The 57,671-nt window shown below is 61.7% G+C and carries 53 protein-coding genes and 1 tRNA gene (1 of these 54 running past the window's edge); 42 read left to right on the top strand and 12 right to left on the bottom strand.

All coding sequences use genetic code 11. The features are described 5' to 3' along the window. Nucleotides 1–570: 570 nt before the first annotated feature. Both GY725_04840 and GY725_04845 read right to left on the bottom strand, forming a co-directional pair. Nucleotides 571–646 (bottom strand) — tRNA-Phe (locus GY725_04840). Nucleotides 647–812: 166 nt separating this feature from the next. Beyond that, entirely contained in the window at nt 813–1,313 is a 501-nt protein-coding gene (locus GY725_04845; GenBank protein MCP4003501.1) for a peptidylprolyl isomerase, read from the bottom strand. A 197-nt stretch (nt 1,314–1,510) separates the two neighbouring features. Between GY725_04845 and ggt the strand changes: the two genes are divergently transcribed. Both ggt and GY725_04855 read left to right on the top strand, forming a co-directional pair. Then, nucleotides 1,511–3,235: a gamma-glutamyltransferase gene (gene ggt, locus GY725_04850; protein MCP4003502.1), complete on the top strand. Its 1,725-nt coding sequence runs from the start codon at nt 1,511–1,513 to the stop codon at nt 3,233–3,235. 77 nt (nt 3,236–3,312) lie between these two features. Further along, nucleotides 3,313–4,002, top strand: a complete 690-nt coding sequence (locus GY725_04855) for a hypothetical protein (protein ID MCP4003503.1) — start codon at nt 3,313–3,315, stop codon at nt 4,000–4,002. A 4-nt stretch (nt 4,003–4,006) separates the two neighbouring features. On the opposite strand, the gene GY725_04860 is transcribed toward GY725_04855, so the two are convergent. Further along, a complete protein-coding gene (locus GY725_04860; GenBank protein MCP4003504.1) occupies nt 4,007–6,550 on the bottom strand; it encodes an insulinase family protein in 2,544 nt (847 codons plus the stop codon). 171 nt (nt 6,551–6,721) lie between these two features. On the opposite strand from GY725_04860, the gene hemW reads away from it, so the two are divergent. From hemW to GY725_04955, 19 genes are all read left to right on the top strand, one after another. Next, complete coding sequence (gene hemW, locus GY725_04865; protein MCP4003505.1) at nt 6,722–7,888, top strand: radical SAM family heme chaperone HemW; 1,167 nt, start codon at nt 6,722–6,724, stop codon at nt 7,886–7,888. A 98-nt stretch (nt 7,889–7,986) separates the two neighbouring features. Beyond that, the gene (locus tag GY725_04870) at nt 7,987–8,745 is read left to right on the top strand and encodes a motility protein A (protein ID MCP4003506.1); all 759 of its coding nucleotides are present in this window, start codon (nt 7,987–7,989) and stop codon (nt 8,743–8,745) included. Between the two features lie 38 nt (nt 8,746–8,783). Next, the gene (locus tag GY725_04875; protein ID MCP4003507.1) at nt 8,784–9,653 is read left to right on the top strand and encodes a flagellar motor protein MotB; all 870 of its coding nucleotides are present in this window, start codon (nt 8,784–8,786) and stop codon (nt 9,651–9,653) included. Nucleotides 9,654–9,823: 170 nt separating this feature from the next. Further along, nucleotides 9,824–10,510 carry a nucleotide exchange factor GrpE gene (grpE, locus tag GY725_04880; GenBank protein MCP4003508.1) on the top strand — a complete coding sequence of 229 codons (687 nt, stop codon included), beginning with the start codon at nt 9,824–9,826 and terminating at the stop codon, nt 10,508–10,510. 49 nt (nt 10,511–10,559) lie between these two features. Then, on the top strand, nt 10,560–12,410 hold the full coding sequence (gene dnaK, locus GY725_04885; protein ID MCP4003509.1) for a molecular chaperone DnaK: 1,851 nt from the start codon (nt 10,560–10,562) through the stop codon (nt 12,408–12,410). 108 nt (nt 12,411–12,518) lie between these two features. Continuing rightward, nucleotides 12,519–13,625, top strand: coding sequence for a molecular chaperone DnaJ (gene dnaJ, locus GY725_04890; protein MCP4003510.1), 1,107 nt, complete (start codon nt 12,519–12,521; stop codon nt 13,623–13,625). After that, a complete protein-coding gene (locus tag GY725_04895) occupies nt 13,622–15,583 on the top strand; it encodes an ABC transporter substrate-binding protein (protein MCP4003511.1) in 1,962 nt (653 codons plus the stop codon). Before dnaJ ends, GY725_04895 begins: the two co-directional genes overlap by 4 nt. 189 nt (nt 15,584–15,772) lie before the next feature. Then, nucleotides 15,773–18,088 carry an endopeptidase La gene (gene lon / locus GY725_04900; GenBank protein MCP4003512.1) on the top strand — a complete coding sequence of 772 codons (2,316 nt, stop codon included), beginning with the start codon at nt 15,773–15,775 and terminating at the stop codon, nt 18,086–18,088. Between the two features lie 53 nt (nt 18,089–18,141). Beyond that, entirely contained in the window at nt 18,142–19,164 is a 1,023-nt protein-coding gene (gene thiL / locus GY725_04905; protein ID MCP4003513.1) for a thiamine-phosphate kinase, read from the top strand. Between the two features lie 44 nt (nt 19,165–19,208). Further along, complete coding sequence (locus GY725_04910) at nt 19,209–20,459, top strand: methyl-accepting chemotaxis protein (GenBank protein ID MCP4003514.1); 1,251 nt, start codon at nt 19,209–19,211, stop codon at nt 20,457–20,459. After that, a complete protein-coding gene (locus GY725_04915; protein MCP4003515.1) occupies nt 20,459–20,962 on the top strand; it encodes a chemotaxis protein CheW in 504 nt (167 codons plus the stop codon). Before GY725_04910 ends, GY725_04915 begins: the two co-directional genes overlap by 1 nt. Further along, complete coding sequence (locus GY725_04920) at nt 20,944–21,321, top strand: response regulator (protein ID MCP4003516.1); 378 nt, start codon at nt 20,944–20,946, stop codon at nt 21,319–21,321. The genes GY725_04915 and GY725_04920 overlap by 19 nt, the downstream gene beginning before the upstream one ends. A 7-nt stretch (nt 21,322–21,328) precedes the next feature. Then, on the top strand, nt 21,329–21,844 hold the full coding sequence (locus GY725_04925; protein MCP4003517.1) for a hypothetical protein: 516 nt from the start codon (nt 21,329–21,331) through the stop codon (nt 21,842–21,844). Next, nucleotides 21,811–22,944, top strand: coding sequence for a hypothetical protein (locus GY725_04930; protein ID MCP4003518.1), 1,134 nt, complete (start codon nt 21,811–21,813; stop codon nt 22,942–22,944). Before GY725_04925 ends, GY725_04930 begins: the two co-directional genes overlap by 34 nt. After that, nucleotides 22,941–23,480, top strand: coding sequence for a hypothetical protein (locus GY725_04935; protein ID MCP4003519.1), 540 nt, complete (start codon nt 22,941–22,943; stop codon nt 23,478–23,480). Before GY725_04930 ends, GY725_04935 begins: the two co-directional genes overlap by 4 nt. Before the next feature lie 71 nt (nt 23,481–23,551). Then, a complete protein-coding gene (gene larB / locus GY725_04940; GenBank protein MCP4003520.1) occupies nt 23,552–24,301 on the top strand; it encodes a nickel pincer cofactor biosynthesis protein LarB in 750 nt (249 codons plus the stop codon). Nucleotides 24,302–24,362: 61 nt separating this feature from the next. Then, complete coding sequence (larC, locus tag GY725_04945) at nt 24,363–25,493, top strand: nickel pincer cofactor biosynthesis protein LarC (protein ID MCP4003521.1); 1,131 nt, start codon at nt 24,363–24,365, stop codon at nt 25,491–25,493. Then, nucleotides 25,490–26,251 (top strand): alpha/beta fold hydrolase, encoded by a 762-nt coding sequence (locus GY725_04950; GenBank protein MCP4003522.1) that lies wholly within the window; start codon nt 25,490–25,492, stop codon nt 26,249–26,251. The genes larC and GY725_04950 overlap by 4 nt, the downstream gene beginning before the upstream one ends. Before the next feature lie 66 nt (nt 26,252–26,317). After that, the gene (locus tag GY725_04955) at nt 26,318–26,533 is read left to right on the top strand and encodes a hypothetical protein (protein ID MCP4003523.1); all 216 of its coding nucleotides are present in this window, start codon (nt 26,318–26,320) and stop codon (nt 26,531–26,533) included. 26 nt (nt 26,534–26,559) lie between these two features. Here the strand turns inward: GY725_04955 and GY725_04960 are convergent, their stop codons facing one another. From GY725_04960 to GY725_04975, 4 genes are all read right to left on the bottom strand, one after another. Beyond that, nucleotides 26,560–27,867 (bottom strand): response regulator, encoded by a 1,308-nt coding sequence (locus GY725_04960; GenBank protein ID MCP4003524.1) that lies wholly within the window; start codon nt 27,865–27,867, stop codon nt 26,560–26,562. Nucleotides 27,868–28,074: 207 nt separating this feature from the next. Further along, nucleotides 28,075–29,685, bottom strand: a complete 1,611-nt coding sequence (gene groL, locus GY725_04965; GenBank protein MCP4003525.1) for a chaperonin GroEL — start codon at nt 29,683–29,685, stop codon at nt 28,075–28,077. 24 nt (nt 29,686–29,709) lie between these two features. Continuing rightward, entirely contained in the window at nt 29,710–30,012 is a 303-nt protein-coding gene (locus tag GY725_04970) for a co-chaperone GroES (GenBank protein ID MCP4003526.1), read from the bottom strand. A 195-nt stretch (nt 30,013–30,207) separates the two neighbouring features. Beyond that, nucleotides 30,208–32,157 (bottom strand): hypothetical protein, encoded by a 1,950-nt coding sequence (locus GY725_04975; GenBank protein ID MCP4003527.1) that lies wholly within the window; start codon nt 32,155–32,157, stop codon nt 30,208–30,210. A gap of 309 nt (nt 32,158–32,466) precedes the next feature. On the opposite strand from GY725_04975, the gene lexA reads away from it, so the two are divergent. From lexA to GY725_05000, 5 genes are all read left to right on the top strand, one after another. Continuing rightward, nucleotides 32,467–33,069 (top strand): transcriptional repressor LexA, encoded by a 603-nt coding sequence (gene lexA / locus GY725_04980; GenBank protein ID MCP4003528.1) that lies wholly within the window; start codon nt 32,467–32,469, stop codon nt 33,067–33,069. 81 nt (nt 33,070–33,150) lie between these two features. Continuing rightward, a complete protein-coding gene (locus GY725_04985) occupies nt 33,151–33,552 on the top strand; it encodes a 6-carboxytetrahydropterin synthase (protein ID MCP4003529.1) in 402 nt (133 codons plus the stop codon). Beyond that, on the top strand, nt 33,549–33,965 hold the full coding sequence (locus GY725_04990; protein MCP4003530.1) for a 6-carboxytetrahydropterin synthase: 417 nt from the start codon (nt 33,549–33,551) through the stop codon (nt 33,963–33,965). Before GY725_04985 ends, GY725_04990 begins: the two co-directional genes overlap by 4 nt. Beyond that, a complete protein-coding gene (gene folE, locus GY725_04995; GenBank protein ID MCP4003531.1) occupies nt 33,962–34,525 on the top strand; it encodes a GTP cyclohydrolase I FolE in 564 nt (187 codons plus the stop codon). Before GY725_04990 ends, folE begins: the two co-directional genes overlap by 4 nt. Nucleotides 34,526–35,133: 608 nt before the next feature. Further along, nucleotides 35,134–36,570 (top strand): sigma-70 family RNA polymerase sigma factor, encoded by a 1,437-nt coding sequence (locus tag GY725_05000; protein MCP4003532.1) that lies wholly within the window; start codon nt 35,134–35,136, stop codon nt 36,568–36,570. Between the two features lie 165 nt (nt 36,571–36,735). Here the strand turns inward: GY725_05000 and GY725_05005 are convergent, their stop codons facing one another. Beyond that, nucleotides 36,736–36,960: a hypothetical protein gene (locus tag GY725_05005; protein ID MCP4003533.1), complete on the bottom strand. Its 225-nt coding sequence runs from the start codon at nt 36,958–36,960 to the stop codon at nt 36,736–36,738. A 62-nt stretch (nt 36,961–37,022) separates the two neighbouring features. Here GY725_05005 and GY725_05010 point away from each other — a divergent pair, with 62 nt between their 5' ends. From GY725_05010 to GY725_05025, 4 genes are all read left to right on the top strand, one after another. After that, nucleotides 37,023–39,797, top strand: a complete 2,775-nt coding sequence (locus GY725_05010; protein MCP4003534.1) for a hypothetical protein — start codon at nt 37,023–37,025, stop codon at nt 39,795–39,797. Nucleotides 39,798–40,014: 217 nt separating this feature from the next. Beyond that, a complete protein-coding gene (locus tag GY725_05015; GenBank protein MCP4003535.1) occupies nt 40,015–40,602 on the top strand; it encodes a VPLPA-CTERM sorting domain-containing protein in 588 nt (195 codons plus the stop codon). A gap of 208 nt (nt 40,603–40,810) precedes the next feature. Beyond that, nucleotides 40,811–41,395: a hypothetical protein gene (locus GY725_05020; protein MCP4003536.1), complete on the top strand. Its 585-nt coding sequence runs from the start codon at nt 40,811–40,813 to the stop codon at nt 41,393–41,395. Between the two features lie 178 nt (nt 41,396–41,573). Further along, a complete protein-coding gene (locus GY725_05025; protein ID MCP4003537.1) occupies nt 41,574–42,623 on the top strand; it encodes a hypothetical protein in 1,050 nt (349 codons plus the stop codon). 12 nt (nt 42,624–42,635) lie between these two features. On the opposite strand, the gene GY725_05030 is transcribed toward GY725_05025, so the two are convergent. Next, nucleotides 42,636–43,148, bottom strand: coding sequence for a dual specificity protein phosphatase family protein (locus GY725_05030; protein ID MCP4003538.1), 513 nt, complete (start codon nt 43,146–43,148; stop codon nt 42,636–42,638). After that, the gene (locus tag GY725_05035) at nt 43,148–44,611 is read right to left on the bottom strand and encodes a hypothetical protein (GenBank protein MCP4003539.1); all 1,464 of its coding nucleotides are present in this window, start codon (nt 44,609–44,611) and stop codon (nt 43,148–43,150) included. The genes GY725_05030 and GY725_05035 overlap by 1 nt, the downstream gene beginning before the upstream one ends. 267 nt (nt 44,612–44,878) lie before the next feature. Between GY725_05035 and GY725_05040 the strand changes: the two genes are divergently transcribed. Genes GY725_05040 through GY725_05065 form a run of 6 tightly spaced genes read left to right on the top strand, consistent with a single transcriptional unit; the run spans nt 44,879 to nt 51,068 of the window. Continuing rightward, nucleotides 44,879–45,913, top strand: a complete 1,035-nt coding sequence (locus GY725_05040; protein ID MCP4003540.1) for a rod shape-determining protein — start codon at nt 44,879–44,881, stop codon at nt 45,911–45,913. Between the two features lie 26 nt (nt 45,914–45,939). Further along, on the top strand, nt 45,940–46,836 hold the full coding sequence (gene mreC / locus GY725_05045; GenBank protein ID MCP4003541.1) for a rod shape-determining protein MreC: 897 nt from the start codon (nt 45,940–45,942) through the stop codon (nt 46,834–46,836). Further along, nucleotides 46,833–47,369 carry a rod shape-determining protein MreD gene (gene mreD / locus GY725_05050; GenBank protein ID MCP4003542.1) on the top strand — a complete coding sequence of 179 codons (537 nt, stop codon included), beginning with the start codon at nt 46,833–46,835 and terminating at the stop codon, nt 47,367–47,369. The genes mreC and mreD overlap by 4 nt, the downstream gene beginning before the upstream one ends. Continuing rightward, complete coding sequence (gene mrdA / locus GY725_05055; GenBank protein ID MCP4003543.1) at nt 47,366–49,252, top strand: penicillin-binding protein 2; 1,887 nt, start codon at nt 47,366–47,368, stop codon at nt 49,250–49,252. Before mreD ends, mrdA begins: the two co-directional genes overlap by 4 nt. Continuing rightward, nucleotides 49,134–50,345 carry a rod shape-determining protein RodA gene (gene rodA, locus GY725_05060; GenBank protein ID MCP4003544.1) on the top strand — a complete coding sequence of 404 codons (1,212 nt, stop codon included), beginning with the start codon at nt 49,134–49,136 and terminating at the stop codon, nt 50,343–50,345. Before mrdA ends, rodA begins: the two co-directional genes overlap by 119 nt. Nucleotides 50,346–50,393: 48 nt before the next feature. Further along, nucleotides 50,394–51,068 (top strand): HAD family hydrolase, encoded by a 675-nt coding sequence (locus GY725_05065; protein ID MCP4003545.1) that lies wholly within the window; start codon nt 50,394–50,396, stop codon nt 51,066–51,068. 66 nt (nt 51,069–51,134) lie between these two features. Here GY725_05065 and trxA read toward each other — a convergent pair whose 3' ends face one another. Beyond that, nucleotides 51,135–51,461, bottom strand: a complete 327-nt coding sequence (gene trxA, locus GY725_05070) for a thioredoxin (GenBank protein ID MCP4003546.1) — start codon at nt 51,459–51,461, stop codon at nt 51,135–51,137. A 27-nt stretch (nt 51,462–51,488) separates the two neighbouring features. Continuing rightward, nucleotides 51,489–51,938 (bottom strand): hypothetical protein, encoded by a 450-nt coding sequence (locus GY725_05075; protein ID MCP4003547.1) that lies wholly within the window; start codon nt 51,936–51,938, stop codon nt 51,489–51,491. A gap of 175 nt (nt 51,939–52,113) precedes the next feature. Between GY725_05075 and GY725_05080 the strand changes: the two genes are divergently transcribed. The 6 genes in view from GY725_05080 to hemB are tightly spaced (each overlapping or abutting the next) and all read left to right on the top strand, a layout consistent with a single transcriptional unit that may run on beyond the window. Next, a complete protein-coding gene (locus GY725_05080) occupies nt 52,114–52,650 on the top strand; it encodes an Appr-1-p processing protein (protein MCP4003548.1) in 537 nt (178 codons plus the stop codon). Beyond that, the gene (gene ccsA / locus GY725_05085) at nt 52,647–53,426 is read left to right on the top strand and encodes a cytochrome c biogenesis protein CcsA (protein MCP4003549.1); all 780 of its coding nucleotides are present in this window, start codon (nt 52,647–52,649) and stop codon (nt 53,424–53,426) included. Before GY725_05080 ends, ccsA begins: the two co-directional genes overlap by 4 nt. Then, nucleotides 53,423–54,691, top strand: a complete 1,269-nt coding sequence (locus GY725_05090; protein ID MCP4003550.1) for a glutamyl-tRNA reductase — start codon at nt 53,423–53,425, stop codon at nt 54,689–54,691. Before ccsA ends, GY725_05090 begins: the two co-directional genes overlap by 4 nt. Continuing rightward, nucleotides 54,688–55,596, top strand: a complete 909-nt coding sequence (gene hemC / locus GY725_05095; GenBank protein MCP4003551.1) for a hydroxymethylbilane synthase — start codon at nt 54,688–54,690, stop codon at nt 55,594–55,596. The genes GY725_05090 and hemC overlap by 4 nt, the downstream gene beginning before the upstream one ends. Then, nucleotides 55,593–57,119: a uroporphyrinogen-III C-methyltransferase gene (gene cobA, locus GY725_05100; protein MCP4003552.1), complete on the top strand. Its 1,527-nt coding sequence runs from the start codon at nt 55,593–55,595 to the stop codon at nt 57,117–57,119. Before hemC ends, cobA begins: the two co-directional genes overlap by 4 nt. Then, a protein-coding gene (gene hemB, locus GY725_05105) for a porphobilinogen synthase (protein ID MCP4003553.1) crosses the window boundary here: on the top strand, nt 57,106–57,671 show its 5' portion. Its footprint extends 409 nt past the window's final position; the window shows 566 of its 975 coding nt (coding positions 1–566); its start codon is at nt 57,106–57,108; its stop codon lies beyond the right edge, outside the window. Before cobA ends, hemB begins: the two co-directional genes overlap by 14 nt.

Below are 57,671 nucleotides of genomic sequence, written 5' to 3' on the forward strand. Positions count from 1 at the left end.
CTTCGCTCCTCAACCCCAATCGCGGGGGTGGGGAGTCCTTTCACGTCCATCTTCTTCCTCTCTGTCATCGGTGTTCACCTTCCACCGCCCTACAGTAATTCCAAGGGGGCCTGGTGTCTCACTGACGTTGGCAGAGAGGGCTGGGTTGATTGAAATCACTGAGGAAGCCCGTAGTTGGGAGCCCGGTGAAGCTGTACGTGTTGTCTAGAAGCAAAAGCGAGGGTTTCTGTCCCTAACGAGATATGAAATCACCGAAAAAGGGGCAGACATGATTCGATGGCGTGTGTACCGATTCGCGGTGATCGGCGATGGCTCTCAGTTTGTCACTGTCGCAGGCAAAGATACGAAGCTCGTGGACTTTATGATCGATCGTTGCCGCGAAACGAAAGGCCTACCCTGAGGGGGCCAGAATGCTCACACCTACGCCCACCTCATCCCCGAGGAGTTGAAGGGCTACGGCGACGCACTCACGACGGCTCCGGACGGTCCGATACGGGCCTTCGAACCCAAGGCGCCGAATGCTGTGGCACACCCCCCACCGAAAAGGCGAGCAGTGCCGGCTGCTTCCCGTGGTGGCGCAGGGCGGAATCGAACCGCCGACACGCGGATTTTCAGTCCGCTGCTCTACCAACTGAGCTACCGCGCCACGCGTTCCGGCCGCCAGAGTGGAAGCCGGACGCGGGGGCGGAGTATGGCGTTTCCCGAAGGAGGCGACAACGGACGGGGAAGTCAGGGCTGCCATTGCCCGAAAAAGTGCGAGCTTGCGTTGAATTCCCCGCATGGGCCGGATCTGGTCCTGGCCGGTCCGTTGGTCAGTGGTTCGGGCCCTCGATCCGGATGGATTCCATCACGACGTTGGTGTGGGGGCGGTTCGTCTTGCGGTCGCGCTCTACCTGCGAGATGCGCACGGCCACTTCGATTCCCTCGATCACCTCGCCGAAGACCGTGAACTGGCCGTCGAAGAGTTCCTTCCAGTCCTCGTGGTCGGCGACCATGATGAAGAACTGACTACCGGCGGTGTCGACGCCTTCCTTGCGCGCCATGGAGAGGATTCCGCGCCGGTGGGGGGTGTCGTTGAACTCGGCGCGCAGGAAGTAACCTGGTCCACCGAAACCGTCGTTGCCCGGGTCGTCGTCCTTCGTGTTCGGGTCGCCGGCCTGCGCGAACATGCCGGGCAGTACGCGGTGGAATGTCACGCCGTCATAGAAGCCCTGGCGGGAGAGTTTCTTGAAGGCACTCACGTGGTTGGGTGCGATCTTCGGGAAGAAGCGCAGTTTGATCACCCCGAAATCGCGCACGTGGATGACGCCGATCTCCTCGGCAGGTCGGGTGGGTTCCGATGCCGGTGCCGCGGGGTCGCCGCACGCGTTGAGCGTCGACAGTAGAAGCAGCGCCCCAGCGAGTTGCGCGATTCCGGCGCGGATTCCGGTGCGTTGCGTCCAGGAGTTTCGAATCACGGCGATACCCTACCAGACCGTCTGTTTCACGGCGGCGTGATAGGGTCCGGCGTATGAATCGCACGTCGTTCTGGTCGGCTTTCGTGGCGAGCCTTTTGCTCGTCGTCGTTCCCCAACTGACCCTTGCCGCAGCCCACCAGCCCGTGCACGGGACGCACGGCATGATCGTGACTTCGGTCGAGCCCGCAGCAGCCGTGGGTCAAGAGATCCTCTTGCGCGGAGGCAATGCGATTGACGCCGCTGTCGCCAGTGGACTCGCCGCGGGCGTCGCGCATCAGTTCAGCTCCGGATTAGGTGGCGGTGGCTTTCTGGTCGTACACACCGCGGAAGGTAAGGATTTCGCCATCGACGCACGCGAGACCGCGCCGGCCAGCGCCAGCCCTGCGATGTATCTCGATGAAATAGGCGTGGCCGACCCGAAGGCGTCGCGTTACGGAGCTCGCGCCGTGGCCATTCCCGGTCTGGTCCAGGGACTGGAAGAGACGCATCGACGCTTCGGCAAGCTGCCGTGGCGCGATGTCGTGCAGCCTGCGATCCGCATGGCCCGCGAGGGATTCGCGATCGGACCTCATCACCGCCGGATCCTGAAGATCGTGGAAAAGCGACTGGCGGGGTATCCGGAGACCGCGCGTGTGCAGTTGATCGACGGGGAGGTCCCGGCGCTGGAGGCCGTTCTCAAACAGCCCGATCTCGCGAAAACACTGCAAGCAATCGCGGAACGCGGATCCGGGGCGATGACCGAAGGGCCGATTGCCGAGGCGATCGTCGCCGCGTCCGAAGGGGTGCTCACGCTGGAGGATCTTTCGGGGTATCAGGTGGTGTGGCGCGAGCCGATTCGCGGCCGCTATCGCGGTTACGAAATCGTATCGATGCCACCTCCGAGTTCCGGGGGTGTACTGCTCGTCGAGCAACTCAATGCGCTCGAGGACTTCGACCTGAAGTCGCTCGGTCACAACTCCAGCGACATGATCCACCTGGTTTCACAGGCGATGAAGCTGGCTTTCGCGGATCGAGCGGCGCATCTGGGGGATTCCGACTTCTATCCGGTTCCGGTGCAGTGGCTCACTTCTCGCGCGTACGGGAATATTCTCGCGAGTCGCCTGCGCACGCCACCTTTCTGGAAGCGCCTGCCGTGGAGATGGGGGAAGCCGCATCTGCTGAATGTAAGTGGGCCGACCACGCCGCCCGACGATTCCGGAACGACACATATTTCCGTCATGGATGCGCAGGGCAATGCGGTGTCGTTGACCCAGACGGTCAACACACTCTTCGGTTCCCTGATCACGGTTCCCGGAACCGGCATCGTGCTGAATAATGAGATGGATGACTTTTCGGCCTCGCCCAGTGGATCCAATTCCTGGGGCGCGGTCGGGCGGACGGCCGCGAATGCGATCGCGGTGGGCAAGCGTCCGCTCTCAAGCATGACGCCTACGATCGTACTGCGCGACGGTCAGGCGCGTATGGTCGTCGGCAGCCCGATGGGTACGATCATCATTTCCGCCGTGTTGCAGACGCTGATCAACGTGATCGACTTCGACATGAATGCCCAGGCTGCGGTTTCTGCGCCGCGTTTCCATCACCAGTGGCGACCCGATGGCATCATGCTCGAACCCGAACACCCGCGCGACGTGCGCGACCGCTTGAGCGAGATCGGCCATCAGTTGATCGATCGCCGTTTCTATCTGGGCGCTTCCCAGCTCATCTTGCGCGACGCCGAGACGGGCGAGTTCTGGGGTGGGGCCGACCCGCGCCGCGATAGCGCGGCCGCCGGCCTGTGATCGGACTTCACAGCGCGCAACTGACATGAAGTGTTCAGGTAAGGAACTGGACGCAGCAACCGATCAACCCATGAAGCATGAGCCACATCTGTGATTATGGGAGTGAGTTCCATCTCCTGCGCTATCTGGGGCGGCATCGCGCATATCTGAACGCGCGTGTCCTGGAAACGATCGGGGCCGACGCCATCGCCTGGATCGATTTTCATTTCGATCGCAGGGCCTCCGGAGCGGACGACGAGCTCAAGGGTCTCGAGTTCATCGAAGATCCCGACACACTCGCCGCCTGGGCGCAGGTCTGGCCAGGCGGCAGTCAGTCGCTGAGCTGGGACTCCGTCGCTCAGTTGCGCACCGGGGAAGCGAGCAGTTTCCTTCTACTGGACGCCTGTTCCAGCATCGGCGATCTGGCTTCGAGTTGTCAGGCGAGCAACGGGAAGCGCGAGCAGATTCAAGCGGCCCTGGAGCACACCCGGGAAAGGCTCGAGGTCCCGGCCGAGTGCGACTGGATGAACCGTTACTACGGTCTGGCATCCAGGCTGGCGGCACTCGCGTTCCTGCGAGAGCAGGGCATCGATGCGCATTTCATGCGTCTCTACTTCGTGGGCGATGAGCACCCGCGTCACCACTGTCCCCAGAGTTCAGAAGAGTGGAAAGAGGCGCTCGGGGAACAATCCCAGCAAATCGGCCTTCCACCCGGACATTCTCTGGTCGGCCGGATCCACGAACTCTTCCTGCCCATCTGCCCACTCGGCTGCGACGCGGGTTCTTAGTCCATCAGCGCACGATGGCGATGACCGGCTTGTCGAGCTGGATCAGTCGCTTCGCTACCCGCTTCAGGTCGTCGAGTGTGACGGCGTCGATGTGCTTCGCGTAGTCGAGATGTCGATCTGCTCCCAGGGTGTACAAGGTGTCGAGGGAGAGCAGGCTGGCTTGCGACGAGTAGCGCTGCAGCGAAACGGCCTGGGAGCCAATCAGATAGGCGCGCGCCCGCGCGATTTCCTCTTCCTCGATCGGGCCATTGAGGAGCTTGTCGAGTTCGCTTCGCAAGCCCGCCAGGGACTGGTCGAGCTTGTCGGGCGCGCTCGCGATGTACACGCCGAAGATCCCCGGGTCCAGGCCCTCGATCGCGAAGGCGGTCACGGAGTAGGCCAGGCTTTGTTTGTCTCGAAGTTCCAGGAACAGGCGTCCACCCTGACCCGAGAGCACCTGTGTCAGTACTTCGAGGGCGGGCACGTCGGGGTCACCGAGCTTCAAGCCCTGAAAACCCATCACGATGTGCACCTGGTTCTTGTTCTTCGTGAGCGAGGTCTCGCGCGCTTCCGACGCTGGACTGGGAATCTCGCGTTCGGGCAACGAGACTACGGAATCACCCGTCCAATCGGAGAGGTATTGCGATAGGGATTCGACGACGGCATCGGGATCGACATCCCCGACCACGGACAACACGCCGTTGCTGGGTCGGGCGTAGGTTTCATAGTAGTTCGCGAGCGCCTTGCGATTGATCTTGCCAAGCGACTCCTCGGTTCCGATCGCGCGGAAGCGATACGGATGTCCCGGATAGATCTCGCGCTGGAAAATCTCGAAGGCCTTCGAACTCAGATTGTCTTCACTGCGGCGCAGGGCGGCCAGGCGTTCGACTCGAGCTTTTTCGATCTCCTCGGGATCGAAGGCGGGGTGAAGGAGAACGTCGGAGAAGAGATCGAGTCCCTCATCTAGCGACTCCTTCAAGAACTCCCCCGTGAGCCCGAAACTATTGCGCCCGGAGAATCCTTCAATGGATCCGGCGATGCCTTCGATTTCGGCTGCCAGTTGGGCGGCGCTGCGCTGCTCCGTTCCTCGTTCCAGTACATCGGACAGGAAGGAGGAGATTCCCTGGGTTTCCTCGGACTCGGCCAGAAGACCTCCGAGGAAGGACAGACGCATCGAAACCAGCGGGATGGTGGTGTTCGGTTTCACGACCACGCGCAGTCCATTGGGCAGAGTGAATGTGTGGATACCCCCCGCCAGTTGTTCGCCGCCGGTGACGCTGCGTTCCGCGCTGAGGCCGACATCCAGCGCTGCAAATAGCGCGTTGTCGGTCAGGTCGGGGCGAACGTCTTTGGCCAGAAGAACCACGATGCTGGCCCGATCGGCGCGCAGGTATTTCTGCGCCACTCGTTTCAGGTCTTCGGGAGTGGCATTTCGAACGGCTCGCAGATACTCCTCCTCCAGTTCGATCCCGCCGGCGAGAGTTTCGAAGTAACCGTACTTGCGCGCCTGGCCCTGCATCGTCTCCTTCTCGTGGACTTCGCCGGACAGCAGGTTGACGCGGGCGCGTTCGAGTTCCTTTTCTCCGGGCCCGAAGGCGCGCAGACGTTCGATCTCTTCTGCGACGGCTTCGAGGGTCGGCTCGATCTTGTCGCCCTCCAGAACTGCGTCGACCATGAACAGACCCGGATCCAGCGGCGTGTAGGCGCCCGCGCTGATTCCGTGCACCAGGCCTTCGCGGTCCTTCACATTGCGATACAGGCGCGAACTATCGCCGCCTCCCAGTACCATCGAAAGAAGATCCAGGAAAGGCGTTTCCGGATCGCGGAAGCTGGTTGCCGGGTAGGAGATGCCGAGCAGTGTCTGCTCGAATTCGCTGCGCACGATCTTGGATCGCGAAGAGTCTTGCACGGGTTCCGGCGGGCGGGGGTGTTCGAGACCGGCACGTGGCTGCGCATCTGCAAACGCGCTCTTGATCTGCTCCATGACCTTGTCCGGATCCAGATCCCCCACGGCAACGAAGGCCATGTTATTGGGCACATACCATTTGTGGAAGAAGTCCAGCAGGCCGTCGCGTGTAAAGCTCTTGACGCTCTCGGCTGTGCCGATCACGGGAAGCGAGTAGGGGTGCTGGGTGAACGTGGTCTCGAAAGTCGCTCTGGAGTGCGCGCGGCGCGGGGAGTCCTCGCTGCGGTTGATCTCCTCGAGCACCACGAGTTCCTCGCGCGTGAGTTCCTCGGGGTCGAAGGTCGAGTGTTGTACCGCGTCGGCCAGGACATCGATGCCGACTGCGGAGTCCCGGCTCGCCATCGTGATGTGATAGACGGTCATGTCGAAGGACGTGAAGGCGTTGATATTGCCACCGGCCGCCTCGACCGTGCTTGCAATCTCACCGACTGCGCGCCGCTCCGTTCCCTTGAACAACATGTGCTCGAATACGTGCGCCATGCCGGCTTCCGAAGCCTGTTCGTCGGCACTGCCGACTCGGACCCATACGTTCAAGGCCACTACCGGAGCGGAGTGATCCTCGATCAGGACAACCTTGAGACCGTTGTCGAGCGTGGTACGCACCACTCCCTCCTCGAGTTGTGAACTGCGCAGGCTCCATCCCGAAGGAAGTGCGGTGCAGGCGCAGACCCATACTATTGTGAGTGAAAACCCCAGAAGTCGGAGCATCGATTTCCTCCGCGATCGGTTTCGGATCGGAAGCGTGCGATCCGAGGGAGGCATAAGATACGTGCCGTGAACGACGTCACAAGCGCACCGGGTCTGGGGGTGTACCTCCACGTGCCGTTTTGCGAACGGGTCTGTCCGTATTGCGACTTTGCCGTCTGCGGTGTCTGGCGGCTGGAGGAGGAGCGCGAGGCGACGTATATCGCGGCGCTCCTGCGCGAACTCGATCTCGCACGGGCGCAACTCGGCGATCGTCTGCCGGATCGTCCACTCGATACGCTCTACTTCGGAGGTGGCACTCCTTCGATGCTCCAGCCGGATTCCGTCGCTCGGCTGATCGAGGCCGTGCGAGGAGTTTTTCCCGGGGATCCGGACGTGACCCTGGAGTTGAACCCGGGCGCGGTCGAGCGCGCCCGGATCCCGGGTTTCCGCAAAGCCGGGGTCACGCGTGCCTCACTCGGGGTCCAATCCCTGAGCGACGTCGTGCTCAAGAGGCTGGGTCGAGCCCACACTGGAGCGGATGCCCGAGCCGGACTCGACGCCTGCCTGAGCGCCGGTTTCGCCTCGGTATCGGCCGACCTGATCTACGGAGCGCCCGCTCAGAGCGAAACGAGCCTGAAGCAAGACCTGGATGTGCTGGTGGAATCCGGTGTTCCCCACATATCGGCCTACGCGTTGACGCTCGAACCCGGCACTCCGTTTTTCCGGGCTGCACCCCAGGGGAAGATCAAGCTACCCGGCGAAGACGAGGCCTTGCGCATGGGAGCGCTCGTATGCGACACGCTCGCCGCAGCCGGTCTCGAACGCTACGAGATTTCGAATTTCGCGCGCCCCGGCCATCGCTCGCGCCACAATCAGCGCTACTGGTTGCGCGAGGACGTGTTGGGTCTCGGAGTGTCTGCCGGGAGTCTGGTCGGCGAGCGCCGCTGGTCGAACCTGCGCGATCTGGCCGCGTGGGAGCAGGCGCTGGCGAGAGGGCGTCTACCGATCGCCGAGTCCGAGGAGTTGAACCTCGAGCAGCAGCGCCGCGAGTACCTTTTCCTCGGCTTTCGTCGCCTCGACGGCATCGATCGTGCGCGTTTCGAGCGGATCTTCGGATCCCCGATCGAAGCGCACTTCGCTGCAGAAATCGCCGAGCTTCAACACCTGGGTCTGATCGCGGAAACGAGTGGACATTGGCGCCTTACGGAGAAGGGCTTGTTGTTTGCCGACGAGGTCCTGATGCGTTTCGTCTGAGGTCTGGAACTCGAGCGAATTCCGCTCAGTGTGGCTTAATCTCTTCGTGGTGAAATTCCGATAGTGGGACAACGCCAACTGCCCAAGAGCGCCTCCCTTTGGATCTCGGAACTATCATCGGAATCGTCGTCGGCTTCGCGCTGATCATCGCCTCCATCATGCTCGATGGCTCATTGATGGCCTTCGTCAACGCTCCGGGACTGACCGTCGTTGTCGGTGGCACGATCGCCGCGACCTTGATCAACCAGAAGATGAAGTACGTGATCGGCGCATTCGGCGTCTTCAAGCACGCGATCATCGACAAGGCGATCTCGATCGATGAGCTGCTGGAGACGATGCAGGAGATGTCCCAGAAGGCGCGTAAGGACGGCATGTTGGGCCTCGAGGAAATCGAGGTCAGCGATCCCTTTCTGGCGCGAGGCACCGTAATGGCGATCGACGGCATGGAAGAGGAGTTCATCGTCTCGACCATGACCCGCGAACTCGGGGAAATGCAGAAGCGCCACAAGCGCGGTCAGGACATCTTCAAGTTCATGGCGACGACCGCGCCGTCCATGGGCATGATCGGAACGCTCATCGGACTCGTGAATATGTTGCAGGCGCTCGAGGACCCGGCCGCGATCGGCCCCGCCATGGCCGTCGCTCTGCTCACCACCTTCTACGGGGCGGTGCTCGCATTCCTCATCTTTGGACCCGTCGCAGAAAAGCTCGCCGGGCGCACGAAAGAGGAACTTCTGCGCGGGAATCTGGCGATTGCCGGAATCCAGGCGGTCGTGCGCGGCGACAACAAGAACGTATTGCAGGCGCGCCTCGACGCTCTTCTGGCGCCGAGCGAGCGGGCCACCGAAGACGGCTGATTCAGTGGGGCTGTTGGAATTGAGTCCGGGGGAACCGAGTGGCCGGTGAATTCGTCTCAGAGGAAGAATCATCCGCAGAGGGCTGTCCCGCCTGGATGGCGACTTTTGGCGACATGATGAGTCTTCTGCTCTGCTTCTTCGTTCTATTGCTCTCGTTTGCGAACACCGACGCAGCCAAGTTCAAGGCGATGGCGGGTTCGATGAAGGAAGCCCTGGGCGTGCTCGTGCCGAATCCCGGCAATTGGGATGTTCGGTCGAATGAGCTGATCGAGATCTCTCCGAGCGAATCCAAGCCCAAGATCGCCATCGAAATTCCGGTTCCCCACGACGATGCCATGGACAAGGATGATTCGGACGGCAAGGGCGAGAGTGCCGCGGTCAAGAAGATGGTAGGGCGGGTGGACAAGCTGATCGATGAACGCAGTCTGCGTGGAATCGTCGAAGCGGTGCCCGGAACCAGTGGCGTGACGATCCGGGTCAAGGGCACTCTCATGTTCAACCCCGCCTCCGATGAGCTGCGCATGGGTTCGATTCCGATTCTCGAAGAGATCGCGGAGCTCGTGCAGGCCTTTGACTACAATCTTGCCGTCAACGGGCACACCGACGACGTGCCAATCAAGACGGCCCGCTACCCTTCGAATTGGGAACTGTCTGCTGCGCGTGCGGTCGCCGGTCTTCGCTATCTGATATCGACGGGAAAGGTGGACCCCGCACGGGCAAGTGCGAGCGGCTTTGCCCATACGCGTCCGATCGCCAAAGCCGACACGGCCCAGGCTCGCGCGCTGAATCGTCGGCTCGAATTTGTCTTTTATCGCGGGGAAGACCCCAGAGCAGGTGCCACTTTGAACTCGACGGACCGGAAGCTTCGCGGAATTTCCGATCGGGCGGGGGGATCCCTGGCTCCATAGCTGTCTGGTGGGAGACTACTGCGGGACGGAATTGCACAGGTCCCACAGGAATCTGCCGAAGAATCCCCTTATCGGACCCCGTTGACCTGCATGCGGGTCGTGGGTACGGTTCGGGCCGAGCAGGGCTCCGGGTAGATCCCGTAGCTGCCCGCCTGATTGAGGAAAAGCAGATGTCGGACCCCAAAGGACCCAAAGTCAGCATGCCTGAAGAGCTCAAGGATGCTCTGGAAGGGCCGGATGCGACGGAGTCTGCCTCCGGTTCGGATGAATCCCCGGTTTCTGATCCTCCGCTCTCTGATCCCCCGGGTCCGGAGTCGCCTTCTGCGTCCGGCGGCGATGATGAACTCGCGGCGGCCCAGAAAGAACTCCAGGAATTCAAAGACAAGTACCTGCGTCTGGCCGCCGACTTCGACAATTACAAACGCCGTATGCTCAAAGAGCGCAACGACCTGCACAACTACGCCAATGAAGGTCTCATCAAGGAGCTTCTGGGCACGGTCGACAATCTCGAGCGAGCTGCGGAGCATGGGAAGAAGGACGACGCCTCCAGCGACAATCAGAGTCTGATGGAGGGAATCGAGTTGACGTACCGGTCGTTGAAGCAATTGCTCGACAAGTCCGATGTTCGCGTCGTTGATCCCTGCGATGAGAAGTTCGACCCACAGGTTCACGAGGCCATGCGCCAGGTGCCTCGCGATGACCGGGAGTCCGGAACCGTCGTGGAGGTCTATCAGAAGGGTTATGTGCTGAAGGATCGGCTGCTTCGTCCCGCGCTTGTCGCGGTCTCGAGTCGTCCGGAAGCAGGAACGTCAGAGGAGTCGAAACCCGACCCTGATGGCGACGCTGAAACTGCATAGGAGGAAGTGTCCGGGCGCCTGTCGCTCGCTGGCATAACGCTGATTCGTCATGGGCAAAGTTGTTGGAATCGATCTAGGGACCACGAATAGCTGTATAGCGATCCTCGAACGCGGTGAGCCGACGGTGATCGCGAACAGTGAGGGAGGCCGAACGACGCCCTCCATCGTCGCCTTCAATGAAGAGGGCGAAAAGCTCGTCGGTCAGATCGCGAAACGACAGGCCGTGACGAATCCGCATAGCACCGTATACGCAGTCAAGCGCCTCATCGGTTGCAGCTTCGCGGACGATGACGTCCAGCGTTTTTGCAACACCGCTCCCTTCGAGATCTGCAAAGCCGATAGCGGCGATGCCTGGGTAAACATCCAGGACAAGCGGCGAAGTCCAGAGGAGATTTCCTCGGTCATCCTGGCCAAGATGAAGGAGACCGCGCAGGACTACATCGCCGAGGAGGTGACCGAGGCGGTCATCACGGTTCCCGCGTATTTCAACGACGCGCAGCGACAAGCCACCAAGGATGCCGGGCGCATCGCGGGGCTGGACGTCCTGCGAATCATCAATGAGCCCACAGCGGCGGCGCTGGCCTACGGCCTCGACAATGAAGGCGAGGAGACCATTGCCGTCTTCGACCTCGGCGGCGGCACTTTCGACCTCTCGATCATGCGCCTGGGCGATAGTGTTTTCGAGGTTCTCTCGACTCACGGTGATACCTATCTGGGGGGCGAGGACTTCGACGAGATGATCGTCACGATGCTCGCCGACCGTTTCCTGGAAGCCAACGGAATCGACCTGCGCGAAGATGCAATGGCGTTGCAACGCTTGAAGGAAGCGGGCGAGCGCGCCAAGCAGGAGCTTTCTTCGGCCGAGGAAACCGATATCAACCTGCCTTTCGTGGCTGCGGATGATTCGGGCCCGAAGCATCTGGCAGAGATCATCACCCGCGCAGATCTGGAAGAACTGGTCGCTCCGCTGATCGACCGGCTCGAGAGCCCGTGCAAGGCTGCGCTCGAAGACGCAGGCCTTTCGCCCGATCAGGTCGATCGCGTGATTCTCGTGGGCGGCATGACGCGCATGCCGCGTGTCCAGAAGAAGGTTGAAGAGATCTTCGGCAAGCCGCCGCATCGCGGTGTCAATCCCGACGAGGTCGTGGCGGTAGGCGCCGCGATTCAGGGTGGTGTGCTCAAGGGAGAAGCCGAGGACGTACTGCTTCTGGACGTGATTCCGCTCTCGCTCGGTGTGGAGACGATGGGTGGGATCATGACTCCGATCATCCCGCGAAATACCACGGTGCCCACGCGCAAGAGTGAAGTCTTCTCTACCACCGAAGACAATCAGAACCTGGTGCGCATTCACGTGCTGCAAGGCGAGCGCGATCTCGCGGATGACAACAAGAGCCTCGGCCGCTTCGAACTGGTCGGAATCCCCCCGGCTCCACGTGGCGTTCCCCAGATCGAAGTCATCTTCGACATCGACGCGGACGGCATACTGAACGTCTCCGCCAAAGATCTGGGTACCGGCCGTGAACAGCAGATTCGCGTGGCCGCATCTGGTGGCCTCAGCCAGGATCTGGTCGACAGTCTCGTGGACGAGGCTTCCGAGCATGCCGAATCAGATGCGCACCGACGCACGATGGTGGAGTTGCGCAATAGCGGCGACGGTCTGATCTATTCGGTCGAGCAGACGCTCAAGGAATATGTGGATCAAATCACCGATGACGAGCGCGAGGAGATGAAGGAGAGCCTCCATCGGGCTCGCCTGGCTCAGGAAGGCAGCGACGAGACCCAAATCCGCGATGCGGTCGAGGATCTCCAGCAGCTCGCCTATCGCATGACCGAGGTCATGTACGAGCGCCTCGGATCTGACGACGGCGCCGAGGATGACGACGAGATCCTCGACGAATAGGCCCCTCCCGGATTCTCGACCGAATCCGCTCCCCAGCTCAAACTTGCCAAACTGATTTCAAGCCATAGGTTGAGCGAGATCTATGTCTGGAACCGGGAATCGGAGCGCATTGTGAAGCGGGATTACTACGAAATTCTGGGGGTTTCGCGCGATACCTCCGCTGATGAACTGAAAAAGGCCTATCGCAAGCTCGCCCATCAGTTCCATCCGGACAAAAATCCCGACGATCCGGCCGCGGAGGCCAGCTTCAAGGAGGCTTCCGAAGCCTACGCGGTCTTGTCCAACGCCGAGCAGCGCGCCCAGTACGATCGCTTCGGCCATGCGGGGGTGGGCGGACCGGGCGGCCGCGATCCCTTCGAAGGCTTCGATCCGTTCTCGAGCTTCTCGGATTTGTTCAGCGACTTCTTCGGACGCGACGTGTTCGGTGGGCGAGGCCCGGGGCGCGGCAATGGACGACGCGGAGCCGATCTGCGCTACGACCTGGAAGTCGATTTCACGATTGCCGCCATGGGTGGAGAGGAGTCGATCCGAGTCCCCAAGCACCGTGCTTGCGAACCGTGCAACGGCCTTGGCGGTGAGCGCGAAACGTGTCCGCGTTGCGGCGGTCACGGCCAGGTCGCGCTCCAACAGGGCTTCTTCCGTATCAACCGCACCTGCGATCGCTGCCAGGGCCTGGGGCAGAGCCTGAAGGTGGCTTGTCAGGAATGTCGCGGGCAGGGACGAGTCGAATCCGTGCAAAATCTGACGGTGCGTATTCCCGCAGGAGTGGATGACGGCGTGCGCCTGAGATTGCAGTCCGAAGGCGAGGGCGGCCTAGCCGGTGGTCCTTCGGGCGATCTCTTCGTGGTGATTCACGTCAAAGAGCACTCCCTGTTTGAACGCGATGGCGCCGATCTGCACTGCGAGGTCCCTGTTTCGATTGCGCAGGCGGCTCTCGGTTGCGATATCGACGTTCCGAATCTCGAAGGCAGAGAGACTCTGAAGATCCGTGCCGGGACGCAGTCGGACGAAGTGATCCGCATGCGCGGGAAAGGTCTGCCGCGTCTCGGAGGCGGGCCGCGCGGTGACCTGCACGTCCATATTTTCGTCGAGGTGCCCAATAAGCTCGATGATCGGCAGCGCGAACTGCTCGAAGAGTTCGCGGAGATTTCCGGTGACGACGTCAATCCGCGGCGTCGTGGCTTTCTCAACAAGCTGCGAGACCTGTTCGATTGAGCCGCCTCCTGCGCGTTAGCGTCTGGGTTTCCCTGGCTCTGCTTACGGCATGCACGCAGCCTCAGTTGGTTCGCAACGGCACAGCGGTTCCCTACGAAACGGCCGCAGCCGTCGATCTGGCCGAGTCGCGCCAGGCCATCTCGAAGCGGGACTTCTCGACGGCGCGCGCCAGGCTCGAGCGTTTCCGATCGGAGTTGCCTCGCAGTCGCCGGCTCGACGAAGCGCTGTACCTGCTCGGCGGCGTAAACGAGCAACTCGATCGCCGAGAGAGCGCAGCCGCTGTCTGGCGGGAACTGGTGGAACGCCATCCGAGAAGTCGCTTCGCGCCCGAATCCGCCTTGCGCGCGGCGCGCATCTACCGCGACCTGGGACGTTTCGAGGCCGGACATCGATTGCTTGCGAGTTCGCGCTTCGACTCTGCAGAGGCCTCGGTTCGCGTCAAACTCAATCGTCTACAGGGTGATCTCGCACGCGCACTTGGAGACTATCCCGACGCTGTGATCGCGCTGGCCCATGCGCGACGCGATGTGAGCAATGCAGATGAGCTACGAGAACTCGATCTGGAACTCGAAGAACTGATCGATAGCCGGATTCCGGAAGCAGAACTCTTTGCACTGGCATTCCGTCTACCCCGTGGGTCGGTCTACGATCGCGTCAACCTGACGCTTGCATCGCGTCTATTGACGCGGGGCGACCGGGACGGCGCCCGCGCAGCGCTCGACCGATTATCAGGGGCGCTGAGTCCACCCGACGAGATCGAGCTCCAGAGCCTGCTCACGCGCCTCGAGCGGGGGCTCGGTGAAGTCGAGGAAACGCTCGGTCTGGCGATTCCCCTCTCTGGACCGTACGCACCCTTTGGCGAGTCGGTCCTGCGCGGCGCAGTACTTTCGCTCGGTTTGTACGACAATCCCGACTCGCACTTTCGCGTGATCGTTCGCGACACGGGTGGCGATGTCGCGCAGGGGAAACGCGCGATCCGAGAACTCGTCGACGCGGGCGTCAGTGGCATCATCGGACCGCTGCGTTCCTCGGTGGCAGAGTCCGTGGCGCCGATCGCCGAAGAGGCGGCCATTCCCATGCTCACACTGGCTAAACGCGAAGGTGTGGCGCTTCTCGGCGACTACGTCTTCCGCCTCGGTCTCTCGGTTGCCGACGAAGCCCGTGCACTCGCGCGTTACGCCACCGAAACGGCCGGTTTTCAGCGCCTGGCCATCCTCTATCCAGAGGACGAGTACGGCACCAAGTTCAAGAACCTGTTCTGGGAGGCGGTCGAGGAGCAGGGCGGGGCGATCGTCGGCGTCGAGGCGTACCAGCCAGACTCCGTCGACTGGCAGAACGAGATCAAGAAACTCGTCGGGATGTACTACCTGACCGACGATGAGCGCGAGCGAGTAGAAGAGCATCGCAAACTCATGAAGCGTCCAGAGACGAATGCGGAGAAACTCGAAGATCCGCGCTTCCAGGGTCTGCCGCCGTATGTCGACTTCGACGCCCTGTTCATTCCCGACAATGCGGGCAAGGTGGGGCTCATTCTTCCGCAACTGCGCTTCTATGATATTCGCGAGGCTACGTACCTGGGCGGTAGCGCCTGGAACGATTCCGAACTCATCAAGATTGCCGGCCGAGAGGCGCGTCGATCGGTCTTCGTCGATTCGTTTCATCCACAGAGCAACTCGCCGCGTGTCGTTGCCTTCGCGGAGCGCTTCATCGGAACCTATGGAGATCCACCCGATGCACTTGCTGCGGACGGATACGACGCTGGCGAACTCTTTCGACAGTTGATCGAAAGCCGCCAAGGGCTGAAGCGCGAAGAGTTGCGGAGCGAACTTCTGCAGGTCAGCGACTTTCGCGGCGTGTCCGGGGTGACGTCGTTCGACGAAACTGGCGGTACCCGTAAAGACGTGCACCTTCTGACAGTGCGGGGCGGTGAAATCCAGACACTGGAGTCGATCCCGTAATCAAGTTCACGGTCCCGCGCGACGATTTTCCTTTACGGAACGCGGAGCCCACGCCGTCTGGACAAACCAGCCAGTTCGGGCCCGCAGAGTACGGAGCGGACCTTGAACGAAGACTCCCCCAACTGTGCCTTCACAGTGCCCGACTCCCTTCCGCTCCTTCCCATTCGAGATGCGGTCGTATTCCCGTCGATGATCCTCCCGCTTTTCGTGGGTCGGGAAGTTTCGACTAACGCCATTGAGACGGCGCTCGAGAGTGACCGTCTGCTCGCGCTGGTAACTCAACGCGATCCTGAGGTCGATGAACCCGGCCCCGAGGATCTGTACGAAGTTGGCGTCGTTGGAATGATCATGCGCTTGATGCGCTTGCCTGACGGACGTCTCAAGGTTCTGGTTCAGGGTCTGTCGAAGATTCGGGTCAAGAACGTGCTTCGCACCGAGCCTTTCATCAGCGCGGAGATCGAAGAACTCGAAGCCGAGAACGAAAACGAGAACGAGTGGACGATCGAAGTCGAAGCACTCGTTCGAGGCGTGCGTGAGAAGGTCGAAGAACTGCTTCCTCTCAAGCACCTGCCGCCCGAGATTCTCTCGGTCACTGCAAACGTCGACGAACCGGGCCGGTTGGCTGACCTGGTTGCTTCGAATCTGCGCCTGCGTGTCGAAGAAGCTCAGGGGATCCTCGAGATCAACGACGGTATCCGACGATTGCGCAAGATCGATGGCCTGCTTCGCCGCGAACTGGCCGTCTCTTCGATGCAGGCGGAGATCCAGGGAGCCGCGCGCGAAGAACTCACACGATTCCAACGCGAGCAGTTCCTTCGTGAACAGTTGCGTCAGATCCAGGATGAGCTTGGCGAAACGGACGACAAGCGCAATGAGCTCGAGGAGTTGCGTTCGCGAATCGAGAGCTCCGGCATGAACGAGGAGGCCCGGGTCGAAGCCGATCGACAACTCGATCGCCTATCTCGCATGCATCCGGACTCTTCTGAGACCCAGGTGATCCGAACCTATCTCGAATGGGTCACCGAACTTCCCTGGGCGAAGAAGACCGAGGATAATCTCGAGCTATCGCATGCGCGAGATGTACTCGAGAACGACCACGCCTATTTGCACCGGGTGAAGGAACGCATTCTGGAGTTCCTCGCCGTGCACAAGCTGCGCGGTGGTGGTGGCGGTAAAGGTCCCATCCTCTGCCTCGTTGGCCCCCCGGGCGTTGGCAAGACTTCGCTCGGCCGCTCGATTGCTCAGGCCATGGACCGCAGTTTCGTGCGCATGTCGCTGGGTGGAATGCGCGACGAGTCCGAGATTCGCGGGCATCGACGCACCTACGTGGGAGCCATGCCCGGCCGCATCATCCAGAGTATGCGCCAGGCGGGTGCGAACAACCCGGTGTTCCTGCTCGACGAGATCGATAAACTCGGTGCCGACTATCGAGGTGATCCGGCTGCAGCGCTATTGGAGGTGCTCGATCCCGAGCAGAATTCCAACTTCCGTGATCACTACCTGAACGTTCCCTACGACCTGTCCCAGACACTTTTCATCGCGACTGCGAACCTGATCGATCCGATTCCGCGTCCGCTTCAGGATCGCATGGAAGTCATCCGTCTGCCCGGGTACACCCCCGAGGAGAAGGAGGTGATCGCCCGGCGCTACCTGGTACCACGGCAGATCGAAGAATGTGGGCTGAGCGCAGACTGCGTGAAGGTGTCCCGTGCGGCAATTCGCGAGGTCATTACCGGCTACACGTACGAGGCGGGCGTGCGCTCCCTGGAGCGTGAAATCGGCCGAATGCTGCGCAAAGTGGCGCGGCGCATTGCGGAGGGTGAAGCTGAAGGCGCTTCGATCACGCTTCGCAATCTACGCGCCCAACTGGGTCCCGCCCCGATGCTCGGCAATTCGATTCCTCGAAACGCCGAGTCTGGCCTGGCACGCGGACTTGCGTGGACGGAAGCCGGAGGAGAAGTGCTGGTGGTCGAAGCCACGATGGTGCGCGGCCGCGGTCTTCTGCTCACCGGTCAACTGGGCGACGTGATGAAGGAGTCCGGACAGGCTGCGCTTTCCTATGTGCGCTGGCGGGGCACCGAGCTGGGCATAGCGGAGGCGCTCGCGCGCAACGAGATTCATCTGCACGTGCCAGCGGGTGCGACACCGAAGGATGGGCCTTCTGCCGGAATCACGATGGCGACTGCGGTCGTCTCGTTGCTTACGGGCATTCCCGTTCGTTCAGATATCGCGATGACCGGCGAGGTCTCGTTGCGGGGACGGGTCCTGCCCGTCGGCGGAGTGCGCGAGAAAGCCATGGCGGCATCGCGACGGGGAATCTTCACCCTGATTCTTCCGGAAGCAAACCAGCACGATCTGGATGAGCTGCCCCCAGAACTCGCGCGCAAAATGGAATTCCACTTCGTGAGCCATATGGACGAGGTGCTCGAGATCGCGCTGACCAGTTCGATCAACCCCAAGCGTCGGCCGCGCCGCGGTGGAACCGGGGTCCGTCCCACCGCCTGATCGGACTCCGGTCTCGGGAGGTCTGCGCCTCGTCTCTGTGATACCCATGGGGCATGGCTACGCTGGACCTGAATACCCTGGGCGAATTTGGTCTGATCGAAGCCGTGCGCCGGCGAGCCGGTGACCCCGGCCGTCGCTGGCGACGCGGGATTGGTGACGATGCGGCCGTACTGCGACCGGTGCAGGGGCGGGACCTGGTCTTTACCGCGGACGCTCTGAGCGAAGGGGTGCATTTCCGCTGGTCGACCACCGATGGGCGTTCGCTGGGTCGCAAGACACTCGCGGTCAATCTCTCCGATGTGGGTGCGATGGGCGCGCGACCGCTTGGCTTCCTGCTCTGTCTCGGGCTGCCGGTTGACGCAGACAGTCGCCGCATCGATGCGTTCGTAACCGGGCTTCTCGACGAAGCCGCCGAAGCGCGCTGCCCGCTCATCGGCGGCGACACAGTGCGCGCGGATGTCTGGAATCTGAGCGTCACGGCGATCGGCGAGGTCGAGGCGGGCGGGGCTCTACGACGCGATCGCGCGCGACCGGGGGACCGGATCTGTGTGACCGGGACTCTCGGCGGGTCTGCGCTCGGACTGAGGCTCCTCGAAGCCGGGTCGCTCGACTCGCGGGCGGAGAGACGCTTTGCAAAGCTGCATCAGCGGCCACACCCGCCTTACGAAGTCGGGCCGAAGCTCGTCCGAGCGGGCCTGGCTGCCTGCGCGATCGACATTTCCGACGGGCTCGTACGCGATCTGGGACATGTTCTCGAACAGAGCGGTTGTGGCGCTGAACTGGCACTCGAGCGGATTCCCCTGCTATCCGGATTTCGCGGAGAGTGCGAACGGGCAGGGTGTGATCCCGAAGAGATGGCTCTGTCCGGCGGAGAAGATTTCGAGTTGCTTTTTACGGTCGCTGCTGACGCACCCGACGCAGAACGTCTCACGAAACGCCTGGGAGTACGCGTCAGTGATATCGGTGTAATTACCCGCACTGGCCGCCTGGACTTCTTTCGCAAGGACAAACGTGTTTCGCTCGCCAATAAAGGTTTCGAGCACTTCAAGCCGCTAGGCCCGCGTTCCGACAAGTAAATGGAACGTTAGAGCGCACTGGAGTTGCGCCTAGAGGGCGAGGCTTGCGACTCGACCTGTCCTATAAACTGATTCTCGGATTCATGGCCGTCGCCGCCGTAGGGGCCGGTTTGCCCCGGGCACTGGAGCGTCTGGGGGCACCCGAATGGGCCGCCTTCGTACTCGCGCTGATCACCGGTGCATGGCTCGGCTGGATATACGCCGGTCAGCTCACCTTGAACTTCCGCACGCTGCGTAGCTGTACCGATCGCATCAGTCGCGGAGATCTGACCGCGACCGTCGATATTGAAGCGGGTCGCCGCTTTCCAGACGAAACCGTCGACCTCGCACGCTCGATCGGAACCATGCTTCAGAGTCTGCGGGAACTGGTGGAGCACATGCAGCGGGCTTCGGACGAAGTGGCGCAGTCCTCGCGCGAACTCTCCGAGTCGTCCAAGAGCGTCAACGCAACGACCCATGCAATCGGGGCGGGCATGGAGACGGCCACCGATGCCGCTCATAAGCAGAAGCAGGATGTCGAAGCTATTTCGCTGCGGATCCGTGAGATGGCCGAGGCGCTCAAGGGCAACGCGGAGAGCGCGCGAGCGGCTTCTACACTGACCGCTCAGGCCAGGCAGCGCATCACGACGGGCGTCGAGTCTTCGCGAACCTCTGAAGCGAATATGCAGACACTATTCGAGAAGATCGAATCTGCCGGGCTCCTGGTCCAGAGTTTTGATCAGAAGATCCATTCAGTTCATCGCGTGACCGAGATGATCACGAGCGTTGTCGAAAAAACCCATCTGCTATCTCTGAACGCATCGATAGAAGCGGCTCGCGCTGGTGATGCTGGGCGCGGATTCACGGTCGTGGCCGAAGAGATTCGCAAACTCGCTGAGAGCGCGGGTGGGTCGGCCGAACAGATCGAGGTCTTGATTCGCGAACTCGAAGACGAGTCGAAGAAGATTTCCGAGGTCACTGCGACGATCGGCGAGGATGTACGCGGAGGACGCCAGAATCTGAATGGCATCTTCAATACCCTGGAACAGGTCAAGGAGGCCGTCGACGAAGCATCGCATCGCTCCGACGAAATCTGCACGCAGGCTGGAACTCAGGCCGTCGATGCAGAAGAGATCGTTGAGGCCGTCGTGAAGGTTGCCTGCGATGTTTCCGAGAGCGCGTTGACGATCAGTGAGATGCGCCGCGGACTGTCCACGCAGACTGCGTCGACCGAAGAGATGGTGCGCTACGCCGCGCGCCTGCTCGATATGTCCGTCCAACTCGACGAAGTCGCTAGACGCTTCGAGACGCGGTGATGAATCCGTTCGAAGAAACAAGAGAGGTCAGTTCCAGCGGCTGGTTGCGTTTTGAAATCGATGAAGCGCGTTTTGCCTTGCCGCTGGAGTCGATTGCCGAAGTGAGTCGCGCTTCGCGGCCGCGCTTGATCCCGCGCGTTCCGCTCGAGGTCGGAGGTGTATTGAACTTCCGCGGAGAACCGCTTCCAGCCATCGACGGAGGCGTTCTCTTGCTCGGAAGGCCCGCAGCGAAACATCACCACCTGCTGGTCATGCAACAGGATGGTCTGCGGATCGGAGTACTGGTGGGACATGTCGCGAAGATCGAACGGTCCCTGCGATCCCTGCGTGCAGCAGATGGGATTCCAGATCCAGAACTGGAACTGGACTTCGTCGAGCAGGTCGGCAACGGAAGTGAAGCTCTAGGACTGGTGCAGCCCGAGAGCCTGGTCGAAAGAGCCAAGGAACTACTTCAGGAACAGCGTTCAGAAGGGGAATCCAACTCATGTCACAACGTATTCTGATCGCGGATGATGCCGCATTCATGCGGGAGATGCTCCGCGACATCCTGACCGAAGGAGGTCACGAAGTCGTTGCTGAAGCGGCCGACGGCAATGAAGCCGTTGCGGCGTTTCAGGAGTACCAACCCGATGTCATCACTCTCGACATCGTCATGCCGCGAAAGAGCGGTCTTGAAGCCCTGCGCGACATCATCGCAGCCAGTCCCGGGGCCTGTGTGGTCATGTGCAGCGCGCTCGGCCAGGAAGCCCTGGTGATGGAGGCTCTCGATTCTGGCGCAGCCGAATTCGTGGTGAAGCCCTTCAAGCCGGATCAGGTGCTCTCAGCGATCGAGAAGGCGACCGGAAAGACCGCGCAGGCCTGAGCCGACCGTGAACCTGGACAAGTACAGAACCCTTTTCGTCGACGAGGCCACAGAGCACCTCGGCGAGATGGGTCGTGCGGCCGCGCTCCTCGGTCAAGGAGCACCCGATACCGACGCAGACGGGGCGATCGACACATTGTTCCGCATGGCTCACTCGATCAAGGGCATGGCGGCGTCGATGGAGTTCTCGGACATCGCAGAACTGTCGCATTCGCTCGAAGATCGCATGGAGCCGTTCCGGAGCGGTGCGGCTTTGGACTCCGAGGAACTTCAGTTGATCTCGGAGGTCATCGCAGCGCTCGAAGCCATGATGGGTGGCGTCGAAGAGGGGATCTCGCCGGACGCCGACCCCGAATTGCTCGAGCGTCTTCGTGCTCCGGTGGAGCGCAAGACGGCGAAGCGCTCGGCGGCAAGCAATCGGGTAAAAAAAAAAGCCCCGCGGTCACTCCGCCACCACTGCCGCGTTCCGTCCGCGTCCGCACAGAAGCGGTGGACCGGTTTCTGGCCGCAGTGGGTGAACTGATGCAGCGACAGGCGCGTCTCGAGCAACTCCACCGCAAGGCTCCCTTCTGGGAGCACCACGGCGAGTTCAGCGAAGAACTCGATGGCATGGAGAACGTGGTCCGCGAGTTGCGCCGTCGCGCACTCGATATCCGGACCACGCCAGTCAGGCGCGTGCTTGATCGAATACCACGGGTTGCGAGTGAGCTGGCACGCGAGCTGGGCAAGCAGGTTCGTGTTGAACTCTCCGGTGAGAATGTCGAGGTAGATCGCGCGATCCTCGACCATCTGGACGACCCGCTTCTTCACGTGATTCGCAACGCTATCGACCACGGTATCGAGACGCCCGAAGAGCGCCTGTCTGCAGGTAAAGACGCAACGGGCACACTGCGCCTGAGCGCATCGCGGGTTGCGGGCCGGATGCATTTGCGCGTCGAGGAAGACGGGCGCGGCATCGATATCGAAGCGCTGAGAAGACGAGCCGTCGAACGGGGTCTCCTGCTCGAGATGGTTGCTGAAGATCTGCCGCCAGAGAGAATTCGCGAACTCGTGTTCGAGCCCGGTATTTCGACCCGGGCCGACGTGACCGACATCTCGGGGCGCGGTGTGGGAATGGATGCGGTCAAGCGCTCGATCGAATCGCTCGGTGGTACGGTTTCCATAGAATCGGCGTCCGAGACCGGCACTATCTTCGATTTCGATCTGCCTTCGATGGTCGCGTTGCAACGCGTGCTCGTCTTGAAGCTCGGGGGGGAGCGTGTGGCTCTTCCTGTGGCCCAGATTGAGGCAGTTCTCGGAGCCGAGGAAAGCCAGATCGAAGCCAACACCGGTGACGCGTTCTTTGAATTCAAAGGCGAACCGCTGCCACTTCTCGATCTTGCAGAAGAGGTCGGGCTGCCGCGCACGGCATCGGCCAGCAACGCGAATGTTCTCGTGGTAGAGGTCCGCGGATTTCGACTCGGTCTGCTCGTGGATCGCGCGGTTGGAGACATGGAGGTCTTCGTCCGTGAAACACCTCGTCCCTTGTCCACTTTGGCCGCGCTAGCGGGAGTGGCAGTTCTTCCCGACGGGGCACCGGTCTTTGTGTTGGAGATCGGTGTACTCGTGGAGCGCTTCCTATGAACTACGACGAAGATCATCTCGCTGAACTCGCGAATATCAGCGCAGGTCACGTCGCGACGGTCCTCGCTCGCCTGCTGGACAAGACCCTGCTCATGGATCCACCTCAGGTTCGCCTGATTCCGCCCGATTCGGGACCGCTCGATTCCATGTCGGACGAAGAGCGGGCAGCGGTCGTCTATGCGGACCTCGTGGGGGTGTACCCGGGACAGGCTGCGCTGGTTCTTCCGGAGCACGCGATTGTGGCGATCGTAGAGCGACTCGTAGGAAAGACTCTCGAAGACGAGGAGCTCGACGACCGGGCTCGTTCCGCGCTCTGCGAGATGGGGAACATCGCTATTTCGGCTGCTGCCAACGCTCTTGGCGAGATCGAAGGAGGCATCGTTATTCCCTCGCTCCCGCGCCTGGAGCTCGTGGCTGAAACGGTACCGGCCTTGACCGGCCGACCTGGAACCGAAGCCAGCTACGTCGCCGAGGTAGAGCTTTTCGAACCCCAGGGCGAGATGCGCCTGCTGTTCCTCTGGATTCCGTCTGACTGATCCGCTCTCGGTCTCCTGAGCTTCGTTGCAGGGGACGTGCAGTCAGGTCGACTCCCGCTTATCCTTGGGGAATGGACCGAGATCACCTGACCCGTCTTCTGGAGCGCTTCGAGCGGCGCGAGCTTTCTCGCGAGGACGTTCTGGAAGAACTTGCGCGGCTTCCGTTCCGGGCTCTGGGTGACGCGCGTGTCGATACGCATCGCGCCCTGCGCCAGGGTACCCCTGAGGTTGTCTTCGGACTGGGCAAGACGGTGGACCAGATCGTACGCATCGTCGAGACGCTGCGGGACGCGGATCAGAATGCCCTGGTCACGCGCGTCGAGTCCGATGTCGCGCGCGCCGTAGGCGCGCGGATTCCCGAGATCGAGTTCCATCCCGAAGCCCGGATGCTCGCTCTACGCGTCGGGGAACGGCGCATCGCCGGACGCGGCCCCATCGCGGTCGTGACTGGCGGAACCTCGGACCTTCCGGTGGCCGAGGAAGCCGCCCTGGTTGCGGAGTTTCTGGGCAACAAGGTCGAGCGCTTGTACGACGTGGGAGTGGCCGGTCTGCACCGACTACTCGCTTCGATCGACGTCCTGCGGTCGGCGAATGTAGTGATCGCGATCGCCGGGATGGAGGGTGCACTGCCTTCGGTGATCGGAGGCCTGGTGGAGCGGCCCGTGGTCGCCGTTCCCACGAGCATCGGCTACGGTGCATCTTTTGGCGGTATTGCCGCATTGCTCGGCATGATCAACTCCTGTGCCTCGAACGTGACGGTGGTGAATATTGACAACGGCTTCGGGGCGGCGAATGTCGCGTCGCTCATCAATCGCTCGTAAGCGAAAGGCAGCCGAGGGGCGCCTTCTGCATTTTGATTGCTATTCCGGGGCTGCCGGCAATATGCTCCTGGGCGCCTTGCTCGACGTGGGGGCGTCTGCGCGTCAGGTGCGAGAACAAATCAGCTGCCTGGGTGTTGACGGCATTCGCATGCGTGTCTCGAACGTGAAACGGGGAGCGATTGCCGCCCGCTATGTGCAGTTCCGAGGACCGGCCCGAGATTCCAAGCAACGCCGCTGGGCCGAGATCCGCAAGCTGATCAGCAAGGCTCCGCTGCGCAATCGCGTACGCGAACGAAGTCTTGAAGTATTCGAAGCTCTGGCCGAGTCCGAGGCTCGAGTACACGGAGTTGCGCCGGAGCGCGTTCATTTCCACGAAGTCGGTGCAATCGATGCAATCGGCGACATCGTCGGTGTATGCGCAGCCTTGGATGCGCTCGAGGTGTCGCACGTGAGCAGTTCGCCCCTGGCCTTGGGACACGGCCAGGTGAAGACCGAACACGGTGTGCTGCCCCTGCCAGCTCCCGCGAGCTTGCTCCTGCTGGCCGGGATCCCCACGTACCCGGTCGATGTCCCCTGGGAAACCGTAACGCCAACGGGCGCTGCGTTGTTGCGAGTTCTGGTGGACGAGTGGGGACCGATGCCGGCGATCACCCCGCTCGACCAGGGATTTGGCGCGGGCCAGGATCGCTCCGGCCCCATGCCCAACACTCTGCGCGTTGCACTGGGTGTGTCCAACGATGCGCTCGCTCGCGACACGGTGAGTGTAATCGAGACTCACCTGGACGATACACATCCGGAACACCTGCCGTTTCTTCTGGAACGGTTGATGGAAGACGGTGCGCTCGACGCTTCATTGAGTTCCCTGACCATGAAGAAGGGGCGTATGGGGCAGTTGTTGCGCGTGCTGGCCCGACCCTCGGATAGGGATCGACTCGCACGTCGCGTCTTGTTGGAGTCCAGCGCATTGGGGGTTCGCTTCAGTGAGCTTCCCAGGCTCTTGCTCAAGCGCGAGAACCTCACGGTGCAGACGGATTACGGTGCGATTCGCGTCAAGATCGCACGCGCTCCCGACGGTGCCACGAGTGCCGCGCCCGAATACGAGGCGTGCGCGCGTGCGGCACGCAAACACAGCGTTCCGCTTGGGCGCGTGTATCGCGCTGCTGAACGCCGCGCCGAAGAAGAACTCTCGTGACGATCGAATCCGGTCCTTTCGAACTGGGCGACGTTAGTGGAGACGGACCGGCCGTACTGTGCGTCCACGGACTCACCGGCACTCCCTACGAGGTGCGGCCCATCGCCGAGGCGCTCGCGCACAACGGCTTTGTCTGCGTTGGACCTCTGCTACCCGGACACGGCACGACCCCCGCAGAGTTGTCGATCGTTTCCCATCAGCAGTGGCTAGAGGCCGTCGAGCGCGCGTGGGATGCACTCGCCAAGCGACATCCGCGTGTGTACGTGCTGGGTCTCTCACTCGGCGGTCTCCTGAGCCTTGCGCTCGCGCAGAATCGCCCGGTGGCCGGGGCGGTGATCATGGCCGCGCCCCTGCGACTGGGGCGCGCGGTACGCTACGGCGTCCCCTTGCTCCATCGCTGGTTGCGGGAGATTCCCAAGACGCCCGGCATCCTCGACCCGCAAGCACGAGCGGTGCACCCGGGTTACGACCGCATGCCGCTGTCTTCGGTCAACCAGTTGATCCATCTGGCGCGTCGGGTCCGAGGTGATCTGGCACGGATCGACGCCCCTCTGCAGCTCATCTTCAGCCGCTGTGACGAGACCGTAGACCTGCAGAACCTGGATCAGATCATAAATGGAGTGAAATCACCTCAGATCGAGACTCTCATCCTCGAAGATTCCGGCCATGTTCTTCCGGTCGATCGCGAAAGTGTGAAGGTCGCAGCATCGGTTGTGGAATTTCTGACCTCTCAGGAAGCCTCTACGCTTGACGCGTAGTCTGGATCTGGGAATCCTAAGGCGCTGCATTACTCCAACCAACACCAGGGGGCCAGAGAGACTCAAATGGCAGAACTTCCCGCAGCAGCCGTCAAGCGCCTGCTCACCAAGCACGGCAGCGAACTCAGGACATCTTCTTCCGCGGTCGACCTGGCTGTTGCCGCGACCGAAAGCTACGTCGCCCGTCTGGCCCAGGAAGCGAGTGCTTCCGCTCAAAAAGAGCGCCGCAAGACCATCATGGATGCCGACATCGAGAAGGCGCGCGAGCAGCTCGGCGGCTAGCGACCCTCGGCCGCGCAGACTTCCGCTCAGGAACGCTTGAGTGCGCGCGCTGCGAGGTACTCGATCACGCGGATCCAGCGCACTTCACCATCCCCGTGGAAGTGCAGCAGGCGGACCCCTGCCAGCACACTGGCAAAGCCGGGAAGATTGACGCGCGAAACAACTCGTCCGACCACGTCGATTTCGCCCAGCGGTTTCGGCAGCGCGATTCGATAGTGTTCGTCGCGACCGAGTTCGATCTCGCGGCGGGTTCGCAGCGTGAGCCCGCCGCGCGCAACGGATTCCGTCAGGTCATCCCAGTCGAGGTCCCGTTCGTGGGTCCTGACGCGAAAGCGCGCGGGAAAGCGCGAGAATCGCCGTTCGCTGGAGTTATCGAGCATATTGTCGAAGGTCGCGATGACGCCGTCCCATTCGAATGGACCGGGCAGGTAGGCGGAGGCGCCTGCGGCCTGCGCGGCCACCTGGCTGGCACTACGGGAGCGTTCTTCGAGCAGGACGATCGGCAGTTGCTCGATTCCCGCAATATTGCGCATGCGCACCGTCAGCTCGAAACCATCGATCCGGGGCATCTGCGCCTGGATCAACACGAGTTCGTAACTGTGTCGCCGGAACGCATCCAGAGCCCTGGTCGGATCCCTGGGTATGTCGGGTCGGATCTCTCTCGAGGGTAGTTCCGCCACGAGTTGATCCCGCAGCAGCCCCTGTTGTGCCACGACGAGCACGCGGTGGTCATCGGCCTTCTTGGCTGCCACGTCCAGGCTCAGAGCAGGCCTTTCCGAAGCACGGGCCAACTGTTCGGTTCGCTGCTTCTTTGCAGCGTCGCGCGCAAGCCGTCCCATTTCGGTCGTCAGGGCGATTTCGAGTTCACTTGCTCTCGCATCTTCGTACGGCCTGAAGCGACGGTCTTTTGGTGAAGCGAGCGACACATCCGCCAACGGACCGACGCTGGGCAACTGGATCTCTACCGGTGAGCGAACCTCAACGCTCTTGCAGCTAAAGTCGTTCAAGGGAATCTGCAGCCGCGTACCGCGGTGCGCGCTACGGGCGTCGATGCGCCGGGCCCGAAATCGCTCGCGCGCAGCGGTGAGTTCCCCTTGTGCCACAGACCAGGCGCGGCGCAGTCGCGACTCGATGTCCGCAGCTGAATCACAGGTGCCTACTTCGATCGCTGGAAGGTCGAATAGCGGGCGCGGCTGAAAGAACTTCAGGCTCTTGTGATCGACCGTGAAGAAACGTGCACGCTCGATGGGAAATGGTGGGCCGAGGGTCTCAAAGGGCGTCGTAGAGAGCACGAGTTCGCCCACGGCCAGGTTGGCCCCGCTTTCGATCTTCATTTCGATCCCGAAAGATCGAAGTCGATCGATCAGGAATTGCTTCTGATGGTCCGCCGACACGAGCGAAACCCCTCCAGGTTGGGTGGGCTACGTGTTGGCAATCGGTTTCGACTGGACTTCGCTTGAAAGCCCAGCCGACATCAGAGACAGGACGGCCCCGACGGAGACAACTCCGCCGGGGCCGTCGAGATCGCATGGACGATGAGCCTACATACCTATGGGCGGCGCGTCGCCGCCTTCATCGGGCTTCTCGCCGATCATGGCCTCAGTCGTCAGCAGGAGTCCCGAGACGCTGGCCGCGTTCTGCAGCGCCGTGCGCACGACCTTGGTCGGATCGATCACACCAGCCTTGACCAGGTCTTCGAAACTATCGGTCGCGGCGTTGAAGCCAAAGGCGCCCTTTCCGGACGCGACCTTGTCGACGATGACCGAGCCTTCCTGGCCCGCGTTCTGCGCAATCATGCGCAGTGGCTCTTCAATGGCTCGCAGGACGATGTCGATACCGGCCTGCTGTTCGGAGTTCTTGCCCTTGAGGCTTTCGATCGATCCCTTGGAGCGAATCAGCGCTACGCCGCCGCCCGGAACGATGCCTTCCTCGACGGCTGCGCGCGTCGCGTGCAGAGCGTCTTCGACGCGGGCCTTCTTTTCTTTCATCTCGCTCTCGGTTGCAGCACCGACTTTCACGACGGCCACACCACCCGCGAGTTTTGCCAGCCGCTCCTGCAGCTTCTCCCGGTCGTAGTCCGAAGTGGTGTCTTCGATCTGCTTGCGGATCTCGTTGCAGCGAGCTTCGATGTCCTTCTTCTTTCCACCGCCCTGGATGATCGTCGTGTTGTCTTTGTCGATCACCACACGGCTCGCCTTGCCCAGATCGTTGATCGTGATGTTCTCGAGCTTGATGCCGAGTTCTTCTGCGATCACCTGGCCACCGGTCAGGATGGCCATGTCTTCGAGCATGGACTTGCGGCGATCTCCGAACCCCGGAGCCTTGACCGCTGCGACGTTGAGAGTGCCGCGGATCTTGTTCACGACCAGAGTCGCCAGTGCTTCACCTTCGAGATCCTCGGCGAGTATCAGCAACGGGCGACCGAGCTTCGCAACCTGCTCCAGAACGGGCAGCAGATCCTTCATGTTCGAGATCTTCTTTTCGTTGAGCAGGATCAGCGGTTCTTCGATCACCGCCTCCATGCGCTCCGGATCTGTGATGAAGTACGGAGACAGGTACCCGCGGTCGAACTGCATGCCCTCGACGACTTCCAGAATCGTATCGAGCGTCTTGTTCTCTTCCACGGTGATCACGCCTTCGCGACCCACGCGCTCCATCGCATCGGCGATGATATTGCCGATTTCCTCGTCATTATTGGCGCTGATCGCACCTACCTGTGCGATGTCGGAGCGATCACGCGTCGGCTTCGATTGTTTTCCGAGTTCAGCGACGATGGCCTCGACCGCCGTGTCGATGCCGCGCTTCAGTTCGATCGGGCTGTGACCCGACGAAACCATCTTGAGGCCCTCGCGGAAGATGGCCTGCGAGATCACCGTCGCGGTCGTGGTTCCGTCTCCGGCGACATCGGAAGTCTTCGAGGCGACCTCCTTGACCATCTGTGCGCCCATGTTCTCGAACTTGTCCTCGAGTTCGATTTCTTTGGCTACCGATACGCCGTCCTTCGTGACGACGGGGGAGCCAAAGCTCTTCTCGATGATGACGTTGCGCCCCTTCGGTCCCAGGGTCACCTTGACGGCATTTGCCATCGTGTTGACCCCGCGGGCGAGCGCGTCTGCGGCCTGACTGTCGAACTTGATTTCCTTTGCACCCATCGAAAGTGATCTCCTCGGCTTTGCCTATTTCTTCTTGCGGGAACCCGTGATTGCGAGGATCTCGTCCTCTCTCAAAATCACGTAGTCCAATCCGTCGAGTGTGACTTCGTTGCCGCTGTACTTGCCGAACAAGACGCGGTCGCCTTCTGCAACGTCTAGCGGATGAATCTTGCCGTCGTCGCTCACTTTGCCTTTACCAGTGGCTGCGACGATGCCCTCCTGGGGGCGTTCCTTTGCCGAGTCGGGGATGATGATTCCCCCGGCTGTCTTCTCCTCCTCCTCCACCCTTTGGACGAGGACTCGATCCTGAAGCGGTCGGATTTTCATTTCTGCTGTCTCCCTGAAGTCGCCTGAAGTCGTCCACGGGCGCAATTTTTTGCCCGAAATCGAGCACGCGGAAACGGGGTCGGGCCGCCGGTCGCCGGGACCCGCGGCAGAGTAGGACCGAGTCCGGGACTGTCAACCGGTTCACTCACGCCCGTGACCGAGGGTTGCGACCCCCGGGAGACCACCCGCGCCGGGCTACCGGGTGCGCTCGCGAGTGTCGCCGCCGGCGATCGTCCGCTCCAGAGCGGCGATCCGAGCACGGGAGACCGCGCGATTGGCAAACGGCCCGGCGGGCACGCCCTCGCGCAGCGCGGAGAGTGCGAGATCGGGTTCTCCGGCCAGTTCGTAGGCCACGGCTTCGGTGCTGCGCAGATGGAAGCGTCTTCGGGGCTGCAGGTCGATCGCCCTCTCAATCTCCTGACGAATCTGCTCGATCTGCCCCTGACTGCCCAGGATCCGCACCAGTCGACTCCAGGCTCGGACCAGCAGCGGATCCTTTTTCAGGGCCTGGCGGATCAGGTGAATCCCGCCCTGGAGATCGGATTGGCTCATCGCCAGCGCTCCGCGTGCGAGCAGGAAATCCGGGTGGTCCCCAACCACGAGTTCGGCATCCGGAAGGGGCTCGCGGAGTCTCGGAGAGTTGGGCGGCAGAAGAATTACCGCCAGCTGATCCATGTAGACGATCTTCCACGAGAGTGGCGGTTCAGTCATTTTGCGTGCAAGTCGACCGATTCCACCGGGCAAGATAGCGGCGTCGGCCGGGTACTGGCTCATGCGAGCTGCGAGCCCGGGCGCGCTATTTAGCATTGCCTGGTAGTCGTTGTAGATCTTTTCTCCGTACAACGTGTTCGCACGGCCGTCGATGAACACCTTGAACTCGGGCGCGTGCAGCATGATGTAGCCGCCCCAGTTGTAGTAGTTGAGCAGGCGTTTTCCGGGATTTAGCGCCTGGAGGTATCGCAACGAGGCTTCCGGGTACAGATTGCCCTCGGTCCAGCGATGCAGGAGGCGCGGGTGGATGCGCACGTCCGTCCAGAGCAGCGAGCCCACCAGAACGGCCGCGACAATCGCGGTGAGTCCGGCGGCCTGTGTGCGAAGAACCGGCAGCCCCACCGAGGCCACGTCGCGTCCCCATCGAATCCCTGAGGCGACCAGTGGGGCGGCGACGATTCCGAAAAGTGGAATGAAGCGACGCGAGGTGACGGCCATCTCGAAGCAGACCGCCGCCAGGCATATCAAGTAGGGGTCGATCTTCGGGAACGCGGGCAAGCCCTTTTCCCGCAGACCGTCCGAGAGACCGCGCACGGAGCCCAATAGCCCAAGCAGCGTGCCGATGATCGCGAACAGTCCGATCAACCAGAAGCGGCCTTCGAACAGGCGCAGCGATAGTTCGAATTCGGGCGGTCGCCACTCGACCAGAAGCCGAAACGGAGAATCGGAGTCGAGGTAGGCCAGAGGGTACTCGAGGATCCGGTAGCCCCACGGGTTGACCAGAAATGCGAGCGTGCAACCGGCGACGCTGAACCACAGTGGCCATGGGATCACGAGGCGGCGGGCGTCGGCGCAAAGGCGAAGAGTCTTCACGAGCACGTGCAGACCGATCATTCCGTAACCGAATGCGAAGCCACCGTGTGTGTTGCACCAGATCACCATGGCCGGTGGCCAGAACCAGTGCGCGCGCGGATGATCGCGGGTCAGCAGGAAGATCCCTGTCAGTAGCAGTGTCGTCAGATGCGGGCGGATATCGAGAAACCAGAAGGCGCTCGAAGCCGCCAGCCAGATTGCCGCCCCCGCAGCGAACGCCGAGCCGCTCACGCGCCGGGCGACCGCGAAGGCGAGGCTGAAAATCGCGACCAGCAACGCCAGGTTGAGCCAGGCGACCAACTCCGGATGAAACGAGTACGCGCTCCAGTACACGATGTCCCAGAGCCACTCGTGGTTCATCCACTCGTCGCCCGCCGCAGTCCAGGAGAAGTGGTCGGCGCGCGGGACGCCACCGCGCTCGAGGATGTCGCGGCCCGAGGCCAGATGCCACCAGAGATCGGAGCCTGCAACTGCGGGCTGGAACCAGGAGGACGCACCTAGAATTGTCGCAAATGCGGCCAGGAATCCGTTGATTTTCGCTGTTTTTTCGATTAAGCTCATCTTGGCTCGGCGACGGACTCTCTAGAACGTCTGGAAAACAATTTCCCAGACGTTCAGGCAGGTCCCGAAGGTGGCAGTTCCAGGGGAACCCGGCGGAACGTGGAGAGCGTCGCTCGTCGGCCACTCATTGGCTTGATTTTCGTGAATTTCAACGGGGGCCGATCGGAACCGGCAAAAGATCGCGAATCCCCCCGCAAAAACTGGTTCTCAGTTTAGAGTAGGATGATCGGTCACGAGAACCAGGCATTGACCCAAGGATGGGATCGAAAGCGCTGGTTTCTCGGATAGCGGCAGAGATTGGGGGTCCAGATGCATCTGACCAAACGGCAGAAAGAGATTTTCGATTTCATCTGCGAGTCGCTTGGCGAGGATGGCTACGCGCCGAGTCTCGAAGAGATTGGCGAGCGTTTTGGGTTGTCGTCGGTGGCGACGGTCCACAAGCATGTCCAGAATCTCGTGGAGAAGGGACTGCTGCGAAAAGCCTGGAATCGCAGTCGTTCCATCGAGGTTGTCGATCAGGCGCCGCGCTCCGACAGCGTCGAGATCCAGTTGATGGGAAACGTCGCGGCGGGCGGCCCCATCGAGGCGGTCGCAAATCCCGAATCGATCGGGGTTCCGGCGCAGATGGTAGGTCGCAGGCAGTGCTTCGGACTGCGCGTGCAGGGCGACTCGATGATCGAAGACCACATCGTCGATGGAGACGTCGTGATCCTGGAGTCGAGGAATCTTCCGCGGGCGGGCGAGACCGTGGTCGCGCTGATCCGGCGCGAGGAGTGCACACTCAAGAAGTTCTATCAGGACGGCGGCAAGATCCGGCTCGTGCCCGCGAACGAGCGTCTCCGAGCGATGGAGTTTCCGGCCGAAGACATCGATATCCAGGGTGTCGTCGTCGGCCTCATACGGGGTTACTAGTCCGGAATCATTGAGGATTCCATATCAGGTCCGCGGCAGCGGTCGCGACCTGTGTGCGGCGAACGTGTAGACTGTCGGCGAATGCTGCTGACTCGTCGGATGGATTTCTCGGCCTCGCACTGTGTGCGCCGGGCCGACTGGGACCAGGCGCGAAATCTCGACGCCTTCGGTCCCCGGGCCGATCAGCCGAGCCACGGCCACAACTACGTGCTCGAGGTCAGTGTCGGCTGGAAGGTGGACCCTCAGACCGGCATGGTGATCGACCTGAAGGAACTCAAGGAAGTGATGGAGTCTGAAATCGGCCGCCGCTTCGATCATCGCGACCTGAACACAGATACGGACTTTTTCGCGCACGATGCACCGACCGCCGAGAATCTTGTGAGGGTCATCTTCGATCTGCTCGAGGCCGCGTTGCCCAATGGGCTTCTTCAGCGGGTTCGGCTGATGCCGAACCGCGATTGCGCGGTAGAGGTGACGCGATGACGATCGTGATTCGCCGCTACTATTTCAGCGCAGCGCATGTTCTCCGCCGCTCCGACTGGGACGAAGATCGAAACCGGAGTGTGTATGGGAAGTGCGCGAATCCGGCGGGGCACGGACATAACTACGAAGTATTCGTGAGCGTCCGAGGCGATCCAGATCCCGACACGGGTCGAGTCGTTTCCTGGGAGCGCATGGACAACATCATTCGCGAGCGGGTGATCGAACCTCTGGATCACACATTTCTGAACCGCGAAATTCCCGAGTTCTTGCGCACTGTACCGACGGCGGAGAACATCGCGCGCTACATATGGGACGCACTCAAAGGTGAACTCGCTCCCGCGCAGTTGCACCGCGTTCGACTGGTCGAAACCAGGAACAACTCTGTCGAGTATTACGAGGATTTGAACGCATGAAGGTGAGCGAAGGTCTGATCGAAGCTCTGATCAAGGAAATCGGCGAAGACCCGACCCGGCAGGGACTCAGGAAAACGCCTGAACGTGTGTCGCGGGCCATCGAATTCCTGACGCAGGGCTACCAGCAGGATCCCCAGGAGATTCTCAATGGGGCGGTTTTCGAAGAGGAATACGACGAGATGTTGCTCGTGAAGGACGTCGATTTCTACAGCTTGTGCGAGCACCACATGCTGCCGTTTTTCGGCCGGGCCCACGTGGCCTATCTGCCGGCCGGGAAGGTCGTGGGATTGTCGAAGATCCCGCGTCTGATCGACATGTATTCTCGTCGGCTCCAGGTCCAGGAGCGCTTGACCAATGACGTGGCCGGGGAGATCGACCGGGTTCTTAGCCCCAGGGGAGTCGCAGTCATCATGGAGGGCCAGCACCTGTGCATGATGATGCGCGGGGTCCAGAAGCAGAACTCCTACACCATCACCAGCGCCATGCTCGGGGAGTTCCAGACGAACTCGAAGACCCGGACCGAACTGATGGCCCTGATCCGAAAGCGACGAGACCTCTGAGGGCCCCCGGGCGAGGGATTTTTCGACGCAACCCGTCGAATCTGCCGGTCGCCTGCTCGTCGGATCTATATCGGGTCCCGGTGAACTGCAATCTCGCCGGTCCATTCTTCGAAGATGCGCGCCTACGAGGCCGCATGTTCTGGTCTATCTACTTGATTTGGTTGATGATTCCAATTCTCATGTCGAGCTTGACACAAGTCCTCAAGTCGCGTAGTTTGGCGGCAGAGAAGAGACTGACCGAGTTGCATTCCTACGTCGGCCCCCCGTTCACGACACCAGGTATGGGTGTCGTGGAGCGCGCGCGGAGCCTTTTTTTGTACCTGCAAGTTGACACAATGCGTCGAAGGTCAGGCAAGGCCGACCTCGACGGCGCTGCTGAAATCGGCCAAAAGCAAAATCTCGTCGGGGATCGAGGCATCTAAGGGGGGCCGCCTTGATCGACTGCCCCGTGAACGAGAAAACAGATCAACCCGCGGCGCTCACCCGGACCGGGCGCCCGGCCGACCGCATCGATTGTCCGGGAAGCACCGACCAGCGAACGGGTAGTCCTTAATCAGCGCGCAAGGCCGCGCCGATCGGGGGTGCCATCAAATGACAGAGCGAGAAGTATGAGCGCCAAGGACACCACCGTAGATCCGAAACACAGCAACGTGGACCCCGAAGAGGAAGCGGCGCGCAACCGCAATACGTTGCTCTCCTATTTCAACGACATCGCCAGCATTCCGACCTTGACAAAGGAACAGGAAGTGATGCTCGCGAAGGAGATGGAGACGGCCACGTTCGAAATGCGCGCGGGCATTCTCTCGGTGCCGTTTACCTGGCGCGAGGCCGTAGAGATCTGGATCGGATTGCAGAACGAGAATCGCGTGACTGCAAAGATGTCCGAGGCCTACGGTTCGGGTACACCGGACGGTGAGGAACGCGGCGAACGACTCGACAAGTGCCTCAAGCGGGTGGAAGCACAACTCGCCAAATACGACGAATTGAATGCCGAAGCCAAACCGGAGAAGGACAAGACCGACCGCGTCGCAAAGAGCATCCAGAGGAAGCTCAAGGAAGCGGATCTGTCGATGCAGATCTTCGAGCGGGTACGGCGCAAGCTGCGAAGTGCGCGTGACACCATGCAAGGGTTCGATCGCCAGATCGAAAGCCTGAAGTCGCCCAAGCGCATGCCTCGCAGCGAAAAGGGCAAGGTCGAACGCGATCGCGACGTACGAGCATTGCGCAAGCAGTTGCGCGAAGTCGAGAAGTCGGTCGGCATGCGGACTCCGGATTTCCTGAAGCTGATGGACCAGGTGGATATGGCCTACGACCGGCTCATGTACCACAAGAACAAGTTTGTGCAGCACAACCTGAAGCTGGTCATCGCGATTGCCAAGGACTACCGGAACATGGGTATCGCGTTCCAGGACCTGATTCAGGAAGGCAACCTCGGGCTGATTCGCGCGGTCGAGAAGTTCGACTATCGCCGCGGTCACAAGTTCTCGACCTACGCACTCTGGTGGATCCGGCAGGCACTGATCCGCGCCATCCAGAATCAGTCGCGAACGATCCGTATTCCGAGTCATATGCACGACACGCTCTTGAAGTACTACCGGACCTTCAATGCGCTCTCGAAGAGGCTCGGTCGCGAGCCGAAAAACTCGGAGCTCGCCAAGGAGTTGAAGATCACAGTCGAGCAGACGGAGCGTCTCCAGAAGATGACGCGCGAGCCGGTTTCGCTCGAAACGCAGGTGAAGGGGACGGACTCGAAGGTGCTCAAGGACTTCGTAAAGGATCCGACCAGCATCTCGCCGCTGGACGGTCTGGATCGTTTCCGGCTGGAAAAGGCGACGGAGGAATCGATCTCTCAACTCAACGAGCGGGAGCGCAACATCTTGCGCTGGCGTTTCGGCATGAAGGGAGAACAGGACCACACCCTGGAAGAGATCGGGGAAAAGCTGGGCCTGTCCCGCGAGCGCGTGCGCCAGCTCGAGGCGCGGGCGATCGAGAAACTGCGCCACTCCTCGAAACAACGCTTACTAGAGGTCTTTGCGGACCTCTAGGGGGATCAATTCCCTATAGCAAGTCGCGCTGGGGGAGATCCTCAGCAGATAACAGGTTAGGGACGCTACAGTCCACACAGAAACGCCCCATGAGCCTCAAGGCCCACGGGGCGTTTCTTTCTGTAGGGAAAATATCTCATATGGGAGATAATCTCTGCGCTCGGGCTACCCGAAGAAATCGCCGCCCGAGAGCCGGATTCCGACGCCGGTGCGGCGTCCAGCGAAATCCGAAAAGTCAATATTTACGGATTGTTGGCTCTCTTGCTTGCCGTCGGGATCGGTGCGATGTGTCGCCGGTTTCCGGCCAATACCGCCACAAATCTCACGCGCAACCCACGTTAACTTCATGACAGGAAGACGCAAAAAGGGTTGGTTTTCATCTCGATTCATGAGAGCCTACTGATAGCGCTGTGGCGCTGAGGGAGACATAGGTGAGTTTTAAGGGAGGGGAAATGGTCACAATAAGACTATTCACACTTTTGGTCGTGGCGTTGTTCGCCATGCCGGCAGTGGCAGATGTATTTCCGTATGAAGGCATTAGCGCCAGCACGCTCAACGGCCAAGTAGATCAAACACATCGTTCGTGCAACACCGCAGGTAATGGTCCTGCCGGTGCGCCGTACACCTGCTATAGCGATACCGGCGCCCCGTGCACCGGACTCGCCGCGGGTACGGCCTGCGAAGTGCAACGCGTTCCTGCCGGTGCTTGCACCGGTGGTAACCTGGCAACGAATTGCGTCTGGCCCGACGGTGGAGGTGTCTGTGTTGGAGATGCCAACGTCGCCTGTCTGACGGATTCGTATGAAGAGACGGGACTTTTCCCCAATACCGACGGGTACAGCACGATGTGCTCCGCTGCCGGTGGTGGCTCGGATCCCAACTGCGACATGTCCGGTGTGACGGCCGCGTGCCGCTGCCAGGGAACCGATGACTCGCTCGCTACGTTCACCACGACCGTCTGTGGTGCCGCGGCGAAGAGCCTGTGCTCGGACGGCGATCTGATGAGCCCGTGGGCGGGCGGTGGAACGGCGATCTGCCTCCACTCCGTTACGACCAGCAACAGCGCCTCCGCCTGCGGTGGTACTTCTGGTCTGGGCGTAACCAACTCGGGTCCGAGGTTCAGCGCGAACGAGAACAAGAACATCAACTACTCGCCTCAACGCGACCCGGGGACGATCACGGGTTCCGGTGGTACAGGTGAGATCAACCAGGCTCGTACGACGTGGGCCGGTACGACCGGTGCTTTCTCTGGCGGTTTCGACATCACTGTCGTCGAACAGGAAGCCGATTCGTATTGGGTCGATTACGCCTATGACCCGATCGAGAACAACGGTTCGTTCAACCTCCATCTGGTCAACTTCCTGTGCAATCCGAAGTCGGGTTATGTGCCAGGTGGAGTGAGCAACACCGACCCCAACAACCCCCTGTACTGCCACGAAGACGGCAACGGCGGCATGATCTTCCTCTGGGAGAGGGACATCACCGCAAGCGAGCAGGTCGCGAATCCGGACTGCCCGCCGACCTGCTACAAGGACTTCGACCTGACCACCTACGAGATGGAAGCGCTCACCGATCCGCGCATCAACACGGCCCCGGGCTATGCGGATGGCGTCGGCCAGATCGACCACAACTCCGGCCTGCAGCTCGCTATTGAGAGTGGCGAAGCCTCCACCGGCCGTATCGCTGGCGCAGGCGATGTCATCAGCATCAACCCGATCGCGTCGCGCACCTGGCTGGTGGACGGAGACTCTCGCTGCTACCTCGGCGGTGATCCCGATCGTGTCCATCCTGGCCGCATCGGTCGTTGCGACGCAAGCCCGGATCCCTGCGATCCCACGCTCGCGGGTAGCACCGCTGGAGACCCGAACGCTGGCGTGAGCGGCTGTGCCGCGGCTGACACGTGCTACTACTGCTGGGGTCCCTACGATGCAACCACCAACCCATCGGCTCTGCCGGTCGGTTACAACACCCACGGACTGGCCGAGCTGGATCTGAACACCCACGGTCGCATGGGTATGATCGCCAAGGGGTCTCTGGCCGTGGACATCGAGATTCCGCTCTTCATCATCGGAACCTCGGGTGAGGCCAGCGGCGAGTTCCGCGATCACGACTCCACCGGCATCTTCGACAAGGTAGATCTTGGCGAAGTCGATCCGCTGTCCTTCCCGGCCGTGGGTATAGGTAGTGGTGGAACGTTCAACGCGGGTTCAACTCTGCCCATCGGCCGTACGGTCGGTACCAGCTCCACCTACTCGGCTGCTTCAGTCGGAACCGTGGCAGCCGGCAGCACGTTGCTGCGCACCGCCAACTACAGCCCAGGTCCGGACGGCGTTCCCGGTTGCATGGGAGACAACGATTCCGGCGATATATTCAATACTTGTGACCAGATCCTCGGCGGCGGAGCGGCGGGCAACACTGGTTCGGACGACGTGGCGGGCACACTGTCGTACCTCGGTGTCACTGGAGTCCCGGGCGCGAAGTACCCCTGGCGTCAGGCAACACAGACTGCGGTTGATCACTTCAGTAGCACTTACGGCTACACGGATCCCGATCCGCCCACATGGAGCACGGCCGTTGCATTCCCGATTCGCGACATCAACGTTCTCGGTTTCCCGCAGGCGGGTGACGTACTCGTAAAGATTGCAGGAGCCACCTGCCCAATCGTGGATGGTGGACCGGAGTGCGGTCTGTGCCAGGCGGGTACCGATGATGACCGCGACGGCGTTTGCGGAGCTGCTGACCTGTGTCCGACGGTTGCTGACCCAACCAATGCGGATACCGATGGCGACGGCATTGGTGATGCATGCGACAACTGCCCGACTCTCTCCAACCCGGCTCCTCCGGGTGGACAGCCCGCGGGTCACTCGACCTCGGGTGGGCAGGCTGACGACGACTGCGACGGTATCGGCAATGCCTGCGATACCGCCTACGCAGCGCCCGGCGTTTTCCATGTCGCGATCGATGCGAATGACATCAGCGCGTTCAAGGGTGCGATCAACAAGACGATCGCCTTCAACTCGACGTGCCCGACCGATGTCTTCGATACCGGTTCGACCGCTTGCGAGTTGTACGACGTCAACGGCGACCGGAGCCTTTTTGCCGTTTCAGTCGATGCCAATGACATCGCGGCGTTCAAGCTGACGATCAACAAGTCGATCGCCACGATCCAGGCCGGAGCGGGAGGAGGCATCCAGCCAACTTCTGGCGCCTGCGCCCTGGGTGACTGATCTGAGCTAGTGGGGCCCGGGTACCCCGACCCGAAACGGTCGGGGGCCCGCGCCTCGGGCTCTAAGTGCCCGAAAATGGAAACGATTTTTGGACACATTTTCTGCTTTTCAAAACTCTAAGATGCATGATATAAACCCCACAATGATTCACGATGCTCTCGATTGCGTACTCTTGGCCGAAAAAGTCGGCGCAATCGGGTCCAAGAAGGAGGGAATGATGAGACGGTTTGGACTTCTAGTACTCGCGGTGGCGCTGGCCATCGGATTTTCTGCGCCGACACAGGCTGCAACGATCCTCAAGGCGTACACCGTCCCGGGATCGGGTGCGTATCACCTTACTCTGACTGAAAATGCCGGAGCTGGAATTGTCAATTTCGGTTTCTTGGCCAATCCCGGACTCACGTTCGCGATGACCAGCGGAGCCGTTGGTGATGGCTCTCAGTTGAACCCTGAGTTCCTCGGCTTCACGGCCAACCAGGGCATCCCCAATGCCTTTCCCCCGTATGGGGGCCTAAAGCCCGATGTGATCACGGATACGGACCCGGGCGTAAACAACTTCGGTGGCGGAAATCTGTTCATTTTCCCGTCGTCGGGTTTTCAGCCGCTTCTGGTCCCGGCGGGTGGTGTGGAGCACTATCTTGGCGTGCTGACCTCGACCGCGATCGATGGCGTTGGTCTGACCTGGATGGATGCCACCCAGCAGCCGATGGCGGTTACGGTCGTCGTCCTTCCGGAGCCCGCTTCTGCGCTGCTGCTGGGCCTTGGCCTGGCCGGTCTCGCGGTTCTGCGTCGTCGCAGCGCCTAAGCTAGATCGAGTTTGAAGAAATTCGGGCGGTGTCTCTTCGGAGACGCCGCCCGTTTTCGTTAAATGCGCGAGAACTGCTTGCCCGAGGAGTCGAGTTGCCTGTCTAAGTGCTTGAAATCAAAGGAATATTTCCGATTTCTGTTCGTTCTATAGTACAATGCAGCCAGATTGGGATGGACTTGTTGAAACGGCACTCGGGGAATTTTCGATGTTCAAGCACAGCTACACCGCAATAGTCGCGCTAGTCGCGCTCCTTTCGATCTCGACGAGCGCGGATGCCCTCACGCTCCGCGTTTATACGAACGCCGGTAGCGGGGAACTCCACCTGACCCTCGAGGAAGAGAGCGGGGCCGCTGTGAACGAGTTCCCATTTCTGGTCGTCGAAGGTCTTCAGTGGCAGGCCTCCACGAGCGCCAGCGGACCCGGAACGCCCCTGGACGAATTCCTGGGCAACCTGGCCGTTCAGAGCGACGTGGGGCTCAGCCTGGGCGATGTGACGACCGATCTCGACCCGGGCGCCCAGCAGTTGGCGCCAGGAAGCCCGTACCTGCTCCTGGTCTTCGTATCCCCGGGTAATCTTGCCGACATCCTGCCGGCGGGTGCCCCCGAAACCTATCTGGGTTCAGTTCTGATCAATGGGGATGAGACGAATCCCGAACTGGGTTTTCTGGACGGAATCCAGGAGCCGCTGCCGTTCGAACTGATCGTGCTGCCTGAACCGGCTCTGGTCTCGTTGTTGAGCCTTTCGATTCTCGCAGCGCTTGCCTCGCGCAGTTCGCACCGGCGGGCGTAGCCGCGCTTCTGGATCGACTCACCAGAACCCGGTTTCCGCCCCGAGAAGCCCCGGACAGCCTCCTCGCGCCGGCGAAGCACAGCCCTTCCAGGCACTCGAAAACCCCGTAAGTCCACTCCGATTGATGGTATGATCCACGAGCTTCCGGCCATGTCGAGTTGAAGGGAGGACTCACCCGATGCGCTTAATTCTTGTTCCAGTGGTTGCTCTGCTTTTAGCGTTCCCGCTGGCGACCGCTGATGCTTTCGAGGTGTTTCAGGATCCCAACCAGCTCGGGGTGACCGGATCCGCTCCGGTTGAAATTCCCAAGACCGGTACTCCGACCGACGTGTATCTGTATTGGGAGAGCGCGGGCTCTACTCCGTCGGACCCGAACGCGGTCTGCGATACCGGACTGGGAGCCGAAGTCTGCGCATACGATGTGCACATCGGAGGAACGGGAGCGGTCTCAATCGATAGCTTCGTTCCAACCGATCCCAATGTGGTCCATTTCATATCCGGCAATGTGCTCCGCTTCAACGGGGGCGATCCGATCTTGGGTGAGTTGCAGACGATCCTGGGCATACCCCTGGGAACGATGACTGTCAGCGCCACGGGAGAAGGAACGGCCACCGTACAGGGAAACCTCATCGTCACCGCTGCACTGGCCACCGATCCCGTGGCGACGGGGACTATCGTCGCGCAGGCGTCTCCTCCAGATGGAGACGGTGACGGAGAGCCGGATGCCACCGACAACTGCCCGACGGTTTCAAACGCTCTGCAAGAGGACGCAGACCTGGACTCCGTGGGCGATGCCTGTGACAACTGCCCCGTAACCTCGAACCCGGCTCCACCGGGTTCACAACCCGCAGGTCATTCGACCACGGGTGGGCAGGCTGACGACGACTGCGACGGTATCGGAAATGCTTGCGATACGGCCTACGCGGCGGCGGATGGGTTTCACACGTCGATCGACGCGAATGACATCACCAAGTTCAAGGGTGCGATCAACAAGACGATCGCTTTTGCCACGGATTGCCCGTCGGATGACTTCGATCCGGGCAACGCGGGCTCGACCGCGTGCGAACTCTACGACGTCGACGGCAACCGGAGCGGTTTCGCCACTGCGGTCGATGCCAATGACATCACGGCGTTCAAGCTGACGATCAATCAGAGCATCGCCACGATTCAGGCGGGAGCCACCGCGGGCATTCAGCCATCTGCGGGTTACTGCGTCCTGGGCGACTGATTGCAGAAGAGTTCAGTCCTCGGCGCGCAGATGCTCCGTAAGAACCCGTTGAGGGGCCGAGTTGAGCCAGGAGAACTGCAGGTAGCGGTTCATCTCGTTCGTGGCTCGCTCGACGGTCCAGCCGTCGTCGGTTGTGCGCACCAGGCCGACCATGTAACCCGTGCGGTCGACACCGTTTCTGCAGTGCACGAGGAGTGGATGGTTCGCCGGATCGCGCACGATCCGCAAGAAGCGCTCCACGTCGTCCTGTGATGGAGGTCGGCTCGCCGACAGGTTGAACGAGTACAGGCGCAGCCCGTGATGCGCGGCGAAGGCGCTCTCGAATCCCGGAGTGCGACCGCGCAGGTTGATCAGCGTGCGAACACCGCGCTTCGAGACAAGCCAGCGCAAGAAGAGGGGAGAGGGCTGCCCCGAGCGGTAGATCTGCCCCTCGTGTACTTCGCCGAAGTTGTACAGGGTGCGCGCGCAACCCGGACTGCCCGCGAGCACCACGAAGGCGAGGAGCGTCGCCGCTCCGCAGCGCACTAGTTCTGCGGGTACAGGTCGAAGAGGCGGATTGCCCCGGCCTGTTCGAGTTCTCGTCGCCGTTCGTTCAGCCAGAGATTGCTCGTGAGCGCCCGCGAATTTTGTAGGAGCTTCTCGCGCGTTGCCGTCATGGCCGCCTGAATGCTCTCCTCTTCCGGTTCCGAGCGCTCCAGGAGATCGATCGCGAAAAACGAATTGCCCCGTACGAGCGTCCGCGCCGCTACGGGGTTTTCCTCGCTCAGGGCGAAGGCCGTCTCCACGATGCCCTCAACCCCATCCAGTCCGGGAATCTTGCCCTCTGACAGCTGGAAGGGCGGAGTGACCTCGACCGGGATCTTCAGGCTGGCCGCGGCCGAGAGAAAGGATTCGCCCGCCTGAGCCTTCTTGATCAATTCATCGATCGCCGTGCGCGCGGCTCCGGCGGCTCGTTCGGACGTCAATAGCTCGCGCGCGAGCTGTTGGGCAACACTTTCGAAGGATTTCTCGACCGCCTCCTGGTGTTCGTCGACTCGGATCAGGTGGACGCCTCGCTCGGTCTCCACGGGTCCCGAGATCGCGCCGACCTCCAGGCCAAAAGCCACTTCGTCAAACGGCGCCATCATGCGGCCTCGGGGGAATCGTCCCAGGTCTCCTCCCTGTTCCTTGGTCGCAGCATCGTCGGAAAGCTCCTTCGCGACGTCGGCGAAGTCTTCGCCCGCCTCGACGCGGGCCTTGGCCTTGAGGGCGCGGGCGGCTCCATCGTCTCCGGCGAACAGAATGTGCCTGGCCCGCAACTCCTCGGCCTGGCGGAACTCGGATTCCCGACTCTGGTACAGCGCCCGGATGCGCTCCGGCTCGCCATCGACCAGTGCGCTGACCTCTTCATCGCTCAGTTCGATCCGGTCCTCAAAACTCTTCGCTTCAGCCGTGGCGACCCGCAGTTTCAGGGTCGTTCGGCCTTGAATGATCGAGTCGCGTACGGCCGCGTCTGAAACGCGCACCGTCGATTCGACCATTCGCGAGAATTTTCGCGTCAGCAGGTCGCGCCGGTGTTCTTCCATGTACTCGCGGGTGCCGAGCCCCACGCGCGCCAGGTAGCGTTCCAGCAGTTCTCGATTGTAGACACCGCCGCTCTGGAAGTCCGGGTTGCTCTGCAGAGCTACGCGCAATGCGGCGTCGGGTACGTTCAGACCGAGAGCTCGAGCCTCCTGCGCCACGATGTAGCGCTGAATCAGTCCGTTTCGCGTTCGCTCGTCGAGCAGGGCCCTGAGCCGCTCGGCATCGAGACCCCCGGTGAATTCTTTGAGGTTGCGATCGTTGATCTCGCGGAAAAACTCGAATACGTCGCGAGAGATTGCCTCGCCGTTCACTTCCGCCACGCTCGCCGTCGAATTCCCGCCACTGCCAGGCTGGCCGAATACCAGGACAAATGCGAGCACGACCGCCGCTACGACGCCGTATCTGATCCACTTCCACATGTTCATGACGTTCTCGCCGACGGAGGGTGGTGGTACAAAACCCCAGGGGGTTCAGGGTCCGCGAAAGCTAGAGAACGGCAGGCAGCGGGCGCAACTGAATACCTGCGTTTTCCGCAGCTCGCGCTTGCGCTCGCACGGGCCCGCCCGTAAAATCACGAGTCCGGGCCAGTCCCCGGAAACCCGCGAAATCTTGGAACTTTATGCCCACTCCCCCCGACCGGCAGCAATCGCTGCAGGTCGTTTTTGGGCGCAGCACCACGAGGTGAAGGTCGCATGCTGAAAACGCTCAACCGGCTGCTCGGGGTGTTCTCGAACGATCTCGCGATTGACCTCGGGACCGCGAATACGCTGGTCTATGCAAAGGGTCGCGGCATCATCTCGAGCGAACCTAGCGTGGTCGCGGTCGACACGGACAAGCATCGCGTGCGTGCGGTCGGCAAAGAGGCCAAGAGCATGCTAGGCCGCACTCCCGGATCGATCCGGGCCGTACGGCCGTTGCGCGACGGTGTGATTGCCGACTTCGAGATCGCCGAGGCGATGCTGCGCTACTTCATTCAGAAGGCTCACAATCGTTCAACGCTCTTGAGGCCGCGCATCGTGATCTCCGTTCCCTCAGGTATCACCGAGGTCGAAAAGCGCGCGGTGCGCGAGTCGGCTCTCTCGGCCAGTGCGCGAGAGGTGTACCTGCTCGAAGAACCGATGGCCGCCGCGATTGGAGCTGGTCTGCCGATTACCGAACCCTCGGGCAATATGATCATTGACGTCGGGGGTGGAACCACCGAGGTCGCGATCATCTCGCTCTCCGGAATCGTCTACGCGAATAGCGTGCGCGTCGGAGGCGACAAGATGGACGATGCGATCCTCAATTACGTCAAGCGAAAGTACAATCTGTTGATCGGCGAGAGCACCGCGGAGCAGATCAAGATCAAGATCGGCTCCGCATACCCCTCCGACGAGGCGCAGACCCTGGTGGTCAAGGGCCGCGATCTGGTGGCCGGGGTTCCCAAGACGCTCGAAATCAACACGGAAGACGTGCGAGAGGCCCTGACCGAGCCGGTCAACGCGCTGGTCGAGGCGGCCAAGATCGCGCTCGAACGCACTCCGCCGGAACTGGCGGCCGACATCGCCGACAAGGGCATCGTACTCACCGGAGGCGGTGCTTTACTCGAAAATCTCGACGTTCTGCTACGGGAGCAGACCGGACTGCCGATTATGTTGGCAGAAGATCCATTTACCGCCGTGGTCATGGGCTGCGGTCGCTGTCTCGACGACCCTCAGCTCTTGCAGGACGTCACGGACCGCGCATGAACTGAACCGGGGGATTCTGAACCGCCTTGGGCGATCTACTGCGCCGCTTTCGCTACCCCCTCACGTACCTGATGCTCTGTTCGCTCTGTGTGTTCGGAATGAGCTCGCAGCGCGGTCCCGCAGAGTTTGGAATTGCACCCAGGCTCGTGTTGGGGATCACCTTGCCGTTGGAGCGCATGGTGACTCTACCCGTGCGCGAAGTACGCGCGGTCTGGCGGGACTATCTGGCACTCGTGGCCGTTCGCCAGGCCAACGAGCGCTTGTTGGATCGCCTCGCGCGACTCGAGGAAGAGAACCTGCAATACCGGGAGGCGATCCTGTCCAGCGTTCGCTTCCAGAAGCTGGCCGGCTTCCGCGCTCAACGCGACGTACCCATGGTTCCGGCCAATGTCGTTCACCAGGATCATTCGTCCTGGTTCCAGTCGGTGATCATCGACCAGGGATCGGTCGCCGGTATTCGGCCCGGCATGCCCGTGATCACCGACTCCGGCGTTGTCGGTCTGGTATCGGGGACCACCCCGAGTGCTGCGAAAGTCCTCCTGGTGGTCGATCCGCAGAGCCGTGTCGATGCCTATGTCGAGCGCTCGCGCGCCCGCGGCAGCGTGCGCGGCGGTACGGATCGCGCGTGCGAATTCGATTACGTACTGCGCGACGACGATGTTCAGGAAGGAGATCTTCTGCTGACGTCGGGACTCGGAGCCGTGTACCCGAAGGGGCTGGCGGTCGGGTATATCTCGGAAGTCGAGCACAAACGCTTCGGTCTTTTCCAGGTCGCGAGACTCAAGCCCGCTGTCGATTTCAGCAGGCTCGAAGAGGTCTACGTGATTCTCGAGCAGCGCACACTGCCGCCAAGCGAAGCCTTCTCCAGTGATGATCCAGGGCTCTGGCCCAAGGAGTCCAAGCTTCCCGAGGGCAACGGATGATCCTCTTTCTCAAGCTGCTCGGGCTCGCAGTCGCGCTGCTTCTGGGCCAGTCGCTCGTGGCCGAGGTCCTGCCTGTTCGCACGCGACCGGATCTCGTGCTGATTTTCGCGCTGGCGATGGGGCTCAGGGCGGCCGCGACGCAGGGTCTGGTGCTCGCGTTCGGAATGGGTTTTGTGTTCGACGTACTGTCCGGCTCACCACCGGGCCTGTACGCCCTGTTGCGCGGCACGGCGGCCGCCGCCACTCGGCTGCTCGATCGCGCGCTGTATCTGCGCGCGGCACTTCCCTGGGCGATCTACGTGGCGGGTTATGCAGTGTTCGACTGGATCCTGCTGGGTGGCGCGCTCCGCCTGTTCGCTCCCGACGCTTCGCTTACGTGGTCGGAACTCGCGCTTCGAGTCCCGGGCAGCGCACTTCTCACAACGCTGATCGCTGCGCCCCTGCTGGCTGTTTTCATGCGTCTGGACTTCGATCCAGAAGGCGAGTCGGCCTGGCCCACATTGGGTTCTAGCGGCTCGCGAACTCGCCCGTGACTTCGTTCTCGAATTCCGGCCCCGACAGCGCCCTGGAGCGTCGACTGGCCGGGGCCGCTCCGGTGGTCATTGCGGTCTGGTTGCTCCTGCTCTCGCGGCTTTTCTACCTGCAGGTCATCGAAGGCGAAACCTACCGCCATCACGCTGAGAGAAATAGCGTGCGCACGAGTCGCGTGATGGCCCCGCGGGGCATGATTCTGGATCGCAACGGGGAAATTCTGGTCGACTCGCGCCCATCATTCGACGTTCTCGTGGTGGCGAACGAAACCGATGATCTCGAGCGCACACTGGGGCGCATCGCGGGGCTCGCGGACCTGGAACGGGGGACCCTCCTGGCGAACTTCGGCAAGCCGCGTGGACGAGCCAGCTTTCAGCAACGGCGCGCCGCGCACGATCTCCCGCGCAATGCCCTGGCGCGAATCGAGGCTCGTCTGTGGGCGCTCAAAGGTGTGCTCACGCAGGTCAATCCGGTGCGCGCCTATCCCAACGGATCCAGCGCCGCGCATCTTCTGGGCTGGCTCGGCAAGATCGACGCGGAGCAACTCAAGAGCCGTCGCTTTCAGGGCTATCGTCCGCGCGATGTGATCGGCAAAGAAGGCGTAGAGTGGCTGCTCGACGCCGAGCTGCGGGGCCGCGATGGTGGTCGCAACCTGCTCGTCGACGCGCACGGACGCGAGTTGCAGCTTCTAGGGGCAGTCGCACCGCAACCGGGACACAACGTCGTACTCACGATCGACGGCGATTTGCAGCGCATTGCGGAAGCGGCGCTCGAGAAGGCCGGGCGAAATGGCGCGGTCGTCGCATTGGATCCGCGTGATGGAAAGGTCCTGGTGCTGGCAAACAGGCCGTCCTACGACCCGAACTTGTTCGCGATCGGGATCGATACCGAGCAATGGAAGGAGTTCACTGCGAATCCGACCAAGCCACTGCACAATCGCGCGATTGCCGGCCAGTATCCACCCGGTTCTACCTATAAGGTCGTGACCGCATTGGCGGGCATCGAGGAGGGAGTCATCGAGGAGAACACACGGGTTCACTGCGGAGGCTCTTACAAGCTGGGTCGGCGTCGTTATCGCTGTTGGAAGCGCGGCGGTCACGGCTGGGTCGATCTGCATCGAGCCATCGTCGAGTCCTGCGACGTGTTTTTCTACCAGACCGGCCACAAGCTGGGTGTCGACAAAATTGCGTACTACGCGAGGGAACTGGGCTTTGCCAAGCGGACGGGCATCGAGCTGCGAGGCGAGATGTCGGGATTGATTCCCACGTCGGCGTGGAAGGAGCGGCGCTTTGGCGAGCCCTGGATCGAGGGCGAGACCATCTCGATCTCGATCGGGCAGGGCTTTGACCTGGTTACGCCGATCCAACTCGCGAGTGTCTACGCGGCGATCGGCAACGGCGGTACCCGCTACAAGCCCTATCTGGTCGATCGCACCGAGAGCCCTGAAGGCGATCTGATCGAGAAGAGGGCCCCAGAGGTTCTGGGTGAGGTGCCGATCAGTCGCGAAGCACTGGCCAAAGTGCGCGAGGGGCTGCGCGGGGTCGTGAAAGAGAGGCGCGGCACCGGCTACGCCATGAGACGCCTGCCGGAGAAGACCTCGGCGGCGGGTAAGACGGGCACCGCACAGGTCGTTGCGCTCGCCAAGGATCCGGTCAAGGACGAGAGCCTGATCCCCGAAGCCCAACGAGACCACGCCTGGTTCGCCACCTATGTGCCCGCGGACGAACCGCGGATCGCCATTGCCGTACTCGTCGAGCACGGCGGTCATGGCAGTTCGACGGCGGCGCCAATTGCCGCCCAGATCGCCAAGGCGTTTCTCGAAAAGGAAATCGCAGCGCGTCCAGCGCCACCTGAACAGGAGGTCGCAGCGCTTGGCAGCCATTGATCGACGTCTGATTCAGAACTTCGAGTGGCCGATCTTCGTCATGGGACTGTCGCTGGCCATCATCGGAGTCGTAAACCTGATCTCTGCCTCGCCGGAGCAGACGGGTGGGATTCCAGATACGGCCTGGCGTCAGCTCATCTGGACCGGAGTCGGTCTGGGCGCCCTTGTGGTGACGCTCCTGCTGGACTACCGCAACCTGCAACGACTGGCGTTCCCGCTGTATTTCCTGTGTATCGGTCTGCTCGCTGCGGTTCTGCTGACTGGCCCGATCATCGGCGGTTCACAGCGCTGGCTCGTGTTTGGTTCGATCCGCCTGCAACCCTCGGAGCCGACGAAGCTGGCCGTGATGATCCTGTTCGCCCGCCTGCTCGCACGCCGCACCTCGAATGCGGAAATCGGCTTGACCGATCTCGTGGCGCCAGCACTGCTGATGGCTGTTCCGGCGGCGCTCGTGCTACGCCAACCGGATCTCGGCACCACCCTTCTGATCTTGATCGTGCCGGGCACCTATCTGCTCGTGGCGCGCGTACGCATCAGATCACTGGTCAGCCTGGCTGCGGCGGGTGCAGCGGCGGCGTTGACGGGTTGGTTCTTCTATTTGCACGATTACCAGAAGGAACGCGTCCTCACCTTCCTCAACCCCGAACGCGATCCCCTGGGCGCCGCCTATCACGCGATTCAGAGCCGGATTGCAGTCGGTTCAGGTGGGCTTTTTGGCAAGGGGTATCTGCGCGGGCCGCAGAGTCAGCTCGATTTCCTCCCCGAGCAGCAGACCGACTTCGTTTTCTCGGTGCTGGCTGAGGAGTGGGGTTTCGTTGGCGCGGGGGCGGTGTTGCTGCTGTATCTGGGTATGATGATCCGCGGCCTGATGATCGCCCACGCGTCGAGGGATCTGTTCGGAACCTATCTCGCCGTGGGCGTTGTGGCGCTGTTCTTCTGGGCGGGCGCGATCAATGTGGGCATGGTGGTCGGTGTTCTGCCCGTCGTGGGCGTGCCTCTGCCCATGTTGTCTTACGGCGGATCTTCACTGCTCACGTGCATGATCGGTCTGGGTCTGTTGATGAACATCTCCATGCGGAGGTACATCTTCTGAACCGATCCTCCCCCCACAGTGACTTTCTTGCTGGGCTAGAATCCTCTCATGGGTAGTGCTCGGCTCCGCGTGGGCGCGTTCTTCGACGTCGACAAGACGATCATCTCGGAGAACTCCGCGAATATGTTCTTCAAGGAACTCTACGAGCGCGGCGAGATCGACACATGGCAGGTACTGGCGGGTCTCGGGGCCTACCTGCGCTACAAGCTCAATCTGCTCGATATTGAACGCTGGACCGAGCGCAATCTTCAGATTTTCGCAGGCCGCAACGAACAAGCGCTCGCTCGCGAGGTCGAGGGCATGGTCCGGGAGCAATTGATCCCGGTGATCTATCCGGAAGCCGATCGACTCGTGCGCCAGCACATCGAAGACGGACATCTGGTCGCGCTGGTTTCGGGCGCGACCCAATTCGTCATCTACCCGATCGCGACTCACCTCAACGTCAAACACACGCTGTACACCCACCTCGAAGCAGACGACGGCGTGTTGACGGGACGGGTGCTCAAGCCGATCTGCTTCGGCGAGGGCAAGATCTACTGGATCCAACAGCTGATCGAGCGCGAGGGCATCGAGCTGGCGAAGAGCTACTTCTACACGGATTCGATCACCGACCTGCCACTACTGGATCTCGTCGGCCACCCGGTAGCGGTCAATCCCGATCCACTGCTTTATCGCAAGGCCCTCAGTCGCCACTGGCCGGTGCGCTTTTTTAGGGCTCCTTAGGCGGGCGACGTACCCGTGACGATCGCTTGATTGCTCCCGATACCCACTCCGGGAAACGCGGCGAGCCTACGCCAGCATGCTGTCGATCTGTTCTTTCAGCTTGTCTTTTGGCTGCCGTCCGATGAGTGCGCTGGCCACCGTTCCGTCCTTGATAAAGAGGATCGTGGGCATGGAGCGCACCTGCAGATTGCTCGCGGTCTTCGGGTTTGAATCGACATCGACCTTCGTCACTCTCAGGCGATCGCCGTATTCTTCGGCCAGTTCCTTGATGACGGGTGCGAGCTGACGGCAGGGGGCGCACCACTCCGCCCAGAAGTCCACGAGCACGGGGGTCTGGGATTTCAATACCTCCTGCTCAAAGGTCGCGTCGGTTACGTCAAGAATCGTTGCCACGGGAAACCTCCAGTCGCGTCGGTTACGTCAAGAATCGTTGCCACGGGGGCCTTCTTCAGATTGCAGTGCCGAAGCATACAGCCGGCTTCGCTCGTCGGCATCGCTTGGGATGAATACATAGATGGGTTGGTTTCCCGCCCGGGCCAGAGCCGCCGCCGATCGGTACGCAATACGCTTTTCGGAGCCGACGATGAGCACCCCGGCCAGCTGAGGCACGTTCTCGGGAGGCTGGGCGGGCGATGAACTGAGCTTCCAGCGCACACCTCCCGGCAGCGGGCCGGGCTGGTCGTCCCCGTCCGACACGGCGTCGACCAGGGCGATTTTGGGGTCGCCGAGCATCTGGCTGGCTTGCTCGAGGCTCACGACCTCAAACCAGGGCGGAGAGCCCGAGCAGGCGAAGCCCAATGCCATCGCCAGGACCGCGATCAGCCCTCCATACGGTCGCCCAAAGAGGCGTTGCAGCAGCAGCCGTTCCATCAAATCCGTCCCATCAGAAACCATATTCAGCGCGGATTCTACCCGGGCTGGGGAGGGGGGCCAAGTCCCGGCCAGCTATAGCGGACGGCGTAGGACAGGGCTGGAAGCCTCTCGAGATCCACGCGCTTGCCCGACGCGCCACGGGGGGCGAAGATCAGGCATCCGGAGGCTTCAATTGGCGCGAATTCGCCTGCATGAAGGGGACATTTCGGCCGCTGAGGTCGATGCCGTGGTCAACGCCGCCAATACCGAGCTACGGCTCGGATCGGGCGTGGCAGGGGCGATCGGCCGGGCCGGTGGCCCTTCGATCCAGACCGAGTGCGACGAGCACGGGCCGATCAAATTGGGAGCGGCCGCACTGACCGGGGCGGGTAATCTGCCCGCCCGCCACGTCATTCACGCGGCCGGTATGCAACTGGGCAGCAGCGTGAATGCAGATTCCCTGCGCGCCTGCACCCGCGCTTCGCTCGAACTCGCTGCCGAACGGGGCCTGACCTCGATCGCATTTCCGGCGATCGGCACCGGAGTCGGCGGTTTTTCCGTGCAAGATTGCGCGGAAATCATGCTCGAAGAGGTCAAACGCTTTCTCGAGTCGCCCGGAAGCCTCGAAGAAGTTCAATTCGTGCTCTTCGGCGAGCCGAACTACCGGATTTTCGAGATGGTGGACGATGCCGCGAAGATCCGCGCGCAGATGGAGAAGATGGGCCGATGACGCAGTTCCTACACGCCTGTGCGATGGCGTTATACGTGTCTGCGTCCGCACTCGGCTGGCGCGGCCGCCCCTCGGTGACGGCGGCGTGGTTGCTCGGCGTAGGTGCTTTGCTGCACGCATCCGGCTTCCTGGCCCTCCATCTCGAGACCCCCCCGATCCCATTGGAGAGTTTTCCCGCTGCGCTCTCTCTGATTGGCTGGTTGCTCGTGGTTGCCTATCTGGTCTGCTTGCGTATCGCTCGCGTGCGCGTCGCAACACATTGGGTGGCCGGGATCGCCGCCCTGTTTACAATGAGTGCGGAGATCGGCTTCCAGTCGTCCGTCCCGGTGGATGTGGTCGCAGACACGGGCTCTGGCTGGATGCACGCGCACATCCTGCTTTCGACTGGTGGTTTCAGCTTGCTCGGGCTCGCCAGCCTCGCGGGGCTCGGTTACCTGGTCAAAAAACGCCTGCTCAAGAACAAGAGATCGGGACCGGTGGTGTTGCCCTCGCTCGAGAGCCTGGATCGCGCCGAACATTGGACGCTTGGCCTGGGCTTCGCGTTCTTGAGTCTGGGCGTCGTTACCGGCTTTGCCTGGGGTATGGGGCGCAGTCCGAGTCCCTGGAACAACCACAGCCTGTTCCTGCTGGTGGCCTGGGTGATCTATCTGGGACCCGTTGGCGTCCGTCTGGTACGTCGCCAACACGGAGCGGTACCCGCCCGCGGAGTCGTGCTGGGTTTCGCATTCCTGGCCTTCTTCTACCTCGGCATCCGTTTGCTCGGAGCCGCAGCGTGAATCTCTTTCTGGTTGGACTCAACCATCGCACGGCGCCGGTTGCCGTGCGGGAACGCTACGCGGTTCCGAGCAACCGCGCTGCCGTAATCGACGAGAAACTGGTGCAGGTACCCTCGCTTGCCGAGGTCGTTCTCGTCTCGACCTGCAATCGCACCGAATTGATCGGTGTCGGTCCGAGCATCGACGACGGGCTCGAGATCCTCAACAGCTTCCTTCATGCAGAGATCGGCGATGGAAGCGCCAGGGCCGATCAGTTGTACGAGTTGCGCGGGGCCGATGTCGTCACCCATCTGTTCGAACTCTCAGCCAGCCTCGACTCCATGGTCGTAGGCGAGGCGCAGATCCTGGGTCAGGTCAAGGCGGCCTACCGTTGTGCCGTCGAGGCGCGCAGTTGTGGACCGATTCTCAACCGACTTTTCCAACGGGCATTTCGCACCGGCAAGCGGATTCGCACCGAAACAGGTCTGGGCGCGTCATCGGTTTCGGTCGCGCGCGTCGGTGTGCAGCTCGCGCGCGAAGTTTTTGAGTCCTTTGAGGGCAAGCGTGTACTCCTGCTGGGCGCGGGTGAAATGGCGGAATCGGCGGCCATCGGTCTGCGCGACGCGGGAGTGCGCGACACGGTGGTCGTCAATCGTTCTGCGGAGCCCGCCCGTGCTCTGGCCGTGCGGCTGGACGGGAGCGCGCGCACCCTCGACGACCTGGATGAAGAGATTGCACTGGCGGATGTAGTGATCACCTCGATCAACGTCGAGCGTCCGATCTTGACCAGGGAGCGGCTCAGCGCGTCTCAACACGATCGCCACGGTCGACCCGTACTGATGATCGACCTGGGTATCCCGCGCAACGTGGAGCCGGACTGTCAGGAACTTCCCGACGTGTACGTCTACGACCTCGACGACCTCGAGGGTGTGGCGGAGCGGGGGCGCAGCGCCCGTCTCGAAGCGCTGGATCCCGCGCGAGCCATCGTCGTCGAAGAACGGGTGCGCTTCGAACGTTGGTACGCAGCTCTGCCTCTGGTCCCTACCATCCGCCAGTTGCGACAGCGAACTCAGGAACTGCTCGAGGCCGAGCTCCGAAGTGCCGGAATTGCCTCAGACCCACGAAATCCAGATGAGGCGGACTTGACGCGAATGTCCGAGGCAATCGCCGCCAAGATTTTGCATCGTCCACTGGAACGACTTCGCGCAGAAGCCGAAAATGGAACCGGTCCGTACTATGCCCAGGCGGTGAGTCTCCTTTTCGACCTGGATGAGGAAGAAGATTGACGACGTTGAGACTCGGAACTCGGGGAAGCGATCTCGCCATCGCACAGGCGGACTGGACTGCAGCCCAGTTGCGAAAACTTGGATGTGAGGTAGAGCTGGTCAAGATCACGACGACCGGTGATCGCCTCGAAGGTCCGATTTCGGCCTCGGGCGGCAAGATGCTCTGGGTGCAGGAGATCGAAGAAGCCCTGCTGGAGGGTTCCATCGATCTGGCCGTACACAGCGCCAAGGATCTTCCAACCGCGCTTGCGGACGGTTTGACGATCGGTGCTTATCCACAACGCGAGGATCCGCGAGACGCCTTTGTGGGAGCACCCGGTCGACGTTTCGCATCGCTTCCGCCAGGTGCGCGGGTCGGAACCGGAAGTGCCCGCCGCATCGCGCTCCTGCGCTCACTGCGTCCCGAACTCGAGCCCGTGCCGATTCGCGGAAACGTTCCCACGCGACTCGCCAAGATCGAGTCCATGGATCTGCACGGCGTGCTACTTGCTTCCGCCGGTCTGATACGCCTGGGAATGGAGGATCGCATTCTCGATCCCCTGGACCCGGAGCGATACGTGCCGGCCGCGGGCCAGGGGGCGCTCGCGCTCGAGGTGCGAATCGACGATGAAGATATTCACCAGATCATCGCGCAACTCGAGAACACCAATGTGGCGGCACAAGTACGCGCGGAGCGCGCACTGCTCTTCGAACTGGGCGGTGACTGCCAGACGCCTCTCGCCGTGCACGCTTCGATCCACGGCATCCGCCTGCAGTTGCGCGCACTCGTGATGTCGCCCGACGGCCGCGAAAGAGTCGAGGGATCAGCGGAGGCCGAGCTAGGCGGACCCGAGATGCTCGGCGTTACGCTCGGACGCGAACTTCTACAGCGCGGCGCCGGTCGTCTGATCGAGGGACAGGGGTGAGTGGACGTGTCGTGCTCGTCGGGGCCGGTCCCGGCGACCCCGATCTACTCACTGTGCGAGCTCTTCGAGAGCTGCAGAATGCACAGGTGCTGCTCTACGACGCCCTGATCGATCCGATTCTGCTCGGGCTGGCGCCCGAGGGATGCGAGCGCATCGATGTGGGCAAGCGGGGCGATGGTACGCGAGGCGTATTACAGAGCGAGATCGCGGACTTGTTGGTCAGCAAAGCGCTTGCCGGTCACGACGTCGTGCGTTTGAAGGGGGGCGATCCCTTCATGTTTGGACGCGGAGGAGAAGAGGCCAGCGCGTTGCGGCAGGCGGGGATTCCCTTCGAGATCGTACCGGGCATCTCTTCGTCCGTGGCCGTACCGGCCTACGCGGGGATTCCAGTAACGGATCGACGCGTATCTTCTTCGGTTACGGTCGTCACGGGGCATCGGGGCAAGGAAACGAACGACGACCGCGTCGACTGGGAAGGGCTCGCACGAGGTGCGGAGACTCTGGTCATTCTGATGGGCACTGCATGGCTGGACGATATCGTGGCACGCGTGCTCTCGACCGGGCGCGATCCGCAGACGCCTGCTGCAGCGATCGCATCCGGGGCAACGCCGCGCCAAAAGGTCGTGTGCTCGCCGCTAGTTGATCTGCCTAAAAGGGTTCGAGACGAAGGTTTGAAAGCACCGACGACGATCGTGATCGGGCAGGTCGTACAATTTCGCGATGAACTTGCCTGGTTCGAAAAGCGGCCACTGTTCGGACGACGCGTGCTCGTACCGCGCAGCGAAGACCAGTCGACCGGATTGGCGCTCGAACTGCTTCGGCGGGCCGCCCAGCCCGTCGTTCTCCCCCTTCTGGAGTTCGTGGCCGCCGAAGACGAAGAGTCCCTGGCACAAGCGCTGGCCGAGGTTTCCAGCTACGACTGGTTGGTATTCACGTCCGCCAATACAGTGCGATTCTGCGCCGCCCTCCTCGAGGGTCGCGACCTGTCACGCGTCGCAGTCGCCTGTATCGGAGAGGCGACGGCCGGCGCAGCGCGCGCCGCCGGGTTGCGTGTGGACGTGGTTCCGAGCGGAGCGTCGCTCCCCGATGAACTGGCTCGTCAGATTGCTCGAACCGGCCCACTGCGCGGCCGGAAGCTGCTCTATCCGCGCGCAGAGCGCGCCCGGGAGCGCCTGCTGACCGCACTGCTCGGAGAGGGGGCCCAGGTAGATCCTGTAGTGGCCTATCGCACCCGCATGCCCGAAGGCTCGGCCGCGAAGTTGCACGAGGTCGTGAAACAGGGAATCGATGCGGTGACCTTCACCAGCCCATCTACCGTGGAGCACTTCTTTTCGACGATTTCCAAGACCGAGTGCGAGGCTCTCGAGGGGCAGGTCGTCTTCGCGTGTATCGGGCCGACGACTGCAACCGAGGTTGCGCGCTGGTCGAAAGCCGAGCCCGTGATCGCCGAGCGGCAGAGCGACGAAGGACTGGTGAAAGTACTTGAACGGGCCTTTGCGGAGGGAAGCGATGCCATTTCCTGAACATCGTCCGCGTCGACTGCGACGCAGCAGTGGAATGCGCGATCTCGTGCGCGAAACGCATCTGACGCCTGCCCAACTGATCGACCCGATCTTCTGTGTCGAAGGACACGGAGTGCGAGAGTCCGTAGCATCGATGCCCGGTGTCGATCGCTTGTCGGTCGACCGATTGAGTGACGAGGCCAAGCGCATTGCCGATCTCGGTATCGGCGGTGTGATCCTGTTCGGAATTCCGCAACACAAAGATGCTCTGGGATCTGGTGCCTACGATGACGATGGCGTCGTTCAGCGAGCGACGCGGGCGATCAAGGAGGCGGTCCCCGATCTGGTCGTGGTCGTGGATGTGTGCCTTTGTGAGTACACCGACCACGGGCACTGCGGCGTGTACGAGAACGGGGACGTAGACAACGACGCGACGCTCCCGCTGTTGGCGCGAACGGCGGTTTCGGCCGCTCGGGCCGGCGCCGACGTGATTGCTCCCAGCGATATGATGGACGGGCGAGTCGGCGCGATCCGTCAAGCGCTCGACGGCGAAGGCTATGCGGATCGTGCGAT

Source organism: bacterium, from assembly GCA_024226335.1.
Lineage (GTDB): Bacteria > Myxococcota_A > UBA9160 > SZUA-336 > SZUA-336 > JAAELY01.

Bases quoted from the DNA above. Each gene is read 5' to 3' on its own strand.
- grpE (MCP4003508.1), top strand. From the start codon at position 9,824: ATGTCGGACCCCAAAGGACCCAAAGTCAGCATGCCTGAAGAGCTCAAG.
- GY725_05025 (MCP4003537.1), top strand. From the start codon at position 41,574: ATGCGCTTAATTCTTGTTCCAGTGGTTGCTCTGCTTTTAGCGTTCCCG.
- ccsA (MCP4003549.1), top strand. From the start codon at position 52,647: ATGACGCAGTTCCTACACGCCTGTGCGATGGCGTTATACGTGTCTGCG.
- rodA (MCP4003544.1), top strand. From the start codon at position 49,134: ATGGCAGTTCGACGGCGGCGCCAATTGCCGCCCAGATCGCCAAGGCGT.
- GY725_05040 (MCP4003540.1), top strand. From the start codon at position 44,879: ATGCTGAAAACGCTCAACCGGCTGCTCGGGGTGTTCTCGAACGATCTC.
- GY725_05065 (MCP4003545.1), top strand. From the start codon at position 50,394: ATGGGTAGTGCTCGGCTCCGCGTGGGCGCGTTCTTCGACGTCGACAAG.
- GY725_04955 (MCP4003523.1), top strand. From the start codon at position 26,318: ATGGCAGAACTTCCCGCAGCAGCCGTCAAGCGCCTGCTCACCAAGCAC.
- GY725_05075 (MCP4003547.1), bottom strand. From the start codon at position 51,938: ATGGAACGGCTGCTGCTGCAACGCCTCTTTGGGCGACCGTATGGAGGG.
- larB (MCP4003520.1), top strand. From the start codon at position 23,552: ATGGACCGAGATCACCTGACCCGTCTTCTGGAGCGCTTCGAGCGGCGC.
- GY725_05015 (MCP4003535.1), top strand. From the start codon at position 40,015: ATGAGACGGTTTGGACTTCTAGTACTCGCGGTGGCGCTGGCCATCGGA.
- thiL (MCP4003513.1), top strand. From the start codon at position 18,142: ATGGCTACGCTGGACCTGAATACCCTGGGCGAATTTGGTCTGATCGAA.
- dnaK (MCP4003509.1), top strand. From the start codon at position 10,560: ATGGGCAAAGTTGTTGGAATCGATCTAGGGACCACGAATAGCTGTATA.
- GY725_05005 (MCP4003533.1), bottom strand. From the start codon at position 36,960: ATGAATCGAGATGAAAACCAACCCTTTTTGCGTCTTCCTGTCATGAAG.
- larC (MCP4003521.1), top strand. From the start codon at position 24,363: ATGCTCCTGGGCGCCTTGCTCGACGTGGGGGCGTCTGCGCGTCAGGTG.
- mreD (MCP4003542.1), top strand. From the start codon at position 46,833: ATGATCCTCTTTCTCAAGCTGCTCGGGCTCGCAGTCGCGCTGCTTCTG.
- GY725_05035 (MCP4003539.1), bottom strand. From the start codon at position 44,611: ATGAACATGTGGAAGTGGATCAGATACGGCGTCGTAGCGGCGGTCGTG.
- GY725_04920 (MCP4003516.1), top strand. From the start codon at position 20,944: ATGTCACAACGTATTCTGATCGCGGATGATGCCGCATTCATGCGGGAG.
- folE (MCP4003531.1), top strand. From the start codon at position 33,962: ATGAAGGTGAGCGAAGGTCTGATCGAAGCTCTGATCAAGGAAATCGGC.
- ggt (MCP4003502.1), top strand. From the start codon at position 1,511: ATGAATCGCACGTCGTTCTGGTCGGCTTTCGTGGCGAGCCTTTTGCTC.
- GY725_04855 (MCP4003503.1), top strand. From the start codon at position 3,313: ATGAGCCACATCTGTGATTATGGGAGTGAGTTCCATCTCCTGCGCTAT.
- GY725_05000 (MCP4003532.1), top strand. From the start codon at position 35,134: ATGAGCGCCAAGGACACCACCGTAGATCCGAAACACAGCAACGTGGAC.
- GY725_05020 (MCP4003536.1), top strand. From the start codon at position 40,811: ATGTTCAAGCACAGCTACACCGCAATAGTCGCGCTAGTCGCGCTCCTT.
- GY725_04935 (MCP4003519.1), top strand. From the start codon at position 22,941: ATGAACTACGACGAAGATCATCTCGCTGAACTCGCGAATATCAGCGCA.
- GY725_05010 (MCP4003534.1), top strand. From the start codon at position 37,023: ATGGTCACAATAAGACTATTCACACTTTTGGTCGTGGCGTTGTTCGCC.
- lon (MCP4003512.1), top strand. From the start codon at position 15,773: ATGATCCTCCCGCTTTTCGTGGGTCGGGAAGTTTCGACTAACGCCATT.
- GY725_04960 (MCP4003524.1), bottom strand. From the start codon at position 27,867: ATGAAGATCGAAAGCGGGGCCAACCTGGCCGTGGGCGAACTCGTGCTC.
- groL (MCP4003525.1), bottom strand. From the start codon at position 29,685: ATGGGTGCAAAGGAAATCAAGTTCGACAGTCAGGCCGCAGACGCGCTC.
- GY725_04915 (MCP4003515.1), top strand. From the start codon at position 20,459: ATGAATCCGTTCGAAGAAACAAGAGAGGTCAGTTCCAGCGGCTGGTTG.
- GY725_04985 (MCP4003529.1), top strand. From the start codon at position 33,151: ATGCTGCTGACTCGTCGGATGGATTTCTCGGCCTCGCACTGTGTGCGC.
- GY725_04975 (MCP4003527.1), bottom strand. From the start codon at position 32,157: ATGAGCTTAATCGAAAAAACAGCGAAAATCAACGGATTCCTGGCCGCA.
- lexA (MCP4003528.1), top strand. From the start codon at position 32,467: ATGCATCTGACCAAACGGCAGAAAGAGATTTTCGATTTCATCTGCGAG.
- GY725_04990 (MCP4003530.1), top strand. From the start codon at position 33,549: ATGACGATCGTGATTCGCCGCTACTATTTCAGCGCAGCGCATGTTCTC.
- GY725_04970 (MCP4003526.1), bottom strand. From the start codon at position 30,012: ATGAAAATCCGACCGCTTCAGGATCGAGTCCTCGTCCAAAGGGTGGAG.